At 36.8% G+C, this 54,507-nt stretch carries 76 protein-coding genes, 1 tRNA gene and 2 pseudogenes; 67 read left to right on the top strand and 12 right to left on the bottom strand.

Annotated elements, in window-relative coordinates; translation table 11 throughout:
* The first annotated feature begins 152 nt into the window (after window positions 1–152).
* From DLJ74_RS19055 to tsaD, 6 genes are all read left to right on the top strand, one after another.
* Window positions 153–229 (top strand) — tRNA-Asp (locus tag DLJ74_RS19055).
* Between the two features lie 291 nt (window positions 230–520).
* Window positions 521–1,498: a thiamine-phosphate kinase gene (gene thiL, locus DLJ74_RS19060; RefSeq protein WP_109985668.1), complete on the top strand. Its 978-nt coding sequence runs from the start codon at window positions 521–523 to the stop codon at window positions 1,496–1,498.
* A 7-nt stretch (window positions 1,499–1,505) separates the two neighbouring features.
* The gene (gene tsaE / locus DLJ74_RS19065; RefSeq protein WP_054788163.1) at window positions 1,506–1,961 is read left to right on the top strand and encodes a tRNA (adenosine(37)-N6)-threonylcarbamoyltransferase complex ATPase subunit type 1 TsaE; all 456 of its coding nucleotides are present in this window, start codon (window positions 1,506–1,508) and stop codon (window positions 1,959–1,961) included.
* Window positions 1,958–2,665, top strand: coding sequence for a tRNA (adenosine(37)-N6)-threonylcarbamoyltransferase complex dimerization subunit type 1 TsaB (tsaB, locus tag DLJ74_RS19070; RefSeq protein ID WP_109985669.1), 708 nt, complete (start codon window positions 1,958–1,960; stop codon window positions 2,663–2,665). The genes tsaE and tsaB overlap by 4 nt, the downstream gene beginning before the upstream one ends.
* The gene (gene rimI, locus DLJ74_RS19075) at window positions 2,658–3,104 is read left to right on the top strand and encodes a ribosomal protein S18-alanine N-acetyltransferase (RefSeq protein WP_054861147.1); all 447 of its coding nucleotides are present in this window, start codon (window positions 2,658–2,660) and stop codon (window positions 3,102–3,104) included. Before tsaB ends, rimI begins: the two co-directional genes overlap by 8 nt.
* Entirely contained in the window at window positions 3,101–4,135 is a 1,035-nt protein-coding gene (gene tsaD, locus DLJ74_RS19080; protein WP_109985849.1) for a tRNA (adenosine(37)-N6)-threonylcarbamoyltransferase complex transferase subunit TsaD, read from the top strand. The genes rimI and tsaD overlap by 4 nt, the downstream gene beginning before the upstream one ends.
* Before the next feature lie 74 nt (window positions 4,136–4,209).
* Here the strand turns inward: tsaD and DLJ74_RS19085 are convergent, their stop codons facing one another.
* The 3 genes from DLJ74_RS19085 to DLJ74_RS19095 are packed head-to-tail and all read right to left on the bottom strand — an operon-like array spanning window position 4,210 to window position 7,134.
* On the bottom strand, window positions 4,210–4,758 hold the full coding sequence (locus tag DLJ74_RS19085; protein WP_054788164.1) for an NADPH-dependent FMN reductase: 549 nt from the start codon (window positions 4,756–4,758) through the stop codon (window positions 4,210–4,212).
* 26 nt (window positions 4,759–4,784) lie between these two features.
* Window positions 4,785–5,699, bottom strand: coding sequence for an NADP-dependent oxidoreductase (locus DLJ74_RS19090; protein ID WP_109985670.1), 915 nt, complete (start codon window positions 5,697–5,699; stop codon window positions 4,785–4,787).
* A 22-nt stretch (window positions 5,700–5,721) separates the two neighbouring features.
* Window positions 5,722–7,134 (bottom strand): MFS transporter, encoded by a 1,413-nt coding sequence (locus DLJ74_RS19095; protein WP_245902394.1) that lies wholly within the window; start codon window positions 7,132–7,134, stop codon window positions 5,722–5,724.
* Between the two features lie 138 nt (window positions 7,135–7,272).
* On the opposite strand from DLJ74_RS19095, the gene DLJ74_RS19100 reads away from it, so the two are divergent.
* Entirely contained in the window at window positions 7,273–8,187 is a 915-nt protein-coding gene (locus DLJ74_RS19100; RefSeq protein WP_109985671.1) for a LysR family transcriptional regulator, read from the top strand.
* 229 nt (window positions 8,188–8,416) lie between these two features.
* Here the strand turns inward: DLJ74_RS19100 and DLJ74_RS19105 are convergent, their stop codons facing one another.
* Both DLJ74_RS19105 and DLJ74_RS19110 read right to left on the bottom strand, forming a co-directional pair.
* Complete coding sequence (locus DLJ74_RS19105; protein WP_245902395.1) at window positions 8,417–9,457, bottom strand: LCP family protein; 1,041 nt, start codon at window positions 9,455–9,457, stop codon at window positions 8,417–8,419.
* A gap of 119 nt (window positions 9,458–9,576) precedes the next feature.
* Window positions 9,577–11,508 (bottom strand): ABC-F family ATP-binding cassette domain-containing protein, encoded by a 1,932-nt coding sequence (locus tag DLJ74_RS19110; RefSeq protein WP_109985672.1) that lies wholly within the window; start codon window positions 11,506–11,508, stop codon window positions 9,577–9,579.
* Window positions 11,509–11,664: 156 nt separating this feature from the next.
* On the opposite strand from DLJ74_RS19110, the gene DLJ74_RS19115 reads away from it, so the two are divergent.
* A complete protein-coding gene (locus DLJ74_RS19115; protein ID WP_109985673.1) occupies window positions 11,665–12,309 on the top strand; it encodes a redox-sensing transcriptional repressor Rex in 645 nt (214 codons plus the stop codon).
* 23 nt (window positions 12,310–12,332) lie between these two features.
* Here the strand turns inward: DLJ74_RS19115 and DLJ74_RS19120 are convergent, their stop codons facing one another.
* Both DLJ74_RS19120 and DLJ74_RS19125 read right to left on the bottom strand, forming a co-directional pair.
* On the bottom strand, window positions 12,333–12,533 hold the full coding sequence (locus DLJ74_RS19120) for a DUF4305 domain-containing protein (protein WP_054861183.1): 201 nt from the start codon (window positions 12,531–12,533) through the stop codon (window positions 12,333–12,335).
* A 4-nt stretch (window positions 12,534–12,537) separates the two neighbouring features.
* A complete protein-coding gene (locus DLJ74_RS19125) occupies window positions 12,538–13,242 on the bottom strand; it encodes a CPBP family intramembrane glutamic endopeptidase (protein WP_109985674.1) in 705 nt (234 codons plus the stop codon).
* Between the two features lie 429 nt (window positions 13,243–13,671).
* Here DLJ74_RS19125 and groES point away from each other — a divergent pair, with 429 nt between their 5' ends.
* Entirely contained in the window at window positions 13,672–13,956 is a 285-nt protein-coding gene (gene groES, locus DLJ74_RS19130) for a co-chaperone GroES (RefSeq protein ID WP_054861151.1), read from the top strand.
* A 63-nt stretch (window positions 13,957–14,019) separates the two neighbouring features.
* On the top strand, window positions 14,020–15,657 hold the full coding sequence (groL, locus tag DLJ74_RS19135; RefSeq protein ID WP_109985675.1) for a chaperonin GroEL: 1,638 nt from the start codon (window positions 14,020–14,022) through the stop codon (window positions 15,655–15,657).
* A 90-nt stretch (window positions 15,658–15,747) separates the two neighbouring features.
* Here groL and DLJ74_RS19140 read toward each other — a convergent pair whose 3' ends face one another.
* From DLJ74_RS19140 to DLJ74_RS19150, 3 genes are all read right to left on the bottom strand, one after another.
* Window positions 15,748–16,947, bottom strand: coding sequence for a tyrosine-type recombinase/integrase (locus tag DLJ74_RS19140; protein WP_109985676.1), 1,200 nt, complete (start codon window positions 16,945–16,947; stop codon window positions 15,748–15,750).
* A 43-nt stretch (window positions 16,948–16,990) separates the two neighbouring features.
* On the bottom strand, window positions 16,991–17,740 hold the full coding sequence (locus DLJ74_RS20835) for an SHOCT domain-containing protein (protein WP_109985677.1): 750 nt from the start codon (window positions 17,738–17,740) through the stop codon (window positions 16,991–16,993).
* Window positions 17,741–18,303: 563 nt separating this feature from the next.
* Window positions 18,304–18,675: a helix-turn-helix domain-containing protein gene (locus DLJ74_RS19150; RefSeq protein WP_109985852.1), complete on the bottom strand. Its 372-nt coding sequence runs from the start codon at window positions 18,673–18,675 to the stop codon at window positions 18,304–18,306.
* Window positions 18,676–18,861: 186 nt separating this feature from the next.
* On the opposite strand from DLJ74_RS19150, the gene DLJ74_RS19155 reads away from it, so the two are divergent.
* From DLJ74_RS19155 to DLJ74_RS19220, 15 genes are all read left to right on the top strand, one after another.
* Window positions 18,862–19,101, top strand: coding sequence for a helix-turn-helix transcriptional regulator (locus DLJ74_RS19155; RefSeq protein ID WP_109985678.1), 240 nt, complete (start codon window positions 18,862–18,864; stop codon window positions 19,099–19,101).
* Window positions 19,101–19,811 (top strand): ORF6C domain-containing protein, encoded by a 711-nt coding sequence (locus DLJ74_RS19160; protein ID WP_109985679.1) that lies wholly within the window; start codon window positions 19,101–19,103, stop codon window positions 19,809–19,811. Before DLJ74_RS19155 ends, DLJ74_RS19160 begins: the two co-directional genes overlap by 1 nt.
* Complete coding sequence (locus DLJ74_RS19165; RefSeq protein ID WP_109985680.1) at window positions 19,812–20,123, top strand: hypothetical protein; 312 nt, start codon at window positions 19,812–19,814, stop codon at window positions 20,121–20,123.
* A 126-nt stretch (window positions 20,124–20,249) separates the two neighbouring features.
* The gene (locus tag DLJ74_RS19170; RefSeq protein WP_109985681.1) at window positions 20,250–20,537 is read left to right on the top strand and encodes a helix-turn-helix domain-containing protein; all 288 of its coding nucleotides are present in this window, start codon (window positions 20,250–20,252) and stop codon (window positions 20,535–20,537) included.
* Between the two features lie 134 nt (window positions 20,538–20,671).
* Window positions 20,672–20,830 carry a hypothetical protein gene (locus DLJ74_RS20540; protein WP_181397678.1) on the top strand — a complete coding sequence of 53 codons (159 nt, stop codon included), beginning with the start codon at window positions 20,672–20,674 and terminating at the stop codon, window positions 20,828–20,830.
* Between the two features lie 12 nt (window positions 20,831–20,842).
* Window positions 20,843–21,022: a hypothetical protein gene (locus DLJ74_RS19175; protein ID WP_109985682.1), complete on the top strand. Its 180-nt coding sequence runs from the start codon at window positions 20,843–20,845 to the stop codon at window positions 21,020–21,022.
* Window positions 21,023–21,033: 11 nt separating this feature from the next.
* Window positions 21,034–21,213, top strand: a complete 180-nt coding sequence (locus DLJ74_RS19180) for a hypothetical protein (RefSeq protein ID WP_109985683.1) — start codon at window positions 21,034–21,036, stop codon at window positions 21,211–21,213.
* Entirely contained in the window at window positions 21,214–21,486 is a 273-nt protein-coding gene (locus DLJ74_RS19185; protein WP_109985684.1) for a hypothetical protein, read from the top strand.
* 163 nt (window positions 21,487–21,649) lie between these two features.
* Window positions 21,650–21,976 carry a hypothetical protein gene (locus DLJ74_RS19190; RefSeq protein WP_109985685.1) on the top strand — a complete coding sequence of 109 codons (327 nt, stop codon included), beginning with the start codon at window positions 21,650–21,652 and terminating at the stop codon, window positions 21,974–21,976.
* Window positions 21,977–22,227: 251 nt separating this feature from the next.
* Window positions 22,228–22,449, top strand: coding sequence for a hypothetical protein (locus tag DLJ74_RS19195; RefSeq protein WP_109985686.1), 222 nt, complete (start codon window positions 22,228–22,230; stop codon window positions 22,447–22,449).
* The gene (locus DLJ74_RS19200; protein ID WP_109985687.1) at window positions 22,450–22,665 is read left to right on the top strand and encodes a hypothetical protein; all 216 of its coding nucleotides are present in this window, start codon (window positions 22,450–22,452) and stop codon (window positions 22,663–22,665) included.
* An 89-nt stretch (window positions 22,666–22,754) separates the two neighbouring features.
* Window positions 22,755–23,657, top strand: a complete 903-nt coding sequence (locus tag DLJ74_RS19205; RefSeq protein WP_109985688.1) for a hypothetical protein — start codon at window positions 22,755–22,757, stop codon at window positions 23,655–23,657.
* On the top strand, window positions 23,629–24,432 hold the full coding sequence (locus tag DLJ74_RS19210; RefSeq protein WP_245902396.1) for a PD-(D/E)XK nuclease-like domain-containing protein: 804 nt from the start codon (window positions 23,629–23,631) through the stop codon (window positions 24,430–24,432). The genes DLJ74_RS19205 and DLJ74_RS19210 overlap by 29 nt, the downstream gene beginning before the upstream one ends.
* A 162-nt stretch (window positions 24,433–24,594) precedes the next feature.
* Window positions 24,595–24,792 (top strand): hypothetical protein, encoded by a 198-nt coding sequence (locus DLJ74_RS19215; RefSeq protein WP_109985689.1) that lies wholly within the window; start codon window positions 24,595–24,597, stop codon window positions 24,790–24,792.
* The gene (locus tag DLJ74_RS19220) at window positions 24,785–25,417 is read left to right on the top strand and encodes a hypothetical protein (RefSeq protein ID WP_109985690.1); all 633 of its coding nucleotides are present in this window, start codon (window positions 24,785–24,787) and stop codon (window positions 25,415–25,417) included. The genes DLJ74_RS19215 and DLJ74_RS19220 overlap by 8 nt, the downstream gene beginning before the upstream one ends.
* Before the next feature lie 169 nt (window positions 25,418–25,586).
* On the opposite strand, the gene DLJ74_RS19225 is transcribed toward DLJ74_RS19220, so the two are convergent.
* Window positions 25,587–25,799 carry a helix-turn-helix domain-containing protein gene (locus DLJ74_RS19225; RefSeq protein ID WP_109985691.1) on the bottom strand — a complete coding sequence of 71 codons (213 nt, stop codon included), beginning with the start codon at window positions 25,797–25,799 and terminating at the stop codon, window positions 25,587–25,589.
* Window positions 25,800–25,951: 152 nt separating this feature from the next.
* Between DLJ74_RS19225 and DLJ74_RS19230 the strand changes: the two genes are divergently transcribed.
* From DLJ74_RS19230 to DLJ74_RS19390, 39 genes and pseudogenes are all read left to right on the top strand, one after another.
* The gene (locus DLJ74_RS19230; protein WP_181397679.1) at window positions 25,952–26,176 is read left to right on the top strand and encodes a helix-turn-helix domain-containing protein; all 225 of its coding nucleotides are present in this window, start codon (window positions 25,952–25,954) and stop codon (window positions 26,174–26,176) included.
* Window positions 26,177–26,179: 3 nt separating this feature from the next.
* The gene (locus DLJ74_RS19235) at window positions 26,180–26,869 is read left to right on the top strand and encodes a helix-turn-helix domain-containing protein (protein WP_109985693.1); all 690 of its coding nucleotides are present in this window, start codon (window positions 26,180–26,182) and stop codon (window positions 26,867–26,869) included.
* A complete protein-coding gene (locus tag DLJ74_RS19240) occupies window positions 26,869–27,225 on the top strand; it encodes a hypothetical protein (RefSeq protein WP_109985694.1) in 357 nt (118 codons plus the stop codon). Before DLJ74_RS19235 ends, DLJ74_RS19240 begins: the two co-directional genes overlap by 1 nt.
* The gene (locus tag DLJ74_RS19245; protein ID WP_109985695.1) at window positions 27,215–28,513 is read left to right on the top strand and encodes a replicative DNA helicase; all 1,299 of its coding nucleotides are present in this window, start codon (window positions 27,215–27,217) and stop codon (window positions 28,511–28,513) included. Before DLJ74_RS19240 ends, DLJ74_RS19245 begins: the two co-directional genes overlap by 11 nt.
* On the top strand, window positions 28,497–28,667 hold the full coding sequence (locus DLJ74_RS20545) for a hypothetical protein (protein ID WP_181397680.1): 171 nt from the start codon (window positions 28,497–28,499) through the stop codon (window positions 28,665–28,667). Before DLJ74_RS19245 ends, DLJ74_RS20545 begins: the two co-directional genes overlap by 17 nt.
* 33 nt (window positions 28,668–28,700) lie before the next feature.
* On the top strand, window positions 28,701–28,880 hold the full coding sequence (locus DLJ74_RS19250; RefSeq protein WP_109985696.1) for a hypothetical protein: 180 nt from the start codon (window positions 28,701–28,703) through the stop codon (window positions 28,878–28,880).
* A gap of 2 nt (window positions 28,881–28,882) precedes the next feature.
* On the top strand, window positions 28,883–29,053 hold the full coding sequence (locus tag DLJ74_RS20550) for a hypothetical protein (protein WP_181397681.1): 171 nt from the start codon (window positions 28,883–28,885) through the stop codon (window positions 29,051–29,053).
* Window positions 29,053–29,298, top strand: a complete 246-nt coding sequence (locus DLJ74_RS19255; RefSeq protein WP_109985697.1) for a hypothetical protein — start codon at window positions 29,053–29,055, stop codon at window positions 29,296–29,298. Before DLJ74_RS20550 ends, DLJ74_RS19255 begins: the two co-directional genes overlap by 1 nt.
* 133 nt (window positions 29,299–29,431) lie before the next feature.
* Window positions 29,432–29,899 carry a hypothetical protein gene (locus DLJ74_RS20555; protein ID WP_181397682.1) on the top strand — a complete coding sequence of 156 codons (468 nt, stop codon included), beginning with the start codon at window positions 29,432–29,434 and terminating at the stop codon, window positions 29,897–29,899.
* A complete protein-coding gene (locus tag DLJ74_RS20560; protein WP_181397683.1) occupies window positions 29,896–30,066 on the top strand; it encodes a hypothetical protein in 171 nt (56 codons plus the stop codon). The genes DLJ74_RS20555 and DLJ74_RS20560 overlap by 4 nt, the downstream gene beginning before the upstream one ends.
* Before the next feature lie 11 nt (window positions 30,067–30,077).
* Entirely contained in the window at window positions 30,078–30,689 is a 612-nt protein-coding gene (locus DLJ74_RS19265; protein ID WP_109985698.1) for a DNA cytosine methyltransferase, read from the top strand.
* A 109-nt stretch (window positions 30,690–30,798) separates the two neighbouring features.
* Window positions 30,799–30,960 (top strand): hypothetical protein, encoded by a 162-nt coding sequence (locus DLJ74_RS20565; RefSeq protein WP_181397684.1) that lies wholly within the window; start codon window positions 30,799–30,801, stop codon window positions 30,958–30,960.
* The gene (locus DLJ74_RS19270) at window positions 30,957–31,331 is read left to right on the top strand and encodes a hypothetical protein (RefSeq protein WP_109985699.1); all 375 of its coding nucleotides are present in this window, start codon (window positions 30,957–30,959) and stop codon (window positions 31,329–31,331) included. The genes DLJ74_RS20565 and DLJ74_RS19270 overlap by 4 nt, the downstream gene beginning before the upstream one ends.
* Window positions 31,332–31,336: 5 nt before the next feature.
* Entirely contained in the window at window positions 31,337–31,645 is a 309-nt protein-coding gene (locus DLJ74_RS19275) for a MazG-like family protein (protein ID WP_109985700.1), read from the top strand.
* Between the two features lie 11 nt (window positions 31,646–31,656).
* Window positions 31,657–31,833, top strand: coding sequence for a hypothetical protein (locus tag DLJ74_RS20570; protein ID WP_181397685.1), 177 nt, complete (start codon window positions 31,657–31,659; stop codon window positions 31,831–31,833).
* A gap of 44 nt (window positions 31,834–31,877) precedes the next feature.
* Entirely contained in the window at window positions 31,878–32,516 is a 639-nt protein-coding gene (locus DLJ74_RS19280; protein WP_109985701.1) for an AP2 domain-containing protein, read from the top strand.
* A complete protein-coding gene (locus tag DLJ74_RS19285) occupies window positions 32,509–32,871 on the top strand; it encodes a RusA family crossover junction endodeoxyribonuclease (protein ID WP_109985702.1) in 363 nt (120 codons plus the stop codon). Before DLJ74_RS19280 ends, DLJ74_RS19285 begins: the two co-directional genes overlap by 8 nt.
* Window positions 32,868–33,005, top strand: a complete 138-nt coding sequence (locus DLJ74_RS20575; protein ID WP_181397686.1) for a hypothetical protein — start codon at window positions 32,868–32,870, stop codon at window positions 33,003–33,005. Before DLJ74_RS19285 ends, DLJ74_RS20575 begins: the two co-directional genes overlap by 4 nt.
* 10 nt (window positions 33,006–33,015) lie before the next feature.
* Window positions 33,016–33,192, top strand: a complete 177-nt coding sequence (locus tag DLJ74_RS19290; RefSeq protein ID WP_109985703.1) for a DUF3954 domain-containing protein — start codon at window positions 33,016–33,018, stop codon at window positions 33,190–33,192.
* Between the two features lie 259 nt (window positions 33,193–33,451).
* Window positions 33,452–33,937, top strand: a complete 486-nt coding sequence (locus DLJ74_RS19295; protein ID WP_109985704.1) for a sigma-70 family RNA polymerase sigma factor — start codon at window positions 33,452–33,454, stop codon at window positions 33,935–33,937.
* A gap of 227 nt (window positions 33,938–34,164) precedes the next feature.
* Complete coding sequence (locus tag DLJ74_RS19300; RefSeq protein WP_219987242.1) at window positions 34,165–34,665, top strand: transposase; 501 nt, start codon at window positions 34,165–34,167, stop codon at window positions 34,663–34,665.
* Window positions 34,649–35,938 (top strand): PBSX family phage terminase large subunit, encoded by a 1,290-nt coding sequence (locus tag DLJ74_RS19305; protein WP_109985705.1) that lies wholly within the window; start codon window positions 34,649–34,651, stop codon window positions 35,936–35,938. The genes DLJ74_RS19300 and DLJ74_RS19305 overlap by 17 nt, the downstream gene beginning before the upstream one ends.
* 57 nt (window positions 35,939–35,995) lie before the next feature.
* Window positions 35,996–37,474, top strand: coding sequence for a phage portal protein (locus DLJ74_RS19310; RefSeq protein ID WP_281269973.1), 1,479 nt, complete (start codon window positions 35,996–35,998; stop codon window positions 37,472–37,474).
* Window positions 37,474–38,640 (top strand): phage minor capsid protein, encoded by a 1,167-nt coding sequence (locus DLJ74_RS19315; RefSeq protein WP_109985707.1) that lies wholly within the window; start codon window positions 37,474–37,476, stop codon window positions 38,638–38,640. The genes DLJ74_RS19310 and DLJ74_RS19315 overlap by 1 nt, the downstream gene beginning before the upstream one ends.
* Window positions 38,641–38,777: 137 nt before the next feature.
* Complete coding sequence (locus DLJ74_RS19320; protein WP_109985708.1) at window positions 38,778–39,374, top strand: hypothetical protein; 597 nt, start codon at window positions 38,778–38,780, stop codon at window positions 39,372–39,374.
* Between the two features lie 14 nt (window positions 39,375–39,388).
* On the top strand, window positions 39,389–40,276 hold the full coding sequence (locus DLJ74_RS19325) for a phage capsid protein (protein WP_109985709.1): 888 nt from the start codon (window positions 39,389–39,391) through the stop codon (window positions 40,274–40,276).
* Window positions 40,277–40,289: 13 nt separating this feature from the next.
* Window positions 40,290–40,547: pseudogene (locus DLJ74_RS19330) on the top strand (fibronectin type III domain-containing protein); the annotation flags it as partial.
* Between the two features lie 54 nt (window positions 40,548–40,601).
* Entirely contained in the window at window positions 40,602–41,000 is a 399-nt protein-coding gene (locus tag DLJ74_RS19335; RefSeq protein ID WP_109985710.1) for a head-tail connector protein, read from the top strand.
* Window positions 41,000–41,344, top strand: coding sequence for a putative minor capsid protein (locus DLJ74_RS19340; RefSeq protein WP_109985711.1), 345 nt, complete (start codon window positions 41,000–41,002; stop codon window positions 41,342–41,344). The genes DLJ74_RS19335 and DLJ74_RS19340 overlap by 1 nt, the downstream gene beginning before the upstream one ends.
* A complete protein-coding gene (locus DLJ74_RS19345; protein ID WP_109985712.1) occupies window positions 41,344–41,673 on the top strand; it encodes a minor capsid protein in 330 nt (109 codons plus the stop codon). Before DLJ74_RS19340 ends, DLJ74_RS19345 begins: the two co-directional genes overlap by 1 nt.
* Window positions 41,674–42,075, top strand: a complete 402-nt coding sequence (locus tag DLJ74_RS19350; RefSeq protein WP_109985713.1) for a minor capsid protein — start codon at window positions 41,674–41,676, stop codon at window positions 42,073–42,075.
* The gene (locus tag DLJ74_RS19355; RefSeq protein WP_109985714.1) at window positions 42,075–42,518 is read left to right on the top strand and encodes a phage tail tube protein; all 444 of its coding nucleotides are present in this window, start codon (window positions 42,075–42,077) and stop codon (window positions 42,516–42,518) included. Before DLJ74_RS19350 ends, DLJ74_RS19355 begins: the two co-directional genes overlap by 1 nt.
* Window positions 42,519–42,531: 13 nt before the next feature.
* A pseudogene (locus DLJ74_RS20580) lies at window positions 42,532–42,768 on the top strand (fibronectin type III domain-containing protein); the annotation flags it as partial.
* Window positions 42,769–42,810: 42 nt separating this feature from the next.
* On the top strand, window positions 42,811–43,203 hold the full coding sequence (locus tag DLJ74_RS19365; protein ID WP_109985716.1) for a hypothetical protein: 393 nt from the start codon (window positions 42,811–42,813) through the stop codon (window positions 43,201–43,203).
* Between the two features lie 10 nt (window positions 43,204–43,213).
* On the top strand, window positions 43,214–43,783 hold the full coding sequence (locus DLJ74_RS19370) for a Gp15 family bacteriophage protein (RefSeq protein ID WP_109985717.1): 570 nt from the start codon (window positions 43,214–43,216) through the stop codon (window positions 43,781–43,783).
* 33 nt (window positions 43,784–43,816) lie between these two features.
* Complete coding sequence (locus DLJ74_RS21055) at window positions 43,817–43,933, top strand: zinc finger domain-containing protein (protein WP_109985718.1); 117 nt, start codon at window positions 43,817–43,819, stop codon at window positions 43,931–43,933.
* A 54-nt stretch (window positions 43,934–43,987) separates the two neighbouring features.
* Window positions 43,988–47,128, top strand: a complete 3,141-nt coding sequence (locus tag DLJ74_RS19380) for a tape measure protein (RefSeq protein ID WP_109985719.1) — start codon at window positions 43,988–43,990, stop codon at window positions 47,126–47,128.
* A 10-nt stretch (window positions 47,129–47,138) separates the two neighbouring features.
* Window positions 47,139–47,972 (top strand): phage tail family protein, encoded by an 834-nt coding sequence (locus DLJ74_RS19385; protein WP_109985720.1) that lies wholly within the window; start codon window positions 47,139–47,141, stop codon window positions 47,970–47,972.
* 11 nt (window positions 47,973–47,983) lie between these two features.
* The gene (locus DLJ74_RS19390) at window positions 47,984–50,092 is read left to right on the top strand and encodes an SGNH/GDSL hydrolase family protein (protein ID WP_109985721.1); all 2,109 of its coding nucleotides are present in this window, start codon (window positions 47,984–47,986) and stop codon (window positions 50,090–50,092) included.
* 16 nt (window positions 50,093–50,108) lie between these two features.
* Here the strand turns inward: DLJ74_RS19390 and DLJ74_RS19395 are convergent, their stop codons facing one another.
* On the bottom strand, window positions 50,109–50,876 hold the full coding sequence (locus DLJ74_RS19395) for an SGNH/GDSL hydrolase family protein (RefSeq protein ID WP_109985722.1): 768 nt from the start codon (window positions 50,874–50,876) through the stop codon (window positions 50,109–50,111).
* Window positions 50,877–51,038: 162 nt separating this feature from the next.
* Here DLJ74_RS19395 and DLJ74_RS19400 point away from each other — a divergent pair, with 162 nt between their 5' ends.
* The 3 genes from DLJ74_RS19400 to DLJ74_RS19410 are packed head-to-tail and all read left to right on the top strand — an operon-like array spanning window position 51,039 to window position 54,491.
* Window positions 51,039–52,262, top strand: a complete 1,224-nt coding sequence (locus tag DLJ74_RS19400; protein WP_109985723.1) for an O-antigen ligase family protein — start codon at window positions 51,039–51,041, stop codon at window positions 52,260–52,262.
* Window positions 52,263–52,300: 38 nt separating this feature from the next.
* Window positions 52,301–54,172, top strand: coding sequence for a phage tail protein (locus DLJ74_RS19405; RefSeq protein WP_109985724.1), 1,872 nt, complete (start codon window positions 52,301–52,303; stop codon window positions 54,170–54,172).
* A gap of 10 nt (window positions 54,173–54,182) precedes the next feature.
* On the top strand, window positions 54,183–54,491 hold the full coding sequence (locus DLJ74_RS19410; protein ID WP_109985725.1) for a hypothetical protein: 309 nt from the start codon (window positions 54,183–54,185) through the stop codon (window positions 54,489–54,491).
* Window positions 54,492–54,507: the final 16 nt, after the last annotated feature.

Consider the following 54,507-nt stretch of genomic DNA (forward strand, 5'->3'; position numbering starts at 1 on the left):
GGTGGAGCAGTCTGGTAGCTCGTCGGGCTCATAACCCGAAGGTCGTAGGTTCAAATCCTGCCCCCGCAACCAAAATAATTTACTCACTACTAAGCTTTTTGCTAAGTAAATAAAAGTAGTGTTAAAAGTCAATTTATAATACATAAAATAACGGTCCGGTAGTTCAGTTGGTTAGAATGCCTGCCTGTCACGCAGGAGGTCGCGGGTTCGAGTCCCGTCCGGACCGCCAGATATGAATAGCAAACCTTAAGTTAACAAACTTAAGGTTTTTTAGTGGATTTTTTTAAGGGCCTTTTGGTAAAAGTTTCCGTAGAAAAAGGGTTCATAAGTGTGATGAGGGATATTTCACCAAAGAATAAATAAAAGTTCGTCATGAGCGTAATGAAAGCCGTTTTGCTAAGAATTTTAGTAAGAAATGAGCATCATTAAACTTAACCTTAATTGATATGCAAACATTTAAAAATAATGGAAGTTTTGCTATGATAGTTGGAGGACATAATAGATCTATAAGGAGATCACAATGGATGAATTTCAGTTTATTCAATCAGTGACACCAAAATTTTATCGACAACCAAATGTTATGAAAGGCATCGGTGATGATGCTGCGATTATTCGGAACCAACACGAGGATACAATATTGACTGTTGATACGATGGTTGATATGATTCATTTTTCATTAAAAACGACAAAACCATACCATGTCGGCTATCGAGCGTTAGCTGCTAATATAAGTGACATTGCTGCTATGGGAGGCAAACCAACCTCATTTCTTGTGTCAATCGTCATACCTGATGACTGGCAAGACCAGCAGTTGAATGAAATTTATCAAGGGATGAAAGACCTCGCTAAAAACTTTCAAATGGACCTAATTGGAGGAGACACGGTTTCAGGAAAGCAACTGACACTTACGATAACCGTAATAGGTAGTGTTCCCCAAGGGAGAGCTCGATACAGAAGTCAAGCAAAGCAAGGAGATATCGTATTTGTAACTGGTACATTAGGAGATTCAGCATGTGGATTACATATCTTACTCCATGGTAATGAGAATGAGCACGATAACTATGAATATTTTATTAAACGTCATCAAATGCCCATGCCTAGGGTTGATTTTGTCCAAGCATGCCAAGGGATAACACGAATGGCTTTAAATGATATAAGTGATGGAATCGCCAATGAAGCGAATGAAATTGCGTTAGCATCTAATCAATTAATTGAGTTGGACTATAACAAAATTCCTTGCCAATCTGATTTGTATCATTTTTCAGAAGCAGATAGGAGTAAGTGGATTCTTTCTGGTGGAGAAGATTTTGAACTTATCGGTACCATTCCTGCTAATGAATGGGATATACTAAGGAAAGTGGCAAAAGAGACAAATACAAAAATCTCACAAATTGGTGTAGTGAAAAACAATCCAGAAAAGAATGGATCCGTTTGGATATATCAGCACGATAGATATGCTAAGTTGAATAAATCTGGATACACACATCTAAGTAGGTGAATAAAGATTGAATGAATATATAATGGAAACAAAAACAGAAGAGGAAACGAAACGACTAGCTGAGAAATTAGCACTTTTAATCCGACCTGGCGATGTTCTTACACTTGAAGGTGATCTAGGTGCAGGTAAAACTACTTTTACAAAAGGATTAGGTACTGGTCTTGGAGTAAGAAGGACGATAAATAGCCCAACTTTCACCATTGTGAAGGAATATATGGGGGAAATACCATTATATCATATGGATGTTTACAGGCTAGAAAACAGTGAAGAAGATATCGGATTTGACGAGTATTTTCACGGTGATGGAGTCACTGTGATTGAATGGGCCTCCTTTATTAAAGACTTCTTACCTGCTGAACGATTAGATATTTGGATTAAAAGAGTAGATGATCACACAAGAAAAATACACTTTTTTCCTAGGGGTGATCATTATGAGTTTGTTTGTAAGGAGTTATATCGATGAATATATTAGCGATAGATACCTCAAATCAAGTGATGGGGGTTGCAATTTGGAAGGATTCAGTGCTTAAGGCTGAACATACGACGAACATAAAACGAAACCACTCGATTGGTCTTATGCCAGCAATTGATCATATTATGAAGGAAGCAGATATTTTCCCAAAGGAATTGGATCGGATTGTTGTAGCAAAAGGACCCGGTTCTTATACAGGGGTGCGCATTGGGGTATCGATTGCCAAAACAATGGCATGGACCTTAAATATCCCAATTGTCTCCATCTCTAGTTTAGAGCTTTTAGCCTATAACGGGATGGGACATGCAGGTTATATTTGTCCCTTTTTTGATGCTAGAAGAGGGTTAGTGTATACAGGTCTGTTTGAAGGGAAAGCAAAGGAGCTACATTTAATAAAAAAAGAACAGAACATTGATTTCAAAGCATGGCTTGACCAAGTCAAAGAAGTTCAAAAGCCCATTCTTTTTTTAAGCCAGGATCTCTATATTCACCAAAAAGTGATAGAGGAAAAGCTTGGTGAGCTAGCATTGTTTCCTTCTTTATCCATCGATCATCTACCTAGACCAGGAATTCTAGCAGAGCTTGGGGAAAAGTTGCCTGTTGAGAGCACCCATGCTTTGACACCTAATTATTTACGGCTAGTGGAGGCAGAGGCAAACTGGCTAAAGGAACAAGGAAAGAAAAGCAATGAGTAAAATATTATTTCGCAAAATGACAGTAGCAGACATTGAGGCAGTATCCAAAATTGATCAAGCCTCTTTTTCCATACCTTGGCCGAAGCATATCTATTATGATGAGATGAACACGAACCAATATGCACAATATTTTGTGGCAACAGTAGACGATGAAATTGTCGGGTTTTGTGGTTCTTGGATGGTATTAGATGAAGCACAAATTACAAATATTGCGATTGATCCTACCTATCGTGGAAGAGGGTATGGGGAAGGGTTATTCCAGCATGTGATTAATTATGCGATAGCAAGTGGTATTAAACGTTTGTCATTAGAAGTGAGGGTTTCCAATTTGATCGCACAACAAATGTATAAAAAGTTCGGACTGGTCCCTGGTGGTATTAGAAAAAATTATTATACAGATAATCAGGAAGATGCATTAGTATTGTGGGTGAATTTATGAGTGAATATATATTAGGAATCGAAACTAGCTGTGATGAAACAGCGGTAGCCATAGTGAAGAACGGAAAAGAAATTGTTGCAAATGTTGTCGCCTCCCAAATAGAAAGTCATAAGCGATTTGGTGGGGTTGTACCCGAAATTGCGTCAAGACATCATGTAGAACAAATTACAATGGTATTAGAGGAAGCTTTTAAAGAGACGGAAATGACGATTGACGATATCGATGCTGTCGCGGTGACGGAAGGTCCAGGACTTGTAGGTGCCTTACTTGTTGGTGTTAATGCAGCCAAGGCCTTAGCTTTTGCTCATCAAAAGCCACTTATTGGAGTCCATCACATTGCGGGACATATCTATGCTAACCGGCTTGTGAAAGAATTTTCCTTTCCTTTATTAGCTTTAGTCGTTTCAGGAGGCCATACGGAATTAGTATTAATGAAAGATCATGGTGATTTTGAAATTATTGGGGAAACACGTGATGATGCAGCTGGTGAAGCTTATGATAAAGTGGCCAGAACGTTAAAGCTGCCATACCCTGGTGGACCAAAAATCGACCAATTAGCACAGGAGGGTAATATGGTAATCGATTTTCCGAGAGCTTGGTTGGAGGAGGGCTCCTTTGACTTTAGTTTTAGTGGATTAAAGTCTGCAGTAATCAATACCTTACACAACGCGAAGCAACGTGGAGAGGAGTTTAGACAGGAAGATATTGCAACAAGCTTTCAAGCAAGTGTGGTGGATGTCCTGGTAGAGAAGACTTATCTTGCAGCAAAGCACTATCAGGTAAAACAAGTGATTGTAGCGGGCGGTGTTGCCGCAAATAAAGGGTTGAGAGCCGCTATGGAAGCGAAATTTAAAAAATCGAAGCCGGAATTACTTTTCCCACCGATCTCATTATGTACTGACAATGCTGCAATGATTGCAGCTGCTGGTTCTGTTGCCTTCAAGCAAGGTCACCGTGCGGACTGGGATTTAAATGCGAATCCAGGTTTAAGTATGGAAAAGTATAGTCAAAGAATGATGTCCTGTGATTAATAATATCAAATAGAGGAAATAGAAACACAGAAGGAGCATGTAAAAACATGCTCTTCCGATATTCAGGACTACGGCTATGATTTTCTTACTGCTTTTAAAGCCTTGCTCCATAAAAGGATTTGACTTAACATCGTCGTGACATAATTAATATGAATGTCAGCAGGTTTAAACACTTTAAATTCTGTAAAATCAGTAAAAATAGATAAGGTTGGATGAGCACGCACTGTTGCGATTGATAATTCCCCTAAGATTCCCCGTAAATGCTCAGCTGCACGAGCTCCGCCTGTAGAACCATAACTTACGATTCCAGCTGCTTTATCATTCCATTCTTCATATGCAGAATCAAGTGCATTTTTCAATGCTCCGGTTAAACTATGATTGTACTCTTGAACAATAAAGATGAATCCATCCATGCTGGATAGTTTCTTTTTCCAAGCAATAATTCCTTCTTCTTTTTCTGTCCCCGTTCCGAAAAAAGGCAAATTATAATCTGCTATATCGAGTATTTCATAATTGGCATCTTTGTGTTGCTGACATATTTCTTTTACCCATTTTCCAACTTGTGGACTTAGCCGTCCTTGACGTGTGCTTCCAAGAATAATGCCAATGTTTAGTTTTTCCATATTACTCCTCCTTGTTTATTAAACTTTTAATTCACTATGAGAGCAATTTTACCTCGAACGTGCCGAGTCTCAACAGCTCTGTGTGCATCGGCAGCCCTGTGTAACGGAAATGTTTGTGATAGGAAAACACGTAGCAGTCCTTTTTCATACATCTGGGTGAGCTCAGATAATCTGAATACACTGCGCTTACTGCGGATGGGAATGGTTCCAAGCTCATTTGAAAGATCGAAAGCAACGATTGTACCGATCCTTTTTTTATCCTGTATAAGTTCTATAGATGCTCTAAGGGCTTCCTCACCTGCTGCGTCAAGGGCAGCATCAATTCCATTTGGCGCAAGCTTGCGTACTCGTTCTACAAGTCCCTCCCCATATGTGACTGGAATAGCACCTAAAGTGCGTAAGTAGTCATGGTTATTTGGGCTAGCGGTACCGATCACCGTTGCTCCCCAAGCGCGTGCCAATTGAACGGCGAATGTTCCAACACCTCCAGCAGCTGCGTGTACTAGCAGGGTGTCTCCTTTACCGATGCCAAGTTCCTGCAGTGCTGTATGAGCAGTCTGCCCAGAGGCGGTGAACACACCAGCCTCTTCCCAAGACATACTTTTAGGCTTTTTAACGATTTGAGATGTTGGGACGACCACATATTCTGCATAGCTAGATAGAAGTGACCACCCAATCACTTCATCGCCAACTGAAAAGTCCTCAACCCCAGCGCCAACCACATCGATGATGCCAGCAAATTCATTTCCTAATATTTGAGGGTATCGAATTTCCACGCCTGGCGGGCTAAAACCTTGCCCACGAATCGCACAGTCTACTGGCTGTACTCCAGCTGCTTTTACTTTTACTCGAACTTGATTATGCTTTGGTACAGGTGGATCAAACTCCATTATTTGCAATACGTCTGGTGTACCGGGTGAATGAAATGCTACTGCCTTCATTTTCATCAGCTCCTCTAAATTTTTAGTTTTTTGTTAACTTTAATGGTGTTCTATATCCAAACCTAGTGATGTAAATTAGGATCAAGCCTGTATAGGAAAGGGAGAACATCAAATAGAGATTGCTAAACGTGCTACCTTCTGCAAAAAAATAGAATGGATTCCAAGCAGACAGAGCTCCCTGATCTAATATTAAACTAATGACAGCTCCAGAAACGGAACTGGCTATAAAGTTCAACATGGACATTAGACCCATTCCAACACCTGTCTGTTCTTTCGTCAATGTATTTGCAATAGTATTGGACATGGCGACAACGATAAACGTCTGTCCTACTTGGCCAATTATTAATGCCATAGCGACGAATATTAAGGATCGGCCAATGAGAAAGGACAGAAGGAAAAAAGCCGATAATAGTAGAAGTGATGCGAACAAAAACAAACGTGTATTTCCCCTTTTGTCAGCAAGTTTCCCTCCTTGTTTTCCTAATAAAGCAGCTGTGAGCGAGGCAGGGATCATTACTAATCCAATAGATACTGGAGATAGGTGATACGTATCAACCAGCATGATTGGAGTTAAAAACGGAATGGAATAACCAATGGCACTCACTAAAAATGTCAATAAAATCCCCACAGAGTATCGCCCATTTTGAAACAGTCTTGGCTCTATAAAAGGCTCTGTAGTTGAGTGAATACGCGTCACAAACATCAGAAACAAAGCAATGGATGAGATGGCTAACGACCATCTTTCTCCAGTAATTGCTAATAACAATGTCGCCACTGTTCCTCCAAGTAATAAACCTCCGATCCAATCAAAAACAGAAGGAGTACGGACTTTTTCAGAAGCTAAGTAATGCCGAAATAATGGCAATGTAACCAATGTTAGCAATGGAACAACAAATAACCAGCGCCAATGTGCGAAATCGGCAACAATGGCAGAGGCAATAGGTCCAAGTACCCCTCCGAGAGCGAGTCCACTGGCCATGATCCCAAACACTTTTCCTCTCCGGTTAGTTGTTATATAGCGTGCTGGGATAATCATTGCAAGTGCAGGAATTACGGATGCTCCAGCCGCTTGAATAAATCGGCTGAATAAAACCATCCAGTAGAACTGAGCAGCAAGTCCGATTAAGGAACCAAGCGATAATAGAAGAATTCCCACTGTCAATAGTGATTTGAGCCGAAAACGGTCAGACAGCTTGCCATAGATCGCAGAACCAATGGCATAAACGAGTAAATAAGCAGATGATATCCAACTTACTTGTGTGTAGGTCAGTCCATACTCTTGGCTGATTTCAGGTAGTACAATATTAAACATCGTTGCACTCATCATCGAAATAACCATTGTAAAAACCATTGTATGAATGAAATTGTCACTAATTTCGAGTTCAACCGCTGGTTCCATCATGTTTGTAGATGACCTTCCCTGTATATTTTTCATAGCTATGCACCACCTCTCCTATATAGCTGGCTGTTGTCGGCTTGCAATAATGATTATATAATGATAAATAGATAATGAAAAATACATGTTTTGCTATATATGCATATATTTAATGTAATGAATAGGAGGGAATAACAAATGGAATTACTCCAGCTTAAATATTTTTTGACTGTGGCTAGATTAGAGCATATGACTAAAGCCGCACAAGAGCTTCATATCGCTCAGCCAGCTTTAAGTAGAACAATTCAACGATTGGAAGAGGATTTAGGAGTATCACTTTTTGATCGTAAAGCTCGGCAAATTCGTTTGAACCCTTTTGGAAAAGCATTTGAAACGAAAGCAAAGGCTGCGATCCATTTGCTAGAAGAGGGGCGTAGGGAAGTAGAGGATCTAGCTGGCTTAAAACAAGGTCGTATTCATTTAGCAATTATGAATATGGAACAGGTGAGAGAGCCCTTGCAGAATTTTTTGACTGAACATCCAGAAGTAAACCTTCAGATGATTCAATCGTCTATGAAGGATATTGAGGATATTGAAATTAACCGAGAAGTAGACTTCTATTTAACTTCATTGCCAATACAACAGGAGGGATTTAGTGAAATTCCATTGATAAAGGAAAAGCTTTATCTCGCTGTGCCACACGGACATAAATATGCAGATCGCAAAGCCATTCACCTTAGTGAAGCATCAGCTGAACCTTTTGTCGGATACAAAGAAAATTCACCTTTACGGATGATGAATGATGATTTATGTGATCAAGCGGGTTTTTGTCCAAAAATGGTGTGTGAAACGGAAGATCCAGCAAGTATCGCTGAACTTGTCCGTTCTGGATTCGGTGTCGCCATTGTCGGTGGCTGTAAAAGTGGGGAAGAGTTGGATTTAGTCAAGCTGCCAATCGAAGATCCCGCAGGAGAAAGGATTTTTCGGATAGTTTGGAGGGAAGATCGTTATTTATCACAGGCAGCGATCGCATTTCGAAGTTTTATTATCAACTATTTTAAAGATGAAAAAACAATTGGAAGCGAAACTAGGAGAGCATTGATGTTACGATAGGATTCTTTATTCACAGATCCATTTTAAAATTGTGGATAAAAATATAATCATTGCTATACCAGGGTTAAAATTATCGCTACTTCTGTGGATAATTCAAGATAGAATTGTGGATTGTGTGTATAACCCTTTGGATAACTGATAAAAGAAGAATGAATAAGTGGATAACCTTGGGGATAAAAAATGTATATTAAAAAATACAGCGAGTCCAAAAAATGACTCGCTGTACCGCTTATTCTGTTTGATTGATGGTGTCTGATGGTAATCCTAAAGCTTGTTTTAATTGCTGAGACACATTATATAATCCGTCTTCTGTTGGTACGAAATAGGAGATACCACCTAACATTTGATTCGATCCTTCAATTTCAAATGTTTCAATACTTGATGCATTCATTGATGAATAGGCTCTTTGTAAATGATAAATTTCAGTCGGGCTTAAGCTTGTCGTAACATTCTTACCTAGAATATCCGTAATTTCTCCGACTTTAAATAATGTACCAGCTGAAATAGCTTGATCAATCGATGCTTGGATAAATTGACGCTGTCTTTCTTCACGTGAATAAATAGCATTGACTTCACGTTTTCTCATTCGTACAAACGCTAACGCTTCCTCACCATTTAATTTTGCTGGACCTTGTTCAAAGTATATTCGTTCCCCCCCAGCATAAATATTTTTCTCATAGAATGGTTCTTTAATATCAACAGTAACTCCACCAAGTGCATCGACAATGTCTCGGAATCCATCGAAGTTAACCGTGACATATTCATCGATTGGTATATCGAGTAATTGTTCGACTTTTTCTACGGTTAGCTTATTCGGACCATAGTCAGTTATTGATCCATAGGTATAGGCTGCATTGATTTTGTGGGAGCCAGCATATTGCCCCGCTTCCTCCGCTGTAAATTCTACCTGTGAATCCCGTGGCACAGTAGTCATGGTCATTTGATCTGTGTCCGGGTTCAGTGTGACGACAATTTGTGTATCGGCACGACCGTTTTTTCCATCTGTTTCATAATCCTCTACCCCAATTAGTAAAATCGAGAAAGGGTCATCTCCAATGGTGACCGCTTCGTCTCTTAGCTCTGATTTCCCGTCTGGCCGATCTAATTCAACGTGTGAATCCTTGGCTGCATCAAAAATTTGGGTAAAAAAGTAGATAGCATAGGCGATAATGGCAATAAGCATCAATAATAAAATCCAAATAATTCGTTTCTTCCACTTTTTCGGCTTCTGTTTTTGTTTTCTTCTTCGTTCTGATCTAAGTTCACTCAATATTATCCATACCTCACTTATTGTCTATTATTCTAACTTTTTGTAGTATTTTGTTGAAAAGTTTCCACCTCTATATTAGACGATTAAAATGATAAAAAGTTTCACATTTTTAATAGGATTCATTCGTCCATGTGTAAGGATTCCCACTCTTCCATATGTTTTTCCATTTGTTTTTTTAATTCCTCACTTTCCGTTGTAAGCTGCAATGACTTCTCGTGATCCTGGTACACTTCTGGAAGACATAATTGTGCTTCAAGAGCTGCAAGAGCGGTTTCTAGTTCTTCCATTTCCGCTTCAATTTCCCTTATTCTTCTTTCTTTTTTCCGTTGTTCTCTTTTTAATTCTTTTTCTTTTTTAAAATCCGATTTCGTGCTTGGCTTCGTGTCTATTTCTTTGGATTGCTCCCTTTTCAGTTCTTCCAGCTCTTTTTCCTCTTGTTTTTTCTCTACATAATAATCATAATCACCTAAATATACCGTCGTGTGCTGTGGTTGCATTTCTAGTACCTGTGTCGCCAGCTTATTAATAAAGTAGCGATCATGGGAAACGAACAATATCGTGCCAGGATAATCGATAAGGGCAGATTCCAATATTTCTTTACTATCTAAGTCTAAATGGTTGGTCGGCTCGTCTAAAATTAATAAATTGGCCTTTTCCATCATTAATTTAGCAAGCGCGAGCCGAGCCTTTTCCCCACCACTAAGAGCTGATACTGGCCGTAGTACATCATCTCCACTAAAAAGAAAGTTTCCTAGAATGGTTCGTATATCCTTTTCGTTCATAAGCGGATAATCATCCCAAAGTTCACTTAGGACATTCTTTTCATGATGCAGTTGTGTCTGTTCCTGATCATAGTAGCCAATTTTCACATTAGCACCTAGTTGTATGGTACCCTTATCAGGATCTAGTTCGCCGATTATATTTTTTAATAATGTAGATTTTCCGACACCATTTGGGCCAACAAGGGCCATGCTCTCACCACGGGTTAGCTCAAGATTAAGATTTTCAAAAGTAAAGGGCTCAGCATTGTTATAACGGAATGCTAGGTCATTTACCTTGAGGACATCATTACCGCTCCTACGCTCCACGTTGAAACTAAATTTGGCAGAGCCCTCATCACCAAGTGGCTTGTCCATTACTTCCATTTTTTCTAACTGTTTGCGTCTGCTTTGTGCTCTTTTCGTCGTGGAGGCTCTCACAATATTTTTCTGTATAAAATCTTCCATTCGCTTTATTTCGGTTTGTTGTTTTTCGTAAAGCTTCCTATCACGTTCATAATTGGCTGCTTTTTGCTTTAAATATTTACTGTAATTACCGTGATACTTCTTCGATTCATGACGCGAAATTTCATAGACAATTTGAACCGTTTTATCAAGGAAGTATCGGTCATGGGATACGATCACAACGGCACCTTGATAGCTGTTTAGATAACCTTCAAGCCATGTTAAGGTTTGAATATCTAGATGATTGGTTGGCTCATCTAGTATTAGTACATTAGGTTTTGTTAGAAGAAGCTTTCCAAGGGCGAGTCTCGTCTTCTGACCACCACTTAATGTGGCAATCGATGTGTCCCACATGGATTCAGGAAAATCTAGACCGTTTAGAACGGCTTTGATTTCAGGCTCATATTCATAGCCACCAGCTTGCTTAAATGCTTCTTGTTTGCGGTCATAGCTTACTAGTAGTTGTTGATATTTTTCTGTATCTGCTAATAGATCAGAATCTCCCATTTGCTGTTCCATGCTTCTCAGTTCCTTTTCTTCCTTTAACAAATGGGAAAAGATCTTTAACATTTCATCCCAGATCGTTTCTGTAGAATCAAGTCCCGTATGTTGGGCAAGATATCCTAAGGTAACATCCTTTGGTTTATGGATCTCTCCTTCATCATAGCTAAGGTTACCTGCAATTATATTTAATAAGGTAGATTTTCCCGCACCATTTCGACCAACAATGGCAATCCGGTCATTTTGTTTAATTTCTAGTTTTATATTAGATAAGATCAGCTCAGCACCAAATCGTTTGGTTAAATTGTTCACCTGTAAATAAATCATCATCGTTCACCTCAATGATGTAAGTGTATCTAAAAGGCGAACGAACTGCAAGTAAGGGAAGTAGATAGACAAGTGAACAATTTCACGACTTTTTTCTTTTTTTCTGTTAGAATAAAGAGAGAATAATATTTAATGAAGAAATAAGGGGAATAGAGGATGCCTAATCAACATAAAATTCCACAAGCTACAGCGAAGCGATTACCTTTATATTATCGTTTTTTGAATAATTTACATATCCAAGGTAAAGACCGTGTCTCATCAAAGGAACTTAGTCTTGCAATGAAGGTCGACTCTGCTACCATTCGCAGAGATTTTTCGTATTTTGGTGCATTAGGAAAAAAAGGATATGGCTACAATGTCGATTACTTACTCGGCTTTTTCCGTAAAACCTTAGACCAGGATGAGAATACGCCTGTTGTCCTGATTGGTGTCGGGAATTTAGGAACCGCTTTTTTAAATTATAATTTTACCAAAAACAATAATACGAAGATAGAAGTGGCATTTGATGCGGATCCAATCAAGGTAGGAACAGAGATTCGAAATGTCAATGTTCATCATATAGATGAATTAGAAGAAAAAATAGGAGATATTCAGGTAGCTATTCTTACCGTACCAGTTTCTGAAGCGCAGTCTATGGCAGATCGACTGGTGAAAGCAGGAATAAAAGGTATCTTAAACTTTACCCCTGCAAGGATTACCGTTCCAGATAATGTTCGCGTCCACCATATTGACCTATCAGTAGAGCTGCAGTCACTCGTTTATTTTATGAAGCATTATCCATTAGAAATAGAGGAAAAATAAGAAGTGCTGATGAGAGGCACTTCTTATTTTTTCTTCGCCTTTTTAATTTTAAAATGTAAGCTTACTAGTCGTATTGCAACAACGAAATCAATGGTAGCAAAAAACGCTAATGCAAGTGTAATGAAATTAAATACCGTATCATCGGCAGATTTTATGCCAATATAGATAAATAATGAGCCCAAAATGAAATAGATGATGGCAGAGCCCAATGGTGAAAATCTCATGTTTTTAAAAGCCCCCAACTAAGATGAACTGTACCTGTTCTAGCATTTGTTCCATTTCTTCTGGATCAAGTGATAATTGCCCAATGACTGCAAATGTGTTCATCGCCATATGTGCAAGAATAGGTACGAGAATTCTTTTGGTTTCGACATAGATAAAGGCAAGCACAAATGCAACTGCTATATAGGTTAAGAGATGACTGAAATCGTTATGCAAGACAGCAAATAAAACCCCTGAAATAATTCCGGCAAAGAAGAAGTTCATTTTTTTATATAGGGAACCAAAAATCGCTTTACGGAATACGAGCTCCTCCAGGATTGGACCTAAAATAGAAATAAGAATAATAAATATTGGTGCTTGTCTCGCTACTTGCATCAATTGCATCGTATTTTCAGAACCAACTGGTGCACCAAATACAAAACGTTCAATGACGGTGGATGCTACCTGAGCAATTAATACTAAGAAGAAACCGAGTATTGTCCATAATACAATTTGTCCAATTCTTTTATCCCGTGATTGAAAGAAAGAATTGATTTCATCTCGTAGTAAATAGCAAGAGATAATCAAAGCAAGAACGAAGCTACCGATATTCCATCCAACCATTAATGTTAATGGATCTACGTTTGTGTACAACCGAAATGGTATAACAAGAAAAGCTGACAATTGTACCGCAACATAGGTAAGAATTATATAAATATACTTGGCAGGCAAATTCAAACGACTCCTTTTTATTTTTTTCTTACATGATACGTATTTTAACATAATTTTAGAATAAAATTGAAATAGTTCGTCTAAAGTTATTTTTAAATAAATGTGTTGTTCTTAAAATAATAGATGGTGTCCCTCTGCTTACTTCACGAAGCTCAAAACCCCTTTTATTGAAACCACACTTTATTAGGGTTCCTACAATAATAAAAACTCATACTAGTACGGCTGTTTGGAAATGCCGTAAAATTGCAAAGAGATCGATAGCATTCCCATTAACAAGAGATATTAAAAAATTTTTTAAAAAAATTATACTTTGTACTTGCAAAAAAAAATAGATTTCATTATTATAATAATTGTGTTAGCACTCAGGGTGATCGAGTGCTAAAATGATAAAAATCTAAATAAAGTCGATTTCAAGGAGGTTTTTAAACGATGCTAAAACCATTAGGTGATCGTGTCATTATTGAGCTTGTAGAGCAAGAAGAAAAAACAGCGAGTGGGATTGTTCTTCCAGATTCTGCGAAAGAAAAACCACAAGAAGGTAAGGTAGTAGCTGTTGGTTCTGGTCGTGTAACGGAAAATGGTGAGAAAGTGGCGCTTGAAGTTGAAGAAGGAAACAACATTATTTTCTCAAAATTTGCCGGTACAGAAGTGAAGTATGAAGGTAAAGAATACTTAATTCTTCGTGAAAGTGATATTTTAGCGATTATCGGCTAAGTATGTAGCGAAGTACGTTTGGATAAATATCATATCATTTAAATATTCAGGGAGGTATTTTTCATGGCTAAAGAAATTAAATTTAGTGAAGATGCACGTCGCGCAATGCTACGTGGGGTAGATACACTTGCGAATGCAGTTAAAGTAACATTAGGACCAAAAGGTCGTAACGTTGTATTAGATAAGAAGTATGGTTCTCCACTTATTACAAACGATGGGGTAACTATTGCTAAAGAAATCGAATTAGAAGATAAATTCGAAAACATGGGTGCTCAATTAGTATCAGAGGTAGCATCTCAAACAAATGATGTTGCAGGTGATGGTACAACAACTGCTACAGTACTCGCTCAAGCAATGATCCAGGAAGGCTTGAAAAACGTAGCTTCTGGTGCGAATCCAGTAGGGGTGCGCCGTGGTATTGAAAAAGCAGTAGAGGTAGCTACAGAGGAATTACGTAAAGTATCTAAACCAATCGAAAGCAAAGAATCGATCGCTCAAGTAGCGTCTATCTCTTCTGGTGATAATGAAGTTGGTCAATTAATCGCTGAAGCTATGGAGCGCGTAGGTAATGATGGTGTTATTACTATCGAAGAATCAAAAGGCTTCAATACAGAGTTAGAAGTAGTAGAAGGTATGCAATTTGACCGTGGATACTCTTCTCCATACATGGTAACAGACCAAGATAAAATGGAAGCAGTGCTTGATGATCCTTATATCTTAATTACAGATAAAAAAATCAACAATATTCAAGAAGTATTACCAGTGCTTGAGCAAGTAGTTCAGCAAGGTAAACCATTATTAATGATTGCTGAAGATGTTGAAGGGGAAGCACTTGCAACACTTGTATTAAACAAACTACGTGGTACGTTTAATGTAGTAGCAGTGAAAGCTCCTGGATTCGGTGATCGTCGTAAAGCAATGCTTGAAGATATCGCTGTATTAACAGGTTCTGAGGTTATTACAGAAGATCTTGGACTTGATCTTAAAAATACAACGATTGACCAATTAGGTCGTGCTTCTAAAGTTGTAGTAACGAAAGAAAACACTACTATTGTAGAAGGCTCTGGAGATTCCGAGCAAATTGCTTCTCGTGTTGCTCAAATCCGTGCACAAGTAGAAGAAACTACTTCTGAATTTGATAAAGAAAAATTACAAGAGCGTCTTGCAAAACTTTCTGGTGGTGTAGCAGTAGTAAAAGTTGGTGCTGCAACAGAAACAGAATTAAAAGAACGCAAGCTACGCATTGAGGATGCATTGAACTCTACTCGCGCAGCGGTAGAAGAAGGTATCGTTTCTGGTGGTGGTACTGCACTACTTAACGTTTATAAACAAGTGGCTGAAATCAGCCTAGATGGTGATGAAGCTACTGGTGTTAATATCGTACTTCGCGCACTAGAAGAACCAGTACGCCAAATCGCAGCAAATGCTGGATTAGAAGGATCTATCATCGTAGAACGCCTAAAAGGCGAAGATGTAGGCATTGGTTTCAATGCAGCATCTGGAGAATGGGTAAACATGATCGATGCAGGTATCGTTGACCCAACAAAAGTTACACGTTCTGCACTTCAAAACGCAGCATCTGTAGCGGCTATGTTCCTTACTACTGAAGCGGTAGTAGCGGACATTCCAGAAGAAGGTGGCGCAGCGCCTGATATGAGTGGAATGGGCGGCGGAATGCCTGGAATGGGCGGCATGATGTAACCAATATCTCATAAACATTGATATAACAAGGTTTTAGTCTTGAAAATCACATAAAAAAGAGAATATTCTCACAATATTCTCATAAAATATTTAAAAGTTTATTTTTTCGAGGATGTGGCCGTATTGATTTTGAATCTTTACAGCAGCATCCTTTTTCATTTTTTCGGTAACATGTGTATAAATTTTCATCGTAGTATCGACATCCTCATGACCAACTCGTTTCATGATCGTAGGAAGATCGATTCCTGCTTCTGCCATCATACTAATATGTGTATGTCTAAATATATGTGGAGTGGCTTTCTTCTCGATTTCTGTCCTATCTACAATTCGATTCATTCTTTTTAATAAGTAGGCAGGGGAATAAGGATAGCCATTCTTACGTTGGAATACAAAATCCTTATCATGGTAATCATCCATTAAAGTACGATATTCCATCTTATGCTCATCATTCTTCCTAACCAATCTTTTAAGCATATCCATAATTGGTTTTTCTACATCAATCACACGAATAGAACCAACTGTCTTGGGTGGGGTTAATTCATACTCACGCATATTGTTTGCTTCATTATAGATCGTTTTGTTTATATCTATTGTGTTATTCTTGAAATCCAAATCCTGTTTTTGTAAGGCGCATAATTCACCAGAACGCATACCAGTAAAAGCGAGTAAGTAAAAACGTTCCCTGTCTAATTCTAATCCATAATAATTTAATTTGTCGAAAAAATCATCCAACTCATGATGCTCTAAATACTTTTCGGCAATGTTATCCTTTTTTATTTCTTCTACTGACATTCTTTTCTTAGGTATCACGACATCCTCATTTGGTAGATCTTTAATCAATTTATTTCGCTTAGCAAATTTGAAGATCATCCCAGCACAATTATTCACACCCTGTACAGTGGTTCTTACTAATCCTTTTGATAACTCATTAATCACGTTCTGATAAAACATATGGGTAATGGATCCTATCGGTTTCTTAGCCATATGTTTATTGAGTAATCTTATTTCTTTCGTCCGTATGTAGACGCTGCTCTTTTTTCTCCCGGTAGATTCATACACTTTTAACCACTCTGCAGCTACTTCCTCAAAGGTTATTCTAAGTGCCTGTTTTTCATCTACTCCATATTCCTCGATGGAACGTAAATACTTCTCTAATCTCTCCTTAGCTTCTTTACGTGTTTTCCCTAACCTTGTGACTTGCTTTCGCTTACCAGTAACAGGATTAACCCCTATATCTTCTATTGCTTCCCATCGTTCGCCCGACTTTGTTTTTTTCTTCCTAAAATTCACTACAATCCCTCCTATTAAAAAAGCGCACACTAGGCACGCTAAATCATAAATTCAATAACTCCTTTTTCTTTTTATCAAATTCCTCTTGCGTTAGTATTCCCTCATCAAGTAATTTTTTGTATTTCAATATCTCGCTTGTATCATCTCTTGCATCTTCTTTATTTCGATCACATATCACTTGAAGCACAGAGAGGCATTCTTGTGCAGCATTATATACGCTTTTATATATAAGGCTCTTCTTCTTAGTTTTCGATTTAATGAAGTCAATGTACACAACTGGTTTGTTTATGTTTTTGGTTGTTATTTTCAATCTTAAATTTGTGCATATTCCTTTGTTTGACTTTTTACTTGTGACTCCACCAACTATAGCCCCTGTTCCTCCAAACAACGCCCCTCCAACTAGCGCCATGCCTAAACCGCCCTTGGTGACAGTCTCCCCATCTTCTAGTAGTTCAAATTTCAGAATATCATCAAAATCATATACCTTTTGATTTTTTATTTTCCCGAATCCACTAGGTATAATCCATTTCCCCTTGTTGTCATCAAAAAATATAAAGTTACTTATCTTTTTAGTAGGAGAGAATTCTTGAAGTAATTTTTCGTTTTTCTTATTTTCTTCCAATATATCTTTTATTTCGAGTGCTGTCATATTTCTTAGTGGTTTTGATTTAAAGTCATCAAGAGTCAAATTCGTATCTCTAAAACAATTATTACAGAGGTAATTATTATCTGCTATTTTAAATTTTGATAGGCCTAGACTTTTTTCGCAAATAACACAACTATGTTTAGCCATACTACTCACTCCCTATGCAATATTGGTAAAACTTTCATCTATTATTACAAATCGTAACATTATAAAATGTATTTATGATACACGTTTGTAGACTTGCCCGAATAGCAGAATATCATTTTAAAAGAATAAGAACGAACTGCACATATGTTCAAGTGGTAGATTATCGCATAAAATGCGAATATATATTATTTTATGCAAGGTTTAAATGCAAAAAGAGGATTACTATAAAATCGGTAAAAATACATAAAAATGGTTATCCTGTTGACTGATTTTGTCGAAATTTGAAAGAACCTCGCAATTATTTCATTTTCATGTCATTTACATATACCGTTTACATATGAAATTTGTTATACTTAAATTATGTTAATTAAGAACGCTTGTTCCCGTTTATTCATCGAGAAACTACATATTAAGTGTTCTACCATAAACAAAGGGGTTGTTATTCAAGTGGAATTTGTACTTACTAAGGAAACTGGAATTATTGAATTATCTGAAATTATTGAGCAACTTGAAACAAATGACGTTGATACGTATCCCCTGAAAGAAATTTTAGAAAAAGGCACTTAATCAGTGCTTTTTTTGTTTAATAAAATACTTAGCATTTGTTCAACTTGTTCTTTTTCTTCTTTTGATAAAGTTCTTCCTTTATATTTCAATTGGCTATCTTTTATCAAATTCATTAATTCATTTTCATTTACCATTATTTTATTGTTATCTTCTTTTTCCGTTAAATTAGGATCATCACTTCGTCCTAATAAATAATCGGTTGTAACACCGAAGAAATCGGCTAACCTTCTTAGATTATCTGTATCCGGCGTTCTATCACCATTTTCGTAACCAGAAATAGAAACCTTTGTTACATTTATTATGTTGCCTAATTCCGTTTGGGTTAGTTTCCTCTCTTTTCTTAGTCGTTTTAATCTATCACCATCCATAATTGATTTCTCCTTCATTAAAAGCATTAATTTTCACATCCTTCATTATAAGTTAACTGACGGTTAAATTAAACATTGTTAACTAAATAGAAACTTTTTTAAATTTTTTCTTTAAAACTGTTGACAAGTTAACTACAAGTTAATATAATATAGTTAACAACAAGTTAACTGAAAGGAGGGAGCGATATGGCGCTTGATAAATTGAGAATGGAACGAACTAAACGAAATTTTACTTATCAAGAGGTTGCTAACAAAGTTGGAATCACCAAAGAATACTATTGGATGATTGAAAACGGAAAGCGCCAATTAAAGAATTACGAATTAGCTGTAAAAATAGCTAGAGTTTTTGACACAAAGCCAGACGATCTTTTTTTGGATAATAAGTTAACTACAAGTGAACAAAACGAAAAACAGGAGGCTATGTAATGAATCAATTAAAAGTCGTATCAATGAACGGTCAACTTGTAACAGATAGTCGCGATGTAGCTGAAATGATTGGGAAAGATCACAAACATCTTTTAAGAAATATCAGAAGCTATATAGATGTTCTAGGTAAGTCCAAAATTGGACTGACTGATTTCTTTATTGAAGGTCATTATTTAGATTCACAAGGAAAACCAAGACCAAGATTTTTCTTAACTAAAAAAGGTTGCGACATGGTAGCTAATAAAACAACTGGTGAAAAGGGTGTTCTTTTTACAGCAGAATATGTAAGTCGCTTTGAAGAGATGGAAAAAGAACTAACCAAACCAACCAACAATACAAAACTTTTGCTTGAAACAGCTTTGAAACATGAAGAAAAAATAGAAACTATCGAATCAGATGTTCTTTACCTCAAAGAAACAATGCGAATTGATGGAGCACAAGAATACGCAATCAAAAGAAAAGCTAATCGTGTTGTTGTTGAATCTTTAGGAGGAAAAGGGTCACCTGCATATAAACAAATGGCATTCAAGGTATTCTCGCAGTTTTGGAGAGACTTTAAGAATCACTTTGAAATACCTCGTTATGGTGAATTACCTAAGAAAAGATATGAAGATGGATTGCGCTTTATCGGGATGTGGCAACCAACAACAACTATGAAAATTGATATTGATAACTTGAACCATCAACAAACCATACAGGATGTGATGTAAATGCCAACCACCACTTACTCACAAGAAGAAGTAGCCATGATGATGTCTGAACTAAAAGTGCAGCTGCTACCAACTATCATTGAACAAATGCAACTGATTAATCAACTACCACCATTGTTAACCAGACAACAGTTTATGGAACTAGCAGATGTTAGTCACACAAAAGCGAATCAACTATTTAACACAAGAGGATTCCCAGTTACAAGAAAACTAGGTAATCCAAGAGTAATTACTAGTGAATTTTTTAAGTGGCTGAATGAAGATATAGAACACAGTAAAATGGTCAACCTTCGATTTACAGCCACTTCATAAGGTTTAAAAAGGGAACGGTGATTCCCTAGGGCGCAAAACTAGTATACCAATTAAATCAATAGAGAAATAGATAGATTGCATAGCAAGCAACGATATTGCGAATTGAGCAACGGAAGGAGGGTAGACATGGAACTTACAGAAGGGAACTTAGTGAGACGTATGAGATTACTGGCAGGATACACACAGCAACAAATGGCTGACTTAATGGGATTTAGCAGTAAGTCAACCATATCAAGAATAGAGAATGACAAGATCGCTTTAACGCTAAGAGATGCGAAAAAATGGGCACTTAAAACAGATAACCAAGATATGCTTATCGCTTTTATCACAGGAACACAGCAAGTCGCAGATATGGTTACAAGCGTACCTGGTCTAGTGGGTTTTTTATCACCATTATTTAGATTATTTGTTTAGGAGTGATTAGGTGAAGAAATGCAAACAATGCAACGGTCGAGGTTGGCGGTTCATAGAGTTTTGGAATGGAAATGGATCAGAAAAAATACCATGCTCAAAATGTTTTGGTAAAGGATACAAATAGGAGGGATTAGATGGAATTTAAAGTAGGTCAAAAGTTAAAGAAGAATCGGGATAGATCAATCGTCACTATTAAAGAAGTTAATCCAGATCACATTGTACTGGATGGAGATTTTGAGCCAAATCATGTCGTTATGAAGGATAAAGTCAATAGTTACTACTCAACTATTTAGGAGGTTAACACCATGAAAGCTAACAGATTTTACATCGCAAGCAAAGTAAGGGAAATCAACGGATTAGCCATAAGCATGTTACCACTATTAAAAGTAAAAGACATTGATTGGGAAGCAGTCACAGGCTATGTAGATTGTATCGATGAAGCACTAAGGCAGTTGGATGATGAAGTTTATGCAGAGGTTGAATAGGAGGGTTAAGAGTGAAGCAAACATTCATTTTGCAAATAGAAAACGAAAACAAAGACTTACGTAGTGAATTAATGAATGCAGTTGATACTTTTGCTTGTAAGCACATGGAGAATATTACAGTCTATGAGACTAACGAAAAAGGAACAGAGTTAATTGAACAATCGATTATCAATAATTGGGAGGGAAAGTAAATGAACTTAGAGGATCATTTTGTAAGACCACATTTGGACTTAGTAGAAAGTGAAATTGAGTGTATGTACTACAACGCTTTAATAGCTAAAAAGAAAGCAGATGCAGGCGAAAAAGTAGAAGCTGAATTTTACGCTATGAACGCTTTACGATCCTTAACAGTCGTTGCTCGTGAAGCTGAATATAAACTCTGGGCAGATAAAGCGATTCATTTAGATAGAGAGTTGAAGAAAGAAGAAGCGTGGAGGGTTTTAAATGAAGGAATTACTCGTTAACTCTATATTCTTTGTCTTGTTCATAGTAGGTGTAACTGCATGTATTTATTGGTCATTAAAAGGCATATAAAAAAGCACCTGTTGCAGCAGGCGCCATTACAAGATGTAAATATAACTCTAGTATAGCACAATATTAAAAATTTTAATAGATAGGATGATTGTAATGGAAAAGAAGATTTATAACGGTTATGCGTTCACGGAAAACGAAAGAGAGAAAGGAAAGATTAATAGAGAAATTTACTCAGAATTAACCGAGAAATATAGCATTTATCAAAATGACATCTATTTTAATCCTGATCCTGAAGTTAATACGGATAATTTCGATGTAGTAATAGGCAGAAAGCCAGGTTATGCACATGCTGAATATAACATCATTAGAAATGGACCTGGACTTTCAACAGAAGAATTACTTCTTATATGTGATGGTGGCAACCTCTGCTTTGGCGGAAGAAGGTTATCTAGCAATCGACTAAGAGTATCAGAAGATTAAATAATCAGACACGGCTATCTAGCTGTGTCACAGCAGACACGAACGATTTCATCCTTACACTCCCTTATATGAACGTATTGGTCATACGACGAGCTGCCTTGACTCGGTTGGTTCAACATATACGTTCGTGTCTGCTGTGATGTTGCTAGCATCAGAAAGGGGTGATGCATTGATCTATCTCTTTACTGTATTGCTGATAGTTAGCTTTGCGATATGGTACAACATTAAATCTTATGAAGGGAGGGGAGAGCATGAAAAGTATTGATGAGATTGTGCAACGTGGGGGCAAACTGGATATTTATTTCCATGATTGCCAAACGAAAGAAGAAGCACTGAACAAACTTTCTCCATTTGAAGATTCATTAGGGGATAAAGGAGAAGTTCACGAAAAAGAAACAGATGATTGTAACTGGGTTTGTATCGACACAGGAGAAATTGTTATCACAGCATTTTATGAGAAGGAGGTTATGTAAATGGATCATCCAACAACAGAAAAGATACAACGATATGGATTTCCTACACAAAAACCAAATCCAACGGTTGCTAGAGATTCATACGATGGTGGTCCTATTAAAAAAGGAGATACGGTTCTTGAATATGAGGATTATGTATTCAGTGAGGATGCTTTAAGTTCTGGTCAAGTAAATATATTACGGTTTCTTGGTGCAGTACGTAAGCAAGCACAATAAAAAAGAGCCCGTGACAAGGCTCAGGGAACTTCTTGAGATACTAATTTCATTATATAGGAAGTTCCCTTCAATTACAAGGAGGAAATAGAATGAATAATCTAGCAAATCAATTTGAAAATGAACAAAATGGCGGAGTAATCGCACAATCATCATCTAGTAGAGAAATGGAAGAAGTCAAGGGTCAAATATTCATGGCAAAGCAGTTTCCTAGAAACGTATTCCAAGCAGAGCAGCGCATCTTAGATAACTGCAAAAGGCAATCATTGGCACAAGTTGCGGTATATCGTTATCCAAGAGGTAAGCAAATGGTAGAAGGCCCATCTATTCGTATGGCGGAAGTCCTAGCGCAAAACTGGGGTAACCTATCATTTGGAATTAAAGAGTTAGAACAAAAGCCTGGTGAATCTACCGCATTGGCTTACGCATGGGATTTAGAAACGAATGTAAGACAAGAAAAAGTATTCACTGTAAAACATAGCAGAAAAGCAAAAGGGAAAATCCAAAAATTAGATGATCCTAGAGATATTTACGAACTAGTAGCCAATAACGGGGCTAGACGAGTAAGAGCCTGCATCTTAGGGGTTATACCTGGTGACATTGTCGAAAAGGCAGTAGATGAATGCAAAAGGACAATGGAAGGCGGTAATGGCGAACCATTAAAGGATCGAATTAATAAGTCTCTCCAACTGTTTAAAGAGAAATACAAAATCACACAAGAGCAAATCGAAGAACGATTCGGATATAGTGTTTCAGCTTTCACTGGTCGAGATTTATATGATCTAGGAACCATTTACAACTCACTAAAAGATGGGATCGGAAAAGTAGAAGATTTCTTCCCTAAAGATGAAGTGCAAAATAAACCTAAATCAGACCTTTCTAGCGCTTTTCAACAAGAGGAAGGCAATAAGTCTGGCGAAGATAAAAAAGCACCACAGAAAGCGAATAAAGAGGATGTGAAGGTAGATGGCGAACAAGCTAGTCTTAACGTCTGAAAACTATTACACAAAGGAGGCTGACATGCAATATATGTCAGTTTCCCAACTGAAAAACTGGTTGGAATGTGAAGCTAGAACCTTAGCAGAATTAAAAGGCATTTACGAACGACCACCTAATAAGGCAATGATTGTTGGAAATTACGTTCATGCAGCTTTCGAGGATATGGCAAAATTCAGTCAATTCATAGACGAAAACAATCACATCATTTTTAAAAGAGATGGACAAAAGTACGCCGAATTTGCACAAGCCGATGACATGATAGACACCTTGAAGAATGACAAGTTTTCTATGTTTGCTATGGAAGGCGAAAAGGAGAAAATCTACACAGCAAATTGGCTCGGGATTGATTGGAAAATCAAGATAGATAGCATCAATCATGATCGACAATATTTCAGTGATTTAAAGACATGCAGGGATCTAAATTCACGCTATTACAGCGAGAAATACAGCGAATACGTATCATTTGTCGAGCACTGGGGCTATTTAATGCAGATGGCTGTCTATCGCAAGATTATAGAGTTATCCACTGGCCAGTTATACACACCTTACATTGTAGCTGTAACAAAAGAATCTCCACCAAATAAAGCAGTGATCCATTTTGACGAATCAAGATACGAATTTGAATATGATTTCATCGAAAATGAATTGGATCGCATTATCAGAGTGAAAAATGGTGAAGCTGAACCAGTTAAATGTGGGAAGTGTGAATATTGCAGGCAATCCAAGAAATTAGAAGGAACAATTGAAGTGGGAGAGTTGATCTATCTATGAAACACATAATAAAAACCATCCAAACATTCATAACCAAACACAAGAAAACCCTATCCAAATATAACGATCTATACTTCGGCTTCGGCATGACATTATTCGTTGTATGTGGGATATACGGAATATTTAGATGGCTAGGATATTTTTTATGAGGAGTGAAGGAGAATGGAAAAAGATAAAGAGTTTCAAAGGTTTGTAAAAACGATGCGAGAAAGAGGCTGGAAAAATCCAGAAATAGAACAAATAGCATGGTGTGCTTTCAATATTGGAAAAGTTGTTGGTGAGTACGAATATAAAGTGAAAGTGACAATGGAGAATTACGGAGATCTTTACCAAGTATATAGGAGTGAATCGAATGAGTGAGAAAGTGAAAATTTCAAGAAAAATATATAACGCTATCTCTTCTGAAATAGAAACTACTTCTGAAGAGAGTCTAATGCTAAGGCACATAAAAGTAAAGACAAGACATGATAATTCGTGGATAGGTGATTTTAGTGTTTTGAATAATTTGTCAATTGAAGATATGGCTAAAATTATTTATTCAGATGGCTATGAGGTAGAGGAAGAATGGAAAGCTGGGGATTGGGTATCATTTAACCACGCCAGATACGGGAAGGTAACAGGAAAAATCATTTCAATAGATAAAGAAAAGGAAGAAGTATTTATTGACAAATGGATTGACAACCATCGTGCGAAGACACATTTGGCATTGATTGAAAAGTCTACAGCACAAGAAATAGCACAAGAGAAAAAGCGACGATTCTGGGCAGGTATTGATCGTGAGGTGGATGAGTATAAACATGGTGATTTCATCAAAACTTGTGATGACGATTATGGATTTGTTGATACAGAAACATTGACTCCAGAAGTGGTAGAAGCTGGCGAAGAGGGAATATTAATAAGATTAATCGTACAAAAGGATCCATTAATTTTTCATGCGGATGATATAACGCTAGACACACCAGTCGAAAACCGCCTAGACCAATGAAAACATTAAAACAACCTATCCCCTATATCTACCGCCATCCTAACTGGTGTAAAGGGGATAGGAAGCTATTTATATCTTATGTGAGGGCTTATGTAGAAAAGAATTATCCAGAGTGGGAGTTTGTGACGGTGGAGGATAAGGGGCGCATCGTGGTGTTGAGGAAGAAGGGTTAAGAGTCTTCTTCTTCTATATATAGGAGATCGCTAATGTCACACTCTAAATAAATGCAAAGTTTTTCTAGCACATCAAATCGAATTTGGGTAGAAATCTCATGGTACAGCTTGCTTACTGTTCTTCTTGTTAAACCAGTAGCATCAGATACGTCTTGTATATTCTTTTTCTTAGCTGCCATGATTATTCTTAAGTTATTACGTACTACCATTTTGTATCACCTCGATAACAATTATAACCATAATGGTGTCAAAAGTCACCACTAGTTTCGTTTTTCGCAACAAAAAGATACTTAAGTATTTACAGAATGCATTTAATGTATTAAAATATATACTATAGTGTTCAGAGGAAAGGAGAATGAACATGTCAAACATCAAGATCAATTTACTTCAATTGATGTTGGATAACAACATAAGAACGGTAAAAGAAGTGTCAGAAAAGACGGGAATTTCACTTAAGAGCTTATATGGTATGGCTAACGAAAAGACAACTAGAATTGACTTCAAAACGGTTGTAAAGCTATGTGAATTCTTTGATTGCGATATTAAAGATTTGTTTGTCTACAAAAAGCAAGATAAGGCGGTGTAATTATTGGAGCGATCATTCAAAGGCGTATGGATACCTAAAGAGATTTGGCTTTCTAAAGAGTTAACACTACAAGAGAAAGTATTCCTGGTCGAAATTGAAAGTCTGGATAATGAAGATGGGTGCTTTGCTAGTAATAATTATTTCGCTGAATTCTTTGGATTATCGAAAAATAGGTGCTCAGAAGTCATTAAATCATTAGAAAAGAAGAAACTCATATCTATTGATTACATCCGCCAAGAAGGAAAAAAGAATATCCAAAAAAGAGTAATTAAGGTATTCGAAAAATCGAATGGGGGTATTCGGAATATCGAAGAGGGGTATTCGGAAAACTTGGAAGAGAATAATACATCTATTAATAATACATTATTAAATTCTATATATACCATTTTTGAATTTTGGAATTCTCAAAAAATCGTAGTTCATAGAAAACCTAACGACAAGATCAAATCAAGAATAAAGAACATGATTAATAAACATGGTTATTCTGAAAACGACTTAAAAGAAGCTATCACTAATTACAAAACCATCCTTACTGGTGATGAATACTTCTGGTCTTATAAATGGGGATTGCTAGAATTTCTTAAGCCAGAAAATGTAGATAAATTTTTAACTGAAAACAACCCTTTTGAAAATTATTTGAAAGCTAAAGGCAATAATCAGAATGGTAACAGAAAGGTGGCTAGGAACTTCTAATGCTAAACAAAAACTTATTTGCAGTAAAAATGGAAGAACTCTTAGTGCTATTTCCTAACTGGAATATTGAATTTGACGCTAAAAACATGCGAGTTTGGTATAACCAGTTTTCGGACTTAACAGACAACGAGTTTAAAAGAATGATAGATACTTATGTCAAAAACGAACAGTATCCACCGACTGTTGGGAGTTTGCGAAAATACATCGTTAAAGAGTTTGATTCATCAAAAGATAATCCAACTTTACAACAAGTAGAAAAATGGAAACGTGAAGCTGCCAAAGTACCAGAATCAACGAAGTTAGAGTTTAGAGAGAAAATGAAAGAATTGATCAAGGAGAAAAGCAATGCGCAATGAACTAGCTGAACAATCGATTATCGGATCACTATTAGTCGAAGGAAGTTTAATCGGTAGCTTAACACTTGAGCCTAAACATTTCTTAAATGCCAAGAACAAACGGATTTATGAAGCTATGAGGAAGGTTGAAAGTGAAGGAAAAGAAATAAACATGGTGTCTGTAGTAGACGTATTAAAAGATGATATAAACAAGATCGGCATAAGTTACTTAACTGAATTAGCATCTTCTATACCTAGTACAGAACCTATCAAAGAATACGAATCCATTGTATACGAGCAATATCGCATCAGAGAAGGTCAGAAACTAGCATCTGAATTTTTGAACAATCCAAGTGAGGAATCACTAAACAACCTATCAAACGGTATAGACAAAGTGAAAGATGAAGGTATACAGACAGAAGAAAAAACAACAACCGATCATCTGATGGATATAGCAGAAGAAATAACCAATCCAGAATTAAGTAAGAACAAAGGTTATAAAACAGGATTTGTCGATTACGACACGATGACAGGCGGTGCTACTCCAGGTGATTTAATCATCATAGCTGCAAGGCCATCAGTAGGGAAAACCGCATTTGCTTTAAATATGGGTGCAGGACATTGTAAAGAAAACATAGCAAACTGTTCACACATTTACAGTTTAGAAATGGGTGCAGCTGCACTATTAAAAAGAATGATGTCAGCAGAAGGAAATATAAACATGCAGCTATGGAAATCCATGATGTTTTCAACCGATGATTACAACAGCGCTATGAACGCAATAGGAATCATCTCTAATTGGGGATTGAATATTTACGAGAATATGAATTCACTTAATCAAATAAAGGCATCTATACGAAAAAATGTACTAGATAATCCGAACGAAAAGCACCTGGTCATCATTGATTATCTGCAATTAATCACAACAAGTGGTCGATATGAACGCAGAGACTTAGAGGTCGGAGCAATCACAAGGGACTTAAAGCTACTAGCAAAAGAATTAAACATACCTATCATCCTACTATCGCAATTATCAAGAGGTGTGGAAAGCAGACAAGATAAACGACCAATGATGAGTGATTTAAGAGAATCGGGAAATATCGAACAGGATGCAGACTTAATCGGGTTTCTTTACAGGGATGATTATTACGACAAGGAAAGCGAAAAACAAAACATTATTGAGATTATCATATCAAAGCAAAGGCAAGGCGCAGTTGGAACAGTTGAATTATTTTTCGATAAAGAGCATGGCAAGTTTTTAAATCTTGATCACAGATACCAGGAGGTTGCTTATGAAAATGCTAATTAGAAAAGATCCTGTTCAAGCGAAGTACGAAACAAGCTGCAGATTGAAGGCTGAAATGATTCGAAAATTCAAAAATGGAACATTGAGCGAAAGACATATTGCAGTTGTGATTGATGAAGTATTCAAGCTAGGAGTAGAAGCAAGCAAACGGTACTGATTACCGCAGAAAAGACTTTTAGGAGGGGTAAGGATGATACCAATAACAGAAGTAGACCAATTAGAGGTAGGCATGATCTTAGTGGATAAGGACGGAAAAGAAGGCGAAATACAAGCGATTAATCCATACTCACAGACGATAACGGTAAACGGTCATATTGTCTTATGGGATTGGGATAGAGTGGATCCACAGTTGATGGTGAAGGAGGTATAACCATGTTTAAAGATATGAAATCCGTCGTCATGATATACGCAGATGAACCCGATGAAGTAACAGCAAGAAAGATGGAGCAGTTTCGAGCAGATAATCCAGGATTTAGTGCTGTAGGAGATAAGCATGTGCCTAATGCAAAGGCAACACAAGAATATCTTAGGAGGTATGCATAGTGAGAACAACAGGACAACCGTTGCACCTGCAACCAAAACATGATTGGATATTTTGTTTAGAAAATCTAGAATTAGCATTTGAAAAAGAAGCATTTGAGCGTATTTTATCTAAATGGAATGAAGGTTCGAGCGTGGAATGGATAGCGAAGCAAGAAAGGCGCCAACCATTAGAAATATTACTTTGCTTGATTGATCATGCTAGGAGAGGGAGAAGAATACGTCCATTTGCTAGAAAGATAGGGTGATTCTCATGAAAAAGTATTACCTAGTCGAAAAGAAAGCACGAAATCATGATGGGGAAATCTTAACCATCGTTTACATGACGAGAGTAAAACCAAAGCATTTTAGCTGTATTGTATGGGCATAGGGGCGGTGAAAATGAGTGATTATAAAAGATGGCTAGAGATAGCAAAAGAGAATGGCATTAATGAAGATGCATTCTACTACAGGGTGAAAAGTGCAAAGTGGGATTATGAAAAGGCAGCAACCAAACCAGTCAATAAGATAGACGAGGAATTTAAAAAGTGGCAACAAATCGCAGAATCAAACGGAATAAGCTATCGAGCATTTCATAACAGAGTGAAAAAGAGTAAGTGGTCATACGAGAAAGCGGCAACGGTAAAGCCGAGGAGAAAACGAACAGACACCAAAAATAAGGATGTTGCAATCTATAGTGGTGATAAGTTTCTTGTCTGGGGAAAACCGAAAGAAGTGGCTGACAAGTTAGGACGAACGGTAAGAGATATAAAGTGGTTATGCAGTCCTAGTGTTAGAAAGCGATTTGAGGACACAGAAAATGGGCTATATGGGATATACATTGAGGACGATGAGGAGGTAATCTCATGAACGAAACCATCCAACAAGATTACAAGCACTATTACATCATAGAGAAATTAACAGAGCATGGCTATACCGACATAGAAGGAAAGACATACGAGGAATTAAAGCGAAAGTTAGCAGCTATAAGAGCAATGGAAGTGGATGTTACAGCAGATGCGAATAGGTGGTTTTAAGGGGTGAAGGGATGAAAGTATTAAACTTATATGCTGGTATTGGTGGAAATAGAAAGCTGTGGGGTGAGGAACACGATATAACCGCAGTAGAAATAGATGAAAACATAGCGAATGTCTATGCTGATTTATTCCCGAATGACGAAGTAGTAATAGGAGATGCGCATCAATACTTAATCGAACATCATAAAGAATTTGATTTTATCTGGGCCAGCCCACCATGTCAAAGCCATAGCAGTTTTAGGCAAAATATCGGAGTGAGATACAGAGGGGTACAACCTGTTTATCCAGATATGAAGCTATATCAAGAAATTTTATTCCTGCAACATAACTTTGATGGCCATTACGTGGTAGAGAACGTCAAGCCATATTATCAGCCATTAATAGGGCCTAATTTTAAGTTAGATCGACATCTTTTTTGGTCTAATTTCCAGGTGCAAGAAAAAGAGTTTGATAGACCAAGAATAAGAAGCGCACAGATACCGCAATTGCAAGAATTTCTAGGTTATGACCTATCAGGATATAAACTACCGAACAAAAGGCAGATATTACGTAATTGCGTACAACCGAGGGTAGGGAAATATATCTTAGACAGCATACCCAACAAAGAACATATCCATATTTAAGCCATAGATAACGCTAGAATCGATTTTAAAACATAGTTAGATAGATTATACCCGAAAGAAATAAAAACGCACAGGAAGGCTTTTAAACCTTTTTAAAGGAGTGATCTCCATGTCAATGTACGAAAAAGTATTATACGACAGCAATACAGAAAATACGCATCTAAGAAAAGCAAATGAAGTATTACGTAGCACCTTAAAAACGATAGCCATGACGAGTAGGGAACAGCATGTGAGGGATCTGGCTTATAAGGAATTGGAGGAATCACGATGAAGGAGCAGGAACGGTTGGAAGAGCAGGCAAACGATATAAGAAATGATTTATCTGAGATTATCATGGTTTTGCAAGATAAAGCGGATTTACAAGAGCGTGTGAAACAATTAGCAGAAGAAAAGCAGGAGTTAGAACAAAGCTGTAAGAGAACGATTAAAAAGCAACATAATCAGATATTGGAATTACAGGATGAAGGTAAACGACAAAGGATTCAATATTTAAAACTTTGTGATCATGCGGACAGATTAGAACAACAAAACAAACGGTATGAGGAAGCAATCGGAATGGCATTATCAGATATAGATGATTATGATTTTGAATCTGTTAAAAAAGGATTACTTCAAGCATTACAAAACAATAGAGAGGGATGAGTAATATGAGAAACATAGATAAGTTAACAGGGAAAATTGAGGAATGGGCGATTATTAGAGAATTAGATCGAGCACTACCAGAAAAGCAAATGCTTAAATTGCAGGAGGAAGTGGGAGAATTAGCTGCGGGTTTGGCAAGAGGAGACTTAGATAAAGTTGTCGACTCTATCGGTGACGTTTATGTAGTAATAACAATACTCTCCATGCAATTAGGTTTAGATATAGAGGAATGCATTGAAGAAGCGTATAAAGAAATAAAAGATCGCACAGGACAGCTTGTAGATGGTGTGTATGTAAAGTCAGAGGATTTATAGGAGGTAATACCATGACAGACTACAAAATCAATCGCTATAAAAAGATTATCGAATCTAAAGATGAAATGATTCAATCACAGCAAGAAGAAATAGAAACAAAGGATAGGGTAGCTTTTACTACGGTGTTGCTATTACTTGCATCTTTAATGTTTAATGGGTTCTTGATCGTGGATAAGGTGATGGGATGATAAAAATAATCGTTCCAGGACGACCAGTGAGGGTGTGATAAAACATGATCGGAAAAATTTTCAATAGATTAACAGTTTTAAAAGAGTCAGGAAGAACTAAGGAAGGTAGTATCATTTATTTATGTAAGTGTATTTGCGGTAATGAAAGTTTTGTTAGAAGTACCGATTTGAGATTAGAGAGGACAAAAAGTTGTGGTTGCCTAAGTAAAGAGGAGTTAATTAGTCAAAATTTTGTTCATGGAAGGTCTAGAACAACCGAATACACAATATGGGAAAGTATGATACAAAGGTGTACTAACCCTAAACACAAGCAATATATCAATTACGGTGGTAGGGGGATAAAAGTTTGCGAACGGTGGAGAAGTAGTTTTACTTGTTTTTATGAGGACATGGGCAATCGGCCATCTAAAAAACATACTATAGACAGGATAAATAATAACGGTGATTATGAACCGAATAATTGCAGATGGGCTACATCTAAAATGCAAGCTATCAATAAAAGAAAAAGCAAGCGTAATACATCAGGAGTTACCGGGGTTACATGGCATAAGAATAAGAATAAATGGCAAGCGCAAATAAGGATAAATGGTAAAAATATCTATTTAGGGTTGTACGAAGATAAAGAGGATGCTATTAAAGCGCGTTCGGAAGCTCAATTAGAGAGGTTGAAACAGTATGATTAAACTAATTATTTGGGGTCGGCCAGTGCCGGCGGTCCGCATGACAAGGCGAGGAGCACACGTTAAGAAAAATGCACAACGTTATTTGGCATATAAGCGCCATGTAGGATTGATTGCTAGACGTGACTATAAAGACAAGCCGACAGAAGAAAAAGTCGCTGTATCGCTTTCTATTTATCTCTGTGGAGGTGTACAGGGGGATATCGATAATTATTTTAAATCGATTACCGATTCTTTGAACAAAATAGTTTACAAGGATGATAGACAGGTAGCGGAAGCAGATATTAGAAAGATAGAGTGTGAGAAAGACGAAGAGCGTATTGAGGTGGAGATTAAGGTATTGGAGGGTGTGAAGTGAAAAAGTTGGTAAGGGTAATAATAGCATTAGTTTTAGCAATGCCTTTGTATTACGTAATTGATTTTGGATGGCTTTTTATAAGTGTGATGGGCTTACAGTTTCTAGCAGGATTAGATATAGATTTCTTTGATTAGGAGGTACATCATGGCAGATAAACAAATACAGATACCAGTTAATGATTTAAAAGATAAAGTGATCATTATTAAAAAAGGAGTACCGACAGTATTAGATAGACCAGCAACAGGATTTGGCGAGAATGTTATTTCATGGACAGATGGGAAGATAACAGCTGATCGGGTTAGTTATACGAATAAGAGGTGAAATATGAAATTACCACATAGCAAATTGATATTCGAAAATGATAAATGTAAGTTGACTTATGATTTAAAAGCTTTCTTTTCACTAGGGTTTGTACTTTCAATTAGTGGCAAATTCATTATATTATTTTTCGGATTAACACTAACTAAAAAGGCGTGAAATCAAACTAAATACTTAGTCTGACCGAGAAACGGAGGACATTAACAAGAGCATTAGGGCGCTTCTTGTTAGTGTCCTTATTTTATTATAGGGGGCGCATAGGATGAATGATTGGGCGGAAAAAATGATAATCCAGTATGAAGAAGGACGAAAAGAGTTAAGACATAAGATAGACAACTTGGGAGATTCTGAGACAGATAAAATGGATAAGTCACAAATCAACAGCATGGTAAGCGAAATGTCATTTGTAATAGATTGGCTAAAAAACGGAAGAGAGCCAGGTAAACTAAGGGGAATAGATAAATCATCAGCTTATCAATTAGACTCCATTCAAGACATGGATATGTTTCCTACTTTAAATATCAAACCGACACAAAGAGAATTAACAGAAGAAGAAAAGAGAGACATTTTCGACGTCTTACTAACGTTATCACCAAGAGAGAGACAATGCTTCATATTACATGAATCATACTTACGTACATTTGCTGAAATCGCAGAAGAACTAGGATTAAGCAGGAGCAGTGTTCAGAGGTACATCGAAAGAGCAAGAAAAAAAATATCTTGTCATGCAGTTGTCGTGCCTGCGTAGTATTAGTGAAGGGATTAGGGATAGTGCACATAATAAAGCAAGAACATATTCTTTTAATAGACCTTACGGTCTATATTATAGGCACTATATAACATAAACGCACTAATAAGGCATCCAATAGGGTGTCTTATTCCTTGATTACAGAGCAACACATGAGGAACATGAGGTTCCTGCTCTGTAATGATGGAGTGAGACGTTAGATTAATAGGAGGCGGGGCTGATGTGACATGGCAAAGGGAAAATATAAAGAGTGGCTAACAGAAGAAGGATTATTGCGATTAGAAGGTTGGGCTAGAGATGGCTTGACTGATGAACAAATAGCAAAAAATATCGGGATTACTACTAGTACCTTTTATGAATGGAAGAAAAAGTATGCGGAGTTTTCGGACGTCTTAAAAAAGGGTAAAGAAGTAGTCGATATTCAAGTAGAGAATGCATTGTTAAAAAGAGCATTAGGATTTCATTATGAAGAAGAATTAGTTGCTGCTACTGGTGAAGTCGTACAAGTAACAAGGTACGAGAAACCAGATGTTACAGCAGCTATTTTTTGGTTAAAGAATAGAAAACCAAATACATGGCGCAATAAAGAAAAAGTGGACATCGATAAGATTAAGGCTGATATCGAATTAACGAAAGAGAAAACAAAGCTGATCAAAGGTACAGACATCGATACATCGCTAATGAAAGCATTAATCGAAGGAAGAAAGCAATATGACAAAGGAAATTAAATTCAGTGATAAACAACTAGAATGTATTTACAGGCCTTATGATTATACTTTCGATGTATTTGAAGGTACACCTAGATCGGGTAAGACGACTGGTGCTCATTTCCGATATGCTGATTACCTTATCAATGCAGAAGATCAAAACCACTTAGTTAGTGCTTATAACCAAGAGCAAGCATTCCGGCTATTCATCGATGGTGACGGTACTGGATTAATGCATATATTTAATGGCTATTCAAAGATCAAACATGATGAGCATGGAGATCATTTAGAAGTCCATACCCCAAAAGGATTAAAACGAGTGTATTACAAGGGTGGAGCGAAGGTAAATAGCGTTGGTGCTATTACTGGTATGTCGCTAGGTTCTGTTATGTTTTGTGAGATTAACCTATTGCATATGGATTTCATTCAAGAATGTTTTAGGCGTACCTTTGCAGCTAAGAATCGTTATTTCCTAGCAGATTTAAACCCACCTGCTCCGAATCATCCTGTAATTAGTGATGTATTCGACGTTCAAAATACACGGTGGACACACTGGACGATACAAGATAATCCGATCATCACAGAAGAACGGAAACAAGAGATATACGACATACTGAAAAAGAATCCTTATCTATTAGATCGTGACTGGTATGGCAAGCGAGTAATGCCAGAAGGTGTTATTTACAGCATGTTTAACCCAGAAAAGCATCAAATTCCTTCTTTGCTAGGGAAACCATATGAAATGTATTTCGTGGCTGATGGTGGTCAAAGTGATGCAACGAGTTGTAGCTGTAATATCGTCACGAGATACACAGATGAAAAAGGACAATCGAAATTTAGATTAAATCGAGTGGCCAATTTTTATCACTCTGGTAAAGATACAGGACAAACAAAAGCAATGAGTACCTATGCAAAGGAAATAAAAGAATTTATGCAATGGTGTGTGGATAAATATCAAATGCGCTATCAAGAAGTGTTTGTGGATCCTGCTTGTAAGTCACTTAGAGAGGAATTACACAAGATAGGCGTTCAAACATCGAGAGCAGACAATAACGCTTCTGATGCAAAAAAACAAGGTGGAGGAATTGAGGTTGGTATAGAGCGATCACAAAATGCTATTACTAACGATCAATTCTTTTTAATTGAGACGAATAAATACGATCATTACGACTTTGTGAAAGAGGTTGGAATGTATGTTCGAGATGATAACGGAAAACCAATAGATGATTTTAACCACGCTATGGACGAATTTCGCTATAGCGTTAATTATTTTTATCATCATTATGTACTGTAAGGTGGTGAATGCATGTTCAGACGGTTGATAAGTAAGATTCGGGAGGTGATGTATAGGATGGGATTAATTAAAGGGATGAAAGATTTAAAAGAATTGAAAGAAATCAATATCAATGAAGAGATGTACAACTATATTGATATGTGGAAAGCTTTATATGAGGGATATTACCAAAATATTCACGATATGGAGTATCACACAATTGGAGAAGGTACGAAAACTAGAAGAATGCTTACATTAGGAATGGCGAAAGTAATTTCGGAGGAAATGGCATCCTTAGTATTCAATGAAAAATGCGAGATTAACATAGATGATGACAAGTTAAAGAAATTCATAGATGATGCATTCAGGAGAAATAAGTTTAATAAGCACTTCCAAGATTACATTGAATATAAGTTTGCTATGGGTGGCATGGTAATTAAACCATATATAAAAGATGGGAAGTTAGTATTATCCTTTACAACAGCCGATTGTTTCTTGCCTATTTCATGGAACAACCAAGGGATATATGAAGGTGTATTCTTGGATGAGTTTAAGAAAGATAACAAATGGTATACACACTTAGAATGGCATTTATGGGAAGAAAGAAAAGGTATCGATTATCTTGTTATCAAACACACCTTGCATGTTAGTGATACACAAGGTCAATTGGGGGTAGATATTACCTCTCGTTTTGAAGAATTCTTCCCAGGTATTACTAAATATGCAGACTTCCCTATAACGAAACGTAAAAAGGCAAATTCCTTTGTTTATTTCAAGCCTAATATAGCAAATAACAAGGACACACTTTCTCCATTAGGGATAAGTTTATTTGCTAATGCGCTAGACACACTAAAAGCGTTGGATACCGCGTTTGATAGTTTTCATCGTGAGTTTAGATTAGGAAAGAAAAGGATATTAATTCCTTCTCAAATGGTAAAAACGGTTATCGATCCAAATACACAAGAAGTACATCGCTATTTCGATGCAAACGATGAAACATACGAAGCTTTAAAATATAACATGCCCGAAGATGGAAAAATACAAGATATTAGCGTTGATTTAAGGGAAGAAGAACATATTAACGCTATTAATGCACATTTAAATATATTAGCCATGCAGACAGGTTTTTCAGCCGGAACATTTACTTTTGATGGCCAATCTATGAAAACAGCAACAGAGGTTATATCTGAGCAATCTAAAACATTTAAGTCTAAGAAATCACACGAAACTATCATTGAATCAGGATTGAATGAGTTAGTAGATTCTATCGTGCAAATTGCTGAATTATACGAAATTGATACATTTACAGAAGATTATGAAGTCACTGTAGCTTTTGACGATTCTATTGTAGAGGATAAAGCAGCGGAACTAGAGAAGGTAGTCGTAGAATTAACCAATGGATTAAAACCTAAGTATATGATCATTGCTGATTATTATGGCATACCAGAAGATGAAGCGAAAAAGTGGTTACAAGAAATTAAACAAGAACAAATTGACAGCGTGCCAGATAGGGATGAAATTATTCAGTCTACCACCATGTTTGGAAGTGAGGAATAATGGAACCACCTAAAAGACCAAGTGTTACACCGCATAATCTTGATATGTTTACAGAGCCAGTGGTGCATGTTTATCAAGCATTGGAAGAAGAAATATTCACACAAATAGCGAAACGTCTTAGGACAAGCAAAGAATTAGGACGAGCAGATGTACTTCAGTGGCAAGCAGAAAAGATGCAACAGCTTCGATTAGTGAATGATGTAACGATTAAATCTTTATCCAAAGCAACAGGGGTAGCAGAAAAAGAAATTAGAAAAGCGATCCAAGAAGCAGTTGTTGGCACGATAGAAAGCACAGACAAGGAAATACAGGGCATTTATAACGATAATAGGATGAATCCTCCTATTATCCCACAAACGCCCACAGCGAGCTTTTTAGACGAAATAATGGCATCCTATGTTAATCAAACATTCAGAGAATTAGACAACTTTGTCAATCAGACATTGATCACTACTAATTTCGGTGAAGGTACTGTTACAAATATGTACCGCAGAATCGTAGAAGAAACCACAGGTAAGGTTTTAGGTGGTGCTAAGACGGTGAACAAGGCTGTATCTGAAACGGTGATCAAATGGGCTGATAAGGGCATAGAGACATCGTTTATTGATCGTGGTGGTCATACGTGGTATCTAGAAAATTACGCTAATACGGTGATTCGATCTACTGTTAATCGAGCCTATAACGAGCAAAGAACATCTCGAATGCAAGATTATGGGGTAGATTTAGTATTAGTTAGTGCATTGCCCGATCCTAGAGAAATATGCAGTCATATTCAAGGGAAAGTGGCATCATTAAGCAATCCTTCCAGTCATCCCGATTATCCTAGCGTTTATGAGTTTGGGTATGGTAGTCCTGGAGGGTTAAGGGGCATAAATTGCAGGCATTTGTTTTATCCATTCATCGAGGGTTTGAACACAAATAATCAACCTCAATACAGCCAAGAGGATATGACGGAGAATCGAGAATTACGACAAAAACAACGTTATTATGAACGACAGATCAAAAAAGCTAAGCGATCATTAAGATTAGCTGAAATTATGGGTGATGAAGATACCATAAACAAGCAGAAAAGACTTGTAAGAGCAAGACAAGCTAAGATAAGGCAATTCATTGCTGAAAACAATCTCACAAGGAGATATGAGAATGAAAGAGTTATCGTATCGTAGGAGGTGATCCTATATCTTGATGGTCATATAATGACTTGTCCTAAGCAATGACATTAAAAGGCTTATTTATTATGCCTTTTATCTGTTAGGCGTTAAAGAGACAGAAGGACAATTACCCGAATGGGAGGATTTAAACAATGGAAGAACAAAATACAAACCAAACAGTAGACCAGGCTACCAATGAACAACCTGGAGGACAAGATCAGACACAAATAACGGATACTACTACCGAAACAGTAGAGGAAAAAGTATTTAAGCAAGAAGATGTCAATAACATTGTCGCTAAAGAAACAAAGAAAGTGCAAGAAAAGATTCTTAAAGGTCTTGGCATTGAAGATTTTGAAAATGCTAAGGAAGGTATGAAGCAATTTAAGGAGTGGCAAGAAAGTCAAAAGACAGAAGCGCAAAGGCAACAGGAGCAGTTTGAAGCGTTGTCCAAAGAAAAAGAATCACTAACTAGCAAAAATCAATCATTGGAAGCGCAATTAAGTGCGTTAAAACAAGGGGTGAACAGTGATTCAGTCGAGGATGTTGTTGCATTAGCTGAAAGGCTAGTGAATGATGATGTGACAATGGATGATGCTATTAAACAAGTCGTTGAGAAATACCCTCATTTCGCTGGCGGAGTTGAGGAAGAAGAGCCGAAACCTAGCTTTACGTTAGGGCAACACAAAAAGATTAGCAATGGAAAAAATGATCCATTCGCTGACAAACTAGCAAAATATCAAAAATAAAGGGGAAATGAAAAATGGCAACAAACAACCAAAAAATAGCAGCACGTAGTTATCAATTAGAATTTAAGGAGTTATTACAAGCAGTATTTCGTACACAAGCTTATTTTCGCGATTTCTTCGGTGGGAATATCGAAGCATTAGACGGTGTACAACATAATGAAAATGCTTTTCACGTTAAAACTTCCGACATTGCAGTAGTAGTGGGAACGGAATATAACAAAGGGGCAAATGTTGGATTTGGTACTGGAACAGGTAACTCTACTCGATTTGGAGAGAGAACAGAAATTATCTACACAGATACACCAGTTCCTTACACTTGGGAATGGGTATACCACGAAGGTATCGACCGTCATACAGTGAACAACGATTTTAACGCAGCGATTGCAGATCGCTTAGACCTTCAAGCGCAAGCTAAAATTAAGAAATTCAATGCACAACACAGCGCTTTTATTTCAGCGAATGCCGGGAATACAGAAACATTGGCGGACTACACAGAAGCGAATGTAACTGCTTTATTCGATGCATTATACGCACACTATCTCGATAACGAAGTAGTGGGGACAAAAGTAGCACGTGTTAACGCTAGTCTTTATAACGCTATCGTAAATGGCGGGTTATCCACTACTGAAAAGAATTCATCTGTAGATATTGACGAAAACGAAGTGCAAATGTTTAAAGATTTCGTGATCCAACCATTACCTGCTAGCTTATTTCAAACAGGAGATGCAGCTTATATCTATGTTCCGAATGTAGCAAAAGCATTCACTGGTATCAATACAGCACGTACGATCGAATCAGAAGATTTTGACGGTGTAGCGCTTCAAGGTGCAGGGAAAGCAGGAGAGTTCATTCTTGACGATAACAAACTGGCTGTTTCTAAAGTAACTATCGCTACTCCCTAATGCGCCCTCTGGACTAGCTGCATCTAATGTAACCGACACTAGTCTAACATTAACGTGGGATGCGGTTACGGAACCAGAGGGAATCACCATAGCTAACTATGAAATTTTCCGAGATGGTGTATCTGTTGGAACAAGGGTAGGAACTTCATTTGCTGATAGTGGTTTAACCGCATCAACAGAATACAGTTACCAAGTTAAAGCCATTGCAACGAATGGTAATGAATCATCATTGAGTGATCCTTTACCTGTAACTACTACAGCAGGTGCTTAATTTATAACAAAGGGAGGTTAATTACCTTCCTCTGTTATTAAAAGGAGGTTTTCTATGCCTTACATCGATTATGATTTTTATACGAATGTCTATAAAGGTGATACGATCACACAAGAAGAATTTGACAAGCTGCTACCCAAAGCTAGTGACGTATTAGACGATTTAACAAATGATTATTACCAATTCAAAGATTTAGAATCAGATATACCTTGGCGGAGGGATAAGTTTAAGAAGGCTGTCGCTTGTCAGATTGAATTTTTTTACGAAGTAGGATCAACCACATCAGAAGGTATAAATGATCCACAGAGCGTGTCTATAGGGCGAACAACGATGTCGAATGGTAGAAGTGATTCGAGGAATGATAACTCTAGTAAAAACATCGTATCTAACGATGTATTCATGTATTTACGTACAACAGGGTTATTGTATAGAGGATTAGAGGTGCATTGCTAATGGCAGTTAAACCTTTACCTAAATCATGGCTCATTCATTCGATAGAATATGCCAAATGGACACCAGATAAGGATGATTGGGGTAATCCTATCTATTGGGATGCTGTACCGATTAATAATGTTAGATTCGATGATTCAACCGTATTTAGTAGGGATTCTACACAAACGAAAATCCTTGCTAATGCGGTTATTTTTGTTGATGCCAAAAACAGCAATCCTATACCAGAATTTGTGGAAGAATCCAAGATCACATTCAACGGTAAAGAGTATGTGTTAAAGCGTATTATCCCTTGCTACTTCCCTAAACGCAATGAGATACGACACTATGAGTTGGAAGTGATCTAATGGCGGTTAATGTAACAGTCGAAAAGGATTTAAAAGGGGTTAAACCTAGAGTAAATCAGATGACAAAGAGAGGGCAATACGCATTAGTCAATCAAGTACATGCGGACATGAATTTATACGTTCCTATGCTGTCTGGTGACCTTAGAAACCATTCTAGCGTAACAAATGATGGGAAGGCGATTGTCTATAACTCTGTTTATGCTAGAAGGCAATTCTACAATCAATTCTCTAATTACACGACACCAGGAACAGGCCCAAGATGGGATCAGAAAGCTAAATCTATTCATGGTAGACAATGGGAACGCATTACAAAAAGGGCGATGAGATAAATGGAATTAGATTTCATGGTAAGACTTAACCAACAAATCAACAGCCTTAATCTTTACACAAACTCCATTATAGGTGTTTTAGAAGACGATGAGAGCATTTCTATTATGGCGATGCCAGGAGGATCAGAAACAGTCTTTTTTGATGGTGTGAGGGATAAGGATTACAACGTGCAGATTAACACGAAAAGTAAGAATCAACAAAATTGCATCAATGCATTAACGAAAATCTATCAAACATTAGAAAACCTAAATGAATTACCTAGTTCAAATGGTAGTTATGACTTTGAAAGCATAAGCACTACCTCATTGCCATCTCTCTTGATGTATGACGAGAATGGCTTTTTTATTTACGAATTGTCCATCGTGGCAAAAATCACAATTTATGAAGGAGTGGAAGCGTAATGGCAAGAGAAAAGAACGCCTTGACGAAATATTTTGTAGCACCAATACCAGCTGATGGATCAACAGAACCAGAATACAACAGACTAGCAAAATGGATTTCTACTGTAACTGATGATTCTAACGAGGAATCGGAAGAAACAGGCTACTATGATGGAGATGGTACGCCGGAGACTGATGTTATAAGCGTTGCTAAGGTTTACACATTTGAAGGAAACTTTGATGCTAATGATCCAGCAATGGCATTTATCGCTACCCTAGAATTTGAAACAGGGGAAAATCGTAAAATTATGTTCAAGCAAGAAAGAACTGACGGAAGCATCTTAGAAGGCAGAGCAACCGTTACAGAACCAAAAGTAACTGGCGGTGAAGCAACGGAGTATCCATTATTCAGTTGTGCGATTGCATGGGATAAAAAACCAACCGTAACACCTCCTACTCCCTAATGCTCCCGACAACCTAGTAGCATCCAACGAAACAGCAACAACAGTAGATTTAGCGTGGGATGCTGTTAGCCAAGCTGTCGGCTACAAAATCTATCAAGATGGAGTGGAAATCGACCAAGTAACCACTAATTCTTATTCAGTAACAGGATTAACCGCATCTACACAATACGAGTTTTATGTTACTGCATTAGGGGAAGGTGGAACAGAATCAGATCCAAGTAATACTGTACAAGCTACTACAACCGCATAAGAGGGCATCTAAGCCCTCTTTTATTATAAAGGAGTGTAATTCATGGCTATTAAAATTCAAACGAAACAGACGAGTATACCAGTCGTATTAGGAGATTTAACCTTTCATTTTGATGTAACCGATGAATCATTAGCGAATTTTCGCAAAAATGCAGAAGGAGTAAAGAAAGAATTAGAAGAAGGCTTAAAAGACATCGATAAATCCAATGAAGAAAAAGCGATGGAACAAATTAAAGACATTCTAAGACGAGGTTATTCAGTAGTATTAGGTGAGGATTCTTTCGATAAAATTTATGAGATGAGTCCATCTGTATTTGTAGTAATGGAATATTTTGTTCAAATCATAGAAGGTATTGAAGAAGAAATTCGCAATCTAGGTCATAACCCATCTGCGCAAGAAAAAGCAAAGAAATACTTACAGAAGAAAAAGAAATAAGGTGTAAGTCATGTTTGACTTGGCTTATCCATTAGAAGATACGATTGAAATAGATGGCATCACTTACCAAGTGGATATGTCATTTGATAATATATTACGATTATACGACATGCTTAATGACAAAGAATTAGATGACGTTACGCAGATATTAGTCGGCATTGAAATGTTGTTAGGTGTTTGCTTCTTATGTGATTTTCAAACACAATACGAGATATTCGAGAAAGTATTTAAAGGATTTATATCTAAAGGGGCAGAGGAAAACTTACCAGTAGATATTGAAGGAAATCCGATGCCTATAACCGAAAAAGACAAGAATCCATTCTCTATAAAAGAAGATGCAGAATATATTTATGCATCATTTTACCAAGATTATGGTATAGATTTATTTGAACAACAAGGCAAGCTGCATTGGGAGAAATTCAAAGCCTTATTAGGTGGATTAAGGAAAGATACCAAGTTTAAAGAGGTAGTCGAGATTCGTACAATGGAGTTACCAACAGGAAAAGGGACACAAAAACAACGTGAAAATATCAAGAAATTACAAGAACATTATAAATTGAAAGGGACAGAGCCTATTTAGGTTCTTTTTTATTGCCTTGAAAGGCGGTATATCATGAAAGATTTAAAAGAAATAAGATGCACAAAATGCAATAAACTTCTTGGAAGAATAAAGGGCATTGGTGAAATTAAATGCCCTAGATGCCAAACGATTAACAAAATCAAAAACTAGAGAGCCTTAGAGCCCCTATACAGAAATCTATAAGTATGGGGGTGAGATATATACATGGCAGATGGAAGAGTTGAAATAGATGTCATACTGGACGATAAGCAAGTCGGTAAAGGCGTTAAAAGTGTTGATAAAAAGCTTGGTGGCATAATCAGCACAAGTAAACGTGCTGCAGCTAGTATCGGCAAAATTGTTACTGCATTAGGTTTATTTACCGTTGGTGCTAGAGCAGTAGACACGCTTACTAGATCACTAGATGGCGCTATTTCGAGATATGACACTTTGAATACATTCCCTAAAGTAATGCAACAGATAGGCTTTTCTGCTGAGGAATCACAAAAAGCGATTGATAAGTTGTCTGATGGGATTCAAGGATTACCAACTAAGTTAGATGATGTGACCAAAACAGCGCAACAAATAGCAACCATGACAGGTGATTTGGATGGTGCTGTAGATACAACATTAGCCTTAAATAACGCATTCCTTGCAAGTGGTGCGAGTTCAGAGGATTCGGCTAGAGGGTTACAACAATATGTACAAATGCTATCAAGAGGTGAAGCCGATCTCGAATCGTGGCGAACACTCCAAGAAACAATGGGAGTTGCGTTAAATGATGTCGCTAAGGCTTTTGGATTTGCGGGAGCATCCGCGCAAAACGATTTATACGATGCTTTGAAAGAGGGCGACGTTACATTTGATCAGTTTAATAACAAATTGATTGAATTAAGTAATACAACGAATGGATTTGCAGATAGAGCATTAACTGCAAGTGGCGGTATTCGCACAGCTTGGACTAACATGGGAACTGCTATACAACGTGGTTTAGCAAATGTTATCACTTCCATTGATAAAGTGTTAGCAGGAACATCATTTAAAAGCATAGAGAACATTTTAAATAATTCTGGTAAACGATTTGAATCAATGCTTAACACTATAGCTAACGGAATACCTAAAGCAGCTAAATTTATCCAAAGACTATACGACAACGTAGAGCCGTTATTTCCTTTGTTTAGGGATCTAGGGGCGGTAGTTGCTAGTGTAACGGTTGGTTTATTAGCATTTAAAGCGACATTAGCCATAACAACCTTAGTAAATAGTTTGAGTGGAGCTTTGTTAGGATTAAGAACAGCATTATTTTATGTTCAGTATGGATTTGTAGCCTTGCAAACTGCTATTATGGCCAATCCTATAGGTTTCATTGTTGGGGTTATAGCAGGATTAGCGACTATGTTTATCTATCTATGGAACACTTCTGATACATTTAGAAATTCTATTATTGCGATAGGTAATGCATTGAGTGGTTTATTTGTTGCTTCTATCGAAATGACGAAAAGCGCTATTGATAGGTTAAGTGATTCGTTCAGTGTATTCGGGGCTTATTTAACAACAAAAACCATCGATTTATACAATCAGTCGATGCAAAAGTTAAGTGATGCAATCCAAGCTGTACAGCCATTTGTCGATGGTGTAAAAGATTCTTTTTCTGGATTTGCCGATTTAATTTCAGATGGTATTGATAAAGTGGCGAATGCAGGAATCACATTAGGTGATGTATTTAGAACTTTATCCGGCCCGATTACAAGTGTGGTAATAGCCCTAGTTGGTTTAACAGGCCCTGTCGGATTGTTAATAAGTTCTTTGACCTTCCTAGCGACCAAGACAAACATCGTTTCCGATATGATTAAGGTTTTCAAAGGCGAGATGGAATTTGATCAAGCTATTAATAATATGGCTGATATGGCGACAGAGTATATCAATAATTTGTCTACTATGATCACGAATTCCATTGAAAAAGGAACAGAGATCATTGTCGGTTTAATTGAAGGAATGTCAGATGCTTTACCTGGAGTTATTGAAGTAGGTACAGAGGCACTCACTACTTTCATAGATTCGGTTGTAGCCAATTTACCGATGATAACAGAAATTGGTGTGCAAGCTGTCACGACGGTTGTAGATGGTATTTCTAATGCGTTGCCTATGTTGATTGAAGCAGGATTGTCCATCATTCTAATGTTGGTACAAGTGATTATAGAGAATTTACCAACATTAATTGCTTTAGGGGTAAATATCCTAACCACTATACTTGAAGCGATTGTCACGGCTTTACCTATGTTGATCGAAGCAGGAATTCAAATTCTAACCACTTTGATTAGTGCAATCACTCAAATGTTGCCAATGATCATAGAAATCGGAATAACGATTTTAACCACATTAATTAGCGCAATCATTACAGCATTACCGATGTTAATCGAAACAGCGATAACACTTATAACAACCATTATAGATATCATCATTGAAAACTTGCCCGCCATTCTAAATGCCGGTATTCAGATTTTAACCGCCTTAATTGATGGAATTATTTCAATCCTACCTGCTTTATTAGATGCAGGAATTCAAATTATGATGGCATTACTCAACTTAATCATTGATAATCTACCATTGATTCTAAATGCTGGTATTGAGATTTTACTAGCTTTGATCGATGGGATTATAAGGATTTTGCCAGAATTAATCAAAGCAGGATTAAAACTAATCATGGCTTTATTTGAAGCTATCATCGATAATTTGCCAACAATTATACAGGCTGGTATAGAAGTATTACTTGCTCTTATCGAGGGTTTGATCGATGCTATACCTCAATTAGTTGCTGCTATTCCACAAATAGTAAGTGCTATTTTTGATGCCTTTGGAGAAGTTGATTGGGGAGAAATCGGAAGCTCCATCATTGAAGGTGTATGGGCAGGTATTAAAGGCATGGGTAAATGGATTGGTGGTAAAGTATCTGGATTCGCAGGCAACATCGTCGGATGGGTGAAAGATAAGCTTGATATTAATTCCCCATCTCGTGTGTTTAGAGATCAAGTAGGGAAATGGATCCCTGCCGGTATTGGAGTGGGGATTGAACGAAACGAAAAGACAGCATTAAATGCAGTGGATAGCCTAGCAAACTCCTTAAACAGAGACATGCAAGCCGAAATAGGCGTAACCAATCGCTTAAGAGGTGCTAGTCTTAATATGTCTGGTGTCGCACCTGCAGGAGTGGGATATTCTCCAACACAGAATAACATCAATTATGATCGCTTAGGTCAAGTGATGGCGAAGTATTTAAAATTCGATTTTAATATTGATGGTGACAGAGTGGCCACAGCTGTAAACACAGCGAATGCAGTAAATGATCAAGTGAATTATATGGGATAGGAGGGGAAGCATGACCGTTATACAACGATTAAGTGGAGAAACATACAACCTTAGAGATTTAGGCATAAGAACAAGGGATATTATCGTCTCATCCCCTCCACCTAGAAATTATACTGGTCAAGTAGATGGTAGGGATGGATTGATAGACTATGGAACAGATTACGATGCTAGACCGATCACAGGACGTTTTACCATGTTTGCGGTTGATTTGGATGACTATGTATTGCTAAGGGATGAAGTATTTAACATATTCAGCACGAAAGAGCCTTTTTACTTCATTGATAGTCGATATCCTGTCAAGCGTTGGAAAGTGAAAACAGCCGATTCTTTTGATCCAGAAAGAGCCAATAGGATGGGGAAATTCGATGTCAATATGATCGCTTATTTGCCTTTCGCTGAATCCATCGGCACATCACAAACCATACAAAACAATGGCATAGATGCGAACGATGCCTTGTGGGGCTTTGGCATGGGATTAATAGCCGATGATGAAAGTTTAATCTATACACACACTGGTACATCCTTTCGCATTTATAACGCAGGGAATGTAGCTGTCCATCCGTTTCAGCAAGAATTAAAAATCACGATAGATAACGTACAAGGATCTACATCTTATTTACAACTTAGAAACATCACCAATGGAAGTGTATTTCGCATAAATGAAGCAGTAACCAATAGCCAGACCATTGTTATTGACAGAATGAACATGTCACGCAATGGATTGGCTATTTTTCGTAAGACGAATAGAAAGTATATCGAATTAGAGCCGGAATGGAATGAGTTTGAAGTAACAGGGGCGACAAGTGCTAGAGTGGCTTTTGATTTTAGATTTTATTACAAGTGAGGTGTTAAGGTATGGGTATATACTATTTTGATAACTTGATAGATAGAGATTTTCGTAATCTTTTAAATGAAATGGGGAAAGCTGTAGAAGCACAAGGTAAAACAATTCAAGATCTAGTGGCAGAAGGACAATTGACTGTCGAACAATATGCTGAACTTCTCGAAATCATTAATGGGATGATAAAAAAAGGAGAAGTAACTGTATATGATATTGATAAAAACAAAGGTAAGTTTGATGAAACATATTTAACTGACGAACTTCTTCAACAAATAGCTGGTAATGCTCCTATACACAGTGTACCTGCAGAAGATAGTATAACTATTAACCAAATTGCTTTTACAAAGAAAAGCTCTAATTTATATGATGATGAAACTAGGATAGATGGATATTATTTAGGAACAGATGGAACTCTTATCGCTAATGAAGAATTGGTTACTTCTTCATTTATTTCTTCTAATTCATTGCAGTCTTACTTTGTGAAAAAAGCAAGGCGAATATTGTATTATGATTCTGACAAAACGGTTATAGGTTATGATCCCGACTTAAATGCTAAATTTGATTACGTTTTTACAACACCAGATAATACATCATATATCCGACTAAGTTGGGCATATAGTGATCTACCGTCGTCACCGCAACAACTAAATGCGGGAACAGTTGAACTTCCGTACGAACCATATTATAAATTAATTGACAGGAGATACGTAGAAAAACAAGAAATAACAAGCGACGATATACCAGACGGGGCAATCAATCCGCATAAAACTTCATTCATGAAACCGGGTAAGAATATTTTTGATAAAGAAAATATTATTAAGGGATACTATGTTAACTATACAAACGGTAATCTGGTGGAAAGTGCATCATATAATACATCAGAAGATATAGAAGTAATACAATTTAATAATTACGTTCCCAATATAAGCATTAGGATGTTAGCTTTCTTCGATGGTGGTAATAATTACATTAGCGGAAACCAATTTTTGAATCCTGGAGATATAATTAATGCACCAGAAAACGCTAAATATCTAAAAGTGTCATTCAACGCTGGTGATGAGGAATATTTGCAGATAGAAGAGGGGACAACGGTTACTGCCTATGAGCCATTCGGATATTATATTGATAATCTACTTATAAATAATTCGAGTGGTGATAACAGAGTAAAAGTATTGCTTCCTCCTACAATATATGGCGTAACTGGAATGGAAAATAATATTTACTTCCAAAATATTGTGAATGTGAAAGATACTTTATTAGATTTTAATGTGGAAGGTTCAGAAGGAAAACACATGTCTAAGAAGTGGACGGACACGCCGACAAACCCGAGTAATTCCAATTTGATTATTTCAGCGAATAAAGATTTCAAAGTATTAGCTTCTACTACCGTTAATTTAGTAGTTAAAGAGCCTTTAGGTACTGGAAGCACAAATTTATTAGTAATAGGTGATAGTACAGTTAACGCAGGTGGTCTTACTCAAAGGATTTTGGACAATTTTGCTGATGATCCCGTCACAATGACGTTATTAGGAACTAGAGGGGACGCTCCTAATTTACATGAAGGACGGGGAGGGTGGACGGTCGAAAGATATAGAACAGATGATATGTACGATGGTGTCGTTAACCCTTTTTACAATCCTAGTGTGATGGATTTTGATTTTAGTTATTATGCGAGTAACCAAGGATACTCTGTTGTGAATAATGTAATGTTTGTTCTTGGGATTAATGATACTTTCAATTCTTTTAGCGACGTAGAAGTCGATACTAAAATAGATAATATATTAACAAGTTACGATTTTTTGATTCAAAGCATCCATACCTTTGATCCAAATGTTAGAGTGGGGGTTTCAATTACAATACCGCCAAATGCTTCACAAGATGCTTTTGGCAATGCTTATGGTAATAATCAAACTCAATGGAGATATAAACGAAATAACGCAATTTGGATTGAAAGGATAATTGAGCATTTCAAGAATAAAGAAGCGCAAAATATTTATTTAGTTCCGATGAATCATAACATAGACACTGAAAACAATATAGCTGACGGTGTGCATCCTAACACAAATGGATATAATCAAATGGGGGATTCGACATACTTTTGGCTAAAGTCTTTTGATTCATAATAAGAATAAAGCTAGTTTACGAACTAGCTTTATCTTCTAATTGTTTTGCTATGAATTGACCGATATAAGTACCTAGAGTTTCATTACCTTTATCATTCAAATGCCAAGGATCAATATATAAATCTTTGGAAGACGAGTAATCATCAATAATGTTTCCGAATGGAATAATGGAGTAAAGGAGATCAGAATTAGATAATGTTGTTTCTAATTCTGATCTGTATTCATTGATGTTGTCTAATTTCCCTTTATCGAATAAGTATCTGTATATGGTATGTTTCACTTGTGAAAGAAATCTATTAGCGTTAGTTTCTATGCTGAACTCTGGAAGCTCTAATACAAAAGGATAAATAGAATTAATATTAGCGAAAGTAACGATATTTTTCATATGGTGAGAATAAAAATCTTTTCCGATATGACCGGCGGAATCATTTACGCCCGCAACAATTACCATTAAATCTACTTTTTTAATGGCTGGCTCGGATGTTATTTTTTGATAAATATCTTTTGTTTTTCTACCAGGATAACCATAACTAATAATTTCAGAATCAATATTAGATTTTTCTAATTCTGATTTAATGTATTGATCAAGTTTTTCATTAGCTACCCAGCTATCACCAACAACAGCTATGTTGATTTCATTATCATTTGCAAAACTGAATGTTTCTGTTTGACTTTGTGCAACAGTAACCATCTCTCGATCATTTGTTATGTAGATAAAAATGGAAATCAATGGGATAATTGCTAATAATAATAGCGAGGTAATGATGATATGCTTTCTTTTCATAATAAGCCCCTTTCGGTATTGTTATACTTTAGTATAAACTACCTAATGTTAGATTAACAGTGGTTTGTTATGGGTATAAATTCACCGCCATTAACAAAAAGTGACAACATCCACTTATTTTAGTAATATATAGTTGAAAACTAAAAAGGTGGAGGGAACTAATTGAGATTATTCAAATTCTTATTTAAAGGAGAGGTTGTTTTTGCTGGGTTTATATTATCAAGCACATTTAAAGGAATAATACCATACTCTCCTTTTGATTTAACAGTTTTGTTTATGGTTTGGTCTTTTTTTATTGCGTTAAAAAGGGTGATGAGGAACCCTACATTAGATAAAGTTTCGATATTACCTATCGTGCTTTATTTTAGTTCGGCTATAATGGTGATTTTTAGTTTGACCTATACTATAGGAGGGAAATATGGAACTGACAAAGCGTTAATGTTTGTATCATTAACAGCTTGGTCTTTTGTCGGGGTATTCTTCTTAATAAGAAATGCTGAATCGTTGCATTTATTTTTGAAAGGGATAATCTTTTATTCAATGATAACGGTTTGTTATGTTGTTTTTGATTATTTTAGTGGCGGATTAGTAACAGGGTATAATCGAATAGGTATAGATGGAGGAAACACAATCGGACTAGCGAGAGTTTCTGGACTAGCTGTTTTAGTTTTATTAGTGATGTATATCTATAAAAAGGTTCATATAAAACAAAAAATTCTAGCCTTATTAATGATATTGCTTTCTATCACAACATTAATGTTATCTGGTTCAAGAATGCCATTGATCGCTTTATTAGCAACAATCATTGTCTTATTCTTATGGTCAATTAGCTTTCAAAAGGTTAAGTTTAGTATGGATGTAAGAATTAGCAAAAAGATACTTCTTTTATTGGCTGCTATACCGATCATGATTGTTTCATTAATCCCTTTTATTAATACGGGAATGTTCTATACAACGATAGAGAGATTTACAAGCCTTTTTAGTGGAGAATCAATAGATTCTAAAAGAATAGAGTTATACCGTTCTGCAATATCTCTATGGGAAGAAAATCCATTATTTGGTGGTGGTATAGGTAGTTTTCCTATTCATTATTGGGGAGTAGACGGAAGAGCCTATCCTCACAACTTCTTTTTAGAGAGTTTATCAGAATTAGGGATATTCGGATTTCTTTTTATTGTATTGCTTGTTTTATTTAGTTTTATCACCATTTGGAAAACACGAAAAAAGGGAATGAATAATTTACAACTGGCTATCGCATTAATATTTTTATTCTTACTATTAAATGCAAATGTGACTGGTGATATAAATGATAATAGATACTTATTTACTTTCATCGCTTTAACGTTTTGTTTAAATTTATTTGAATATAAAAAGGACACCTTATAATGGGTGTCTTTTTATTATGCCCGAAATGAGGTGATACAGTGTACGTAAGAGACCTATACGGAGAAGAATATCCCATCCAATGTACAAGCACTTGGAAAGGTGCATTAAACGGTCAGATCGAGTTAACCGCCACCATAGAATGGAATGAGGTAAACGAGACTTTTATCCATGATCTAGCTGAAATGTGGGTAATAGCCGATCACGACGATGTAGAATATAAAATTATATATTGCAAGAAACAAGGGAAAGGCGATAAGCTAACATCTAGCATTAGAGCCATCCCTCTTTTTATTGACGTTTTTAATACACAGCGTATTTACGATGTATATAATCAATCATTCACAGCACAGGCATTCTTTGATCTAATATTCAACGGTAGTGGATATAATCCTATCATAGTAGATTCTTTTTATGCTCAATCATGGCAAGGATTAGGTGATGGGTCAACTAGATTAGAGCCTTTCAAAAACGGTTTAAATCGCTATGGTGCAGAGTTTAGACTATCGGGTAACAATGTATACCTAGAAACACAAATAGGTAATGACACCCAAATACAGTACCGATATAAGCTAAATGCATCCAATATATCACAGGAAATCGATGCAAGTGAAATGTATACCTATATTAGAGGATATGGCGATTACGAGGAAGGTACAGAAGACCTAGAACATAACGCAGGATTAATAAGAGAATACACTTCACCATTAGCAAACTTAATCGGCATACGTGAAGCACCACCTATTAAAGATGGTCGTATCACTGATGTAGAAACGATGGATGAAGCATTAAAGAAAGTCATAGACGAATCATTAAAGATTAGTGTTCAAGCCAATATACACGATCTAACCAAACAAGGCTATCCAGTAGGGCAAGCCAAGTTAGGGGATCGTGTATTTTTAATTGACGAACGTATCAACTTAGATGAAGAAGTGCGAATCGTAGATATGTCTGTCACAAAGGATTGGAAAGGTAACATCTTAGACATTAACATCACATTTGGTACACAGTCATTGACTAAGAGGTATCAATCGAATTTAAATAGTGCTGCTAAGAGCATTAGAGACATCCTAGAGGGTAGGATCAAACTTCCTTACAATGTATTAGACCAAGCTGTCATTAACGCTACAAAGGCATTACAAAGCGCAGAAACAGAATTAAAATTCGAGAATGGAATTATCGCAGTGGATCCTAATAACCCGAATCATTTAGTTATCTATAATAGTGCAGGATTAGGAGTATCTACAGATGGTGGTCAAACTTTTGAGAATGCGATTACTTATTTAGGGGTGAATACTAATCTCCTTACAGCTGGTCAAATTCACACCAACAACATTCAGATAATAGGTGATGAGAATTATTTCTATTGGGATGGTACTAGTTTAATGGCGATTAATCCTAATGATGCACAGAGGTATGTAGAATTAAAAAGTAGTGGTTTGGATATCGCTAAAGGGGCAATCAATATTGAGCGAGAAGATGGGGCAGTGTTCGTGCAAAATGGAACACCTAATATGGATTTTAATATTGATTGGGGTTCTCCCGATTATACAGGTTCTGGTGTTGTGAGAACGAGTGACCCATCTTATTACTACCGAACACATCATGCAGATTATCGATTTATGACCTTAGGTTTTTTCACTCACACATCTAGATATGTAAAGATACGTTTAGGCATGGTAGCACCAACAGAAGCTACTTCCATTGACGTTAAAATATCGGAATTCGGTAATCCTAGCGGTGAAATATGGAGTGGCAGTTACATGCCTAGAACTTATACCACTATCGATTTAACATTAGATTTTGGTGTGCCAGATATGACTTCAAGAAAAGGTATTTACATTCAATTTAAATCAAGTCATCAAGATGTAGATGTATTCTTACGTAGACAGTGGTCATATAAACACTTATAGGAGGTTTAAAATGGAGAAAATCAAAACCTATTCGGCGGTTACAGATGCTTTAGGTAATACAAAAGATGGCTTAACGAAAATGTTCATTGGTTACGATGATGTGGACGAGGAAGGCAATATATTAGGTCAGCAGAATGGGAAAATATTAGTTGCTACAGAGCCAGGTTATCTATTCGGGGTTGAAGAACATATTCCTAAGAATTACAGAAAACTACTAGTAAGAGATGGTGATCTGTATATAAAAGATGGAGAAACTTTAGATGTCGAAGTCAAGGAACAGACTTTCCAAGATGGAATATACGAAATAATGAATCAATAGCGCTGAATGAGCGTTA

Origin of the sequence: Gracilibacillus dipsosauri, from assembly GCF_003176895.1 — a bacterium.
In the GTDB taxonomy this organism is placed as follows: Bacteria; Bacillota; Bacilli; order Bacillales; family Amphibacillaceae; genus Gracilibacillus; species Gracilibacillus dipsosauri.

Bases quoted from the DNA above. Each gene is read 5' to 3' on its own strand.
- thiL (WP_109985668.1), top strand. From the start codon at position 521: ATGGATGAATTTCAGTTTATTCAATCAGTGACACCAAAATTTTATCGA.
- tsaB (WP_109985669.1), top strand. From the start codon at position 1,958: ATGAATATATTAGCGATAGATACCTCAAATCAAGTGATGGGGGTTGCA.
- rimI (WP_054861147.1), top strand. From the start codon at position 2,658: ATGAGTAAAATATTATTTCGCAAAATGACAGTAGCAGACATTGAGGCA.
- tsaD (WP_109985849.1), top strand. From the start codon at position 3,101: ATGAGTGAATATATATTAGGAATCGAAACTAGCTGTGATGAAACAGCG.
- DLJ74_RS19085 (WP_054788164.1), bottom strand. From the start codon at position 4,758: ATGGAAAAACTAAACATTGGCATTATTCTTGGAAGCACACGTCAAGGA.
- DLJ74_RS19090 (WP_109985670.1), bottom strand. From the start codon at position 5,699: ATGAAGGCAGTAGCATTTCATTCACCCGGTACACCAGACGTATTGCAA.
- DLJ74_RS19095 (WP_245902394.1), bottom strand. From the start codon at position 7,134: ATGAAAAATATACAGGGAAGGTCATCTACAAACATGATGGAACCAGCG.
- DLJ74_RS19100 (WP_109985671.1), top strand. From the start codon at position 7,273: ATGGAATTACTCCAGCTTAAATATTTTTTGACTGTGGCTAGATTAGAG.
- DLJ74_RS19110 (WP_109985672.1), bottom strand. From the start codon at position 11,508: ATGATTTATTTACAGGTGAACAATTTAACCAAACGATTTGGTGCTGAG.
- DLJ74_RS19115 (WP_109985673.1), top strand. From the start codon at position 11,665: ATGCCTAATCAACATAAAATTCCACAAGCTACAGCGAAGCGATTACCT.
- DLJ74_RS19120 (WP_054861183.1), bottom strand. From the start codon at position 12,533: ATGAGATTTTCACCATTGGGCTCTGCCATCATCTATTTCATTTTGGGC.
- groES (WP_054861151.1), top strand. From the start codon at position 13,672: ATGCTAAAACCATTAGGTGATCGTGTCATTATTGAGCTTGTAGAGCAA.
- groL (WP_109985675.1), top strand. From the start codon at position 14,020: ATGGCTAAAGAAATTAAATTTAGTGAAGATGCACGTCGCGCAATGCTA.
- DLJ74_RS20835 (WP_109985677.1), bottom strand. From the start codon at position 17,740: ATGGCTAAACATAGTTGTGTTATTTGCGAAAAAAGTCTAGGCCTATCA.
- DLJ74_RS19150 (WP_109985852.1), bottom strand. From the start codon at position 18,675: ATGGATGGTGATAGATTAAAACGACTAAGAAAAGAGAGGAAACTAACC.
- DLJ74_RS19155 (WP_109985678.1), top strand. From the start codon at position 18,862: ATGGCGCTTGATAAATTGAGAATGGAACGAACTAAACGAAATTTTACT.
- DLJ74_RS19160 (WP_109985679.1), top strand. From the start codon at position 19,101: ATGAATCAATTAAAAGTCGTATCAATGAACGGTCAACTTGTAACAGAT.
- DLJ74_RS19165 (WP_109985680.1), top strand. From the start codon at position 19,812: ATGCCAACCACCACTTACTCACAAGAAGAAGTAGCCATGATGATGTCT.
- DLJ74_RS19170 (WP_109985681.1), top strand. From the start codon at position 20,250: ATGGAACTTACAGAAGGGAACTTAGTGAGACGTATGAGATTACTGGCA.
- DLJ74_RS20540 (WP_181397678.1), top strand. From the start codon at position 20,672: ATGGAATTTAAAGTAGGTCAAAAGTTAAAGAAGAATCGGGATAGATCA.
- DLJ74_RS19175 (WP_109985682.1), top strand. From the start codon at position 20,843: ATGAAAGCTAACAGATTTTACATCGCAAGCAAAGTAAGGGAAATCAAC.
- DLJ74_RS19185 (WP_109985684.1), top strand. From the start codon at position 21,214: ATGAACTTAGAGGATCATTTTGTAAGACCACATTTGGACTTAGTAGAA.
- DLJ74_RS19190 (WP_109985685.1), top strand. From the start codon at position 21,650: ATGGAAAAGAAGATTTATAACGGTTATGCGTTCACGGAAAACGAAAGA.
- DLJ74_RS19195 (WP_109985686.1), top strand. From the start codon at position 22,228: ATGAAAAGTATTGATGAGATTGTGCAACGTGGGGGCAAACTGGATATT.
- DLJ74_RS19200 (WP_109985687.1), top strand. From the start codon at position 22,450: ATGGATCATCCAACAACAGAAAAGATACAACGATATGGATTTCCTACA.
- DLJ74_RS19205 (WP_109985688.1), top strand. From the start codon at position 22,755: ATGAATAATCTAGCAAATCAATTTGAAAATGAACAAAATGGCGGAGTA.
- DLJ74_RS19210 (WP_245902396.1), top strand. From the start codon at position 23,629: ATGGCGAACAAGCTAGTCTTAACGTCTGAAAACTATTACACAAAGGAG.
- DLJ74_RS19215 (WP_109985689.1), top strand. From the start codon at position 24,595: ATGGAAAAAGATAAAGAGTTTCAAAGGTTTGTAAAAACGATGCGAGAA.
- DLJ74_RS19220 (WP_109985690.1), top strand. From the start codon at position 24,785: ATGAGTGAGAAAGTGAAAATTTCAAGAAAAATATATAACGCTATCTCT.
- DLJ74_RS19225 (WP_109985691.1), bottom strand. From the start codon at position 25,799: ATGGTAGTACGTAATAACTTAAGAATAATCATGGCAGCTAAGAAAAAG.
- DLJ74_RS19230 (WP_181397679.1), top strand. From the start codon at position 25,952: ATGTCAAACATCAAGATCAATTTACTTCAATTGATGTTGGATAACAAC.
- DLJ74_RS19240 (WP_109985694.1), top strand. From the start codon at position 26,869: ATGCTAAACAAAAACTTATTTGCAGTAAAAATGGAAGAACTCTTAGTG.
- DLJ74_RS19245 (WP_109985695.1), top strand. From the start codon at position 27,215: ATGCGCAATGAACTAGCTGAACAATCGATTATCGGATCACTATTAGTC.
- DLJ74_RS20545 (WP_181397680.1), top strand. From the start codon at position 28,497: ATGAAAATGCTAATTAGAAAAGATCCTGTTCAAGCGAAGTACGAAACA.
- DLJ74_RS19250 (WP_109985696.1), top strand. From the start codon at position 28,701: ATGATACCAATAACAGAAGTAGACCAATTAGAGGTAGGCATGATCTTA.
- DLJ74_RS20550 (WP_181397681.1), top strand. From the start codon at position 28,883: ATGTTTAAAGATATGAAATCCGTCGTCATGATATACGCAGATGAACCC.
- DLJ74_RS20555 (WP_181397682.1), top strand. From the start codon at position 29,432: ATGAGTGATTATAAAAGATGGCTAGAGATAGCAAAAGAGAATGGCATT.
- DLJ74_RS20560 (WP_181397683.1), top strand. From the start codon at position 29,896: ATGAACGAAACCATCCAACAAGATTACAAGCACTATTACATCATAGAG.
- DLJ74_RS19265 (WP_109985698.1), top strand. From the start codon at position 30,078: ATGAAAGTATTAAACTTATATGCTGGTATTGGTGGAAATAGAAAGCTG.
- DLJ74_RS20565 (WP_181397684.1), top strand. From the start codon at position 30,799: ATGTCAATGTACGAAAAAGTATTATACGACAGCAATACAGAAAATACG.
- DLJ74_RS19270 (WP_109985699.1), top strand. From the start codon at position 30,957: ATGAAGGAGCAGGAACGGTTGGAAGAGCAGGCAAACGATATAAGAAAT.
- DLJ74_RS19275 (WP_109985700.1), top strand. From the start codon at position 31,337: ATGAGAAACATAGATAAGTTAACAGGGAAAATTGAGGAATGGGCGATT.
- DLJ74_RS20570 (WP_181397685.1), top strand. From the start codon at position 31,657: ATGACAGACTACAAAATCAATCGCTATAAAAAGATTATCGAATCTAAA.
- DLJ74_RS19280 (WP_109985701.1), top strand. From the start codon at position 31,878: ATGATCGGAAAAATTTTCAATAGATTAACAGTTTTAAAAGAGTCAGGA.
- DLJ74_RS19285 (WP_109985702.1), top strand. From the start codon at position 32,509: ATGATTAAACTAATTATTTGGGGTCGGCCAGTGCCGGCGGTCCGCATG.
- DLJ74_RS19290 (WP_109985703.1), top strand. From the start codon at position 33,016: ATGGCAGATAAACAAATACAGATACCAGTTAATGATTTAAAAGATAAA.
- DLJ74_RS19295 (WP_109985704.1), top strand. From the start codon at position 33,452: ATGAATGATTGGGCGGAAAAAATGATAATCCAGTATGAAGAAGGACGA.
- DLJ74_RS19300 (WP_219987242.1), top strand. From the start codon at position 34,165: ATGGCAAAGGGAAAATATAAAGAGTGGCTAACAGAAGAAGGATTATTG.
- DLJ74_RS19305 (WP_109985705.1), top strand. From the start codon at position 34,649: ATGACAAAGGAAATTAAATTCAGTGATAAACAACTAGAATGTATTTAC.
- DLJ74_RS19310 (WP_281269973.1), top strand. From the start codon at position 35,996: ATGGGATTAATTAAAGGGATGAAAGATTTAAAAGAATTGAAAGAAATC.
- DLJ74_RS19315 (WP_109985707.1), top strand. From the start codon at position 37,474: ATGGAACCACCTAAAAGACCAAGTGTTACACCGCATAATCTTGATATG.
- DLJ74_RS19320 (WP_109985708.1), top strand. From the start codon at position 38,778: ATGGAAGAACAAAATACAAACCAAACAGTAGACCAGGCTACCAATGAA.
- DLJ74_RS19325 (WP_109985709.1), top strand. From the start codon at position 39,389: ATGGCAACAAACAACCAAAAAATAGCAGCACGTAGTTATCAATTAGAA.
- DLJ74_RS19335 (WP_109985710.1), top strand. From the start codon at position 40,602: ATGCCTTACATCGATTATGATTTTTATACGAATGTCTATAAAGGTGAT.
- DLJ74_RS19340 (WP_109985711.1), top strand. From the start codon at position 41,000: ATGGCAGTTAAACCTTTACCTAAATCATGGCTCATTCATTCGATAGAA.
- DLJ74_RS19345 (WP_109985712.1), top strand. From the start codon at position 41,344: ATGGCGGTTAATGTAACAGTCGAAAAGGATTTAAAAGGGGTTAAACCT.
- DLJ74_RS19350 (WP_109985713.1), top strand. From the start codon at position 41,674: ATGGAATTAGATTTCATGGTAAGACTTAACCAACAAATCAACAGCCTT.
- DLJ74_RS19355 (WP_109985714.1), top strand. From the start codon at position 42,075: ATGGCAAGAGAAAAGAACGCCTTGACGAAATATTTTGTAGCACCAATA.
- DLJ74_RS19365 (WP_109985716.1), top strand. From the start codon at position 42,811: ATGGCTATTAAAATTCAAACGAAACAGACGAGTATACCAGTCGTATTA.
- DLJ74_RS19370 (WP_109985717.1), top strand. From the start codon at position 43,214: ATGTTTGACTTGGCTTATCCATTAGAAGATACGATTGAAATAGATGGC.
- DLJ74_RS21055 (WP_109985718.1), top strand. From the start codon at position 43,817: ATGAAAGATTTAAAAGAAATAAGATGCACAAAATGCAATAAACTTCTT.
- DLJ74_RS19380 (WP_109985719.1), top strand. From the start codon at position 43,988: ATGGCAGATGGAAGAGTTGAAATAGATGTCATACTGGACGATAAGCAA.
- DLJ74_RS19385 (WP_109985720.1), top strand. From the start codon at position 47,139: ATGACCGTTATACAACGATTAAGTGGAGAAACATACAACCTTAGAGAT.
- DLJ74_RS19390 (WP_109985721.1), top strand. From the start codon at position 47,984: ATGGGTATATACTATTTTGATAACTTGATAGATAGAGATTTTCGTAAT.
- DLJ74_RS19395 (WP_109985722.1), bottom strand. From the start codon at position 50,876: ATGAAAAGAAAGCATATCATCATTACCTCGCTATTATTATTAGCAATT.
- DLJ74_RS19410 (WP_109985725.1), top strand. From the start codon at position 54,183: ATGGAGAAAATCAAAACCTATTCGGCGGTTACAGATGCTTTAGGTAAT.